Source organism: Phenylobacterium sp. FG114, from assembly GCF_057809855.1.
This window is the reverse complement of sequence record NZ_JBMDKU010000008.1, coordinates 219,270-260,132: the sequence shown is the minus strand read 5'-3', so window position 1 is coordinate 260,132 and position 40,863 is coordinate 219,270. Positions and strand designations below refer to the sequence as shown.

Annotated in this window: 41 protein-coding genes and 1 other RNA gene (1 of these 42 cut by a window edge); 26 read left to right on the top strand and 16 right to left on the bottom strand. The window is 69.3% G+C overall.

The annotated features are described in order from the left end of the window. The 3 genes from ACODSY_RS15960 to ACODSY_RS15950 all read right to left on the bottom strand — a co-directional run. Positions 1 to 1,249 (bottom strand): sulfatase-like hydrolase/transferase (locus ACODSY_RS15960; RefSeq protein ID WP_488952755.1); only part of this gene is annotated, 1,249 nt, incomplete at its 3' end. A 105-nt stretch (positions 1,250 to 1,354) separates the two neighbouring features. Then, on the bottom strand, positions 1,355 to 1,963 hold the full coding sequence (locus ACODSY_RS15955; protein ID WP_488952754.1) for a TetR/AcrR family transcriptional regulator: 609 nt from the start codon (positions 1,961 to 1,963) through the stop codon (positions 1,355 to 1,357). A 103-nt stretch (positions 1,964 to 2,066) separates the two neighbouring features. Further along, entirely contained in the window at positions 2,067 to 3,218 is a 1,152-nt protein-coding gene (locus ACODSY_RS15950) for an NAD(P)/FAD-dependent oxidoreductase (protein WP_488952753.1), read from the bottom strand. 62 nt (positions 3,219 to 3,280) lie between these two features. Here ACODSY_RS15950 and ACODSY_RS15945 point away from each other — a divergent pair, with 62 nt between their 5' ends. The 3 genes from ACODSY_RS15945 (at position 3,281) to ACODSY_RS15935 (ending at position 8,064) form a co-directional block, all read left to right on the top strand. Beyond that, complete coding sequence (locus tag ACODSY_RS15945) at positions 3,281 to 5,062, top strand: SLC13 family permease (protein ID WP_488952752.1); 1,782 nt, start codon at positions 3,281 to 3,283, stop codon at positions 5,060 to 5,062. A 223-nt stretch (positions 5,063 to 5,285) separates the two neighbouring features. Next, positions 5,286 to 7,145 (top strand): ribonucleoside-diphosphate reductase subunit alpha, encoded by a 1,860-nt coding sequence (locus ACODSY_RS15940; RefSeq protein ID WP_488952751.1) that lies wholly within the window; start codon positions 5,286 to 5,288, stop codon positions 7,143 to 7,145. Positions 7,146 to 7,311: 166 nt separating this feature from the next. Further along, positions 7,312 to 8,064, top strand: a complete 753-nt coding sequence (locus tag ACODSY_RS15935) for a lipid A-modifier LpxR family protein (RefSeq protein WP_488952750.1) — start codon at positions 7,312 to 7,314, stop codon at positions 8,062 to 8,064. A gap of 2 nt (positions 8,065 to 8,066) precedes the next feature. Here the strand turns inward: ACODSY_RS15935 and ACODSY_RS15930 are convergent, their stop codons facing one another. Next, complete coding sequence (locus ACODSY_RS15930) at positions 8,067 to 8,732, bottom strand: glutathione S-transferase family protein (protein WP_488952749.1); 666 nt, start codon at positions 8,730 to 8,732, stop codon at positions 8,067 to 8,069. Positions 8,733 to 8,861: 129 nt separating this feature from the next. Between ACODSY_RS15930 and ACODSY_RS15925 the strand changes: the two genes are divergently transcribed. Together ACODSY_RS15925 and ACODSY_RS15920 are read left to right on the top strand one after the other, a co-directional pair. Next, positions 8,862 to 9,905 (top strand): ribonucleotide-diphosphate reductase subunit beta, encoded by a 1,044-nt coding sequence (locus ACODSY_RS15925; RefSeq protein ID WP_488952748.1) that lies wholly within the window; start codon positions 8,862 to 8,864, stop codon positions 9,903 to 9,905. Between the two features lie 20 nt (positions 9,906 to 9,925). Continuing rightward, the gene (locus ACODSY_RS15920; protein WP_488952747.1) at positions 9,926 to 10,615 is read left to right on the top strand and encodes a nucleotide-binding protein; all 690 of its coding nucleotides are present in this window, start codon (positions 9,926 to 9,928) and stop codon (positions 10,613 to 10,615) included. A gap of 21 nt (positions 10,616 to 10,636) precedes the next feature. On the opposite strand, the gene ACODSY_RS15915 is transcribed toward ACODSY_RS15920, so the two are convergent. Further along, on the bottom strand, positions 10,637 to 11,260 hold the full coding sequence (locus tag ACODSY_RS15915; protein ID WP_488952746.1) for a TetR/AcrR family transcriptional regulator: 624 nt from the start codon (positions 11,258 to 11,260) through the stop codon (positions 10,637 to 10,639). Between the two features lie 71 nt (positions 11,261 to 11,331). On the opposite strand from ACODSY_RS15915, the gene ACODSY_RS15910 reads away from it, so the two are divergent. Next, the gene (locus ACODSY_RS15910; RefSeq protein WP_488952745.1) at positions 11,332 to 11,853 is read left to right on the top strand and encodes a DinB family protein; all 522 of its coding nucleotides are present in this window, start codon (positions 11,332 to 11,334) and stop codon (positions 11,851 to 11,853) included. Between the two features lie 196 nt (positions 11,854 to 12,049). Next, on the top strand, positions 12,050 to 12,973 hold the full coding sequence (locus ACODSY_RS15905; protein ID WP_488952744.1) for a DUF2268 domain-containing putative Zn-dependent protease: 924 nt from the start codon (positions 12,050 to 12,052) through the stop codon (positions 12,971 to 12,973). On the opposite strand, the gene ACODSY_RS15900 is transcribed toward ACODSY_RS15905, so the two are convergent. Continuing rightward, positions 12,970 to 13,836 carry a lysozyme inhibitor LprI family protein gene (locus ACODSY_RS15900; protein ID WP_488952743.1) on the bottom strand — a complete coding sequence of 289 codons (867 nt, stop codon included), beginning with the start codon at positions 13,834 to 13,836 and terminating at the stop codon, positions 12,970 to 12,972. The genes ACODSY_RS15905 and ACODSY_RS15900 overlap by 4 nt on opposite strands. Positions 13,837 to 14,244: 408 nt before the next feature. On the opposite strand from ACODSY_RS15900, the gene ACODSY_RS15895 reads away from it, so the two are divergent. After that, complete coding sequence (locus ACODSY_RS15895) at positions 14,245 to 14,865, top strand: response regulator (protein WP_488952742.1); 621 nt, start codon at positions 14,245 to 14,247, stop codon at positions 14,863 to 14,865. Here the strand turns inward: ACODSY_RS15895 and ACODSY_RS15890 are convergent. After that, positions 14,858 to 16,609, bottom strand: coding sequence for an ATP-binding response regulator (locus tag ACODSY_RS15890; RefSeq protein ID WP_488952741.1), 1,752 nt, complete (start codon positions 16,607 to 16,609; stop codon positions 14,858 to 14,860). The genes ACODSY_RS15895 and ACODSY_RS15890 overlap by 8 nt on opposite strands. Positions 16,610 to 16,811: 202 nt before the next feature. On the opposite strand from ACODSY_RS15890, the gene ACODSY_RS15885 reads away from it, so the two are divergent. The 3 genes from ACODSY_RS15885 to ACODSY_RS15875 are packed head-to-tail and all read left to right on the top strand — an operon-like array spanning position 16,812 to position 19,054. After that, on the top strand, positions 16,812 to 17,468 hold the full coding sequence (locus ACODSY_RS15885; protein WP_488952740.1) for a PEPxxWA-CTERM sorting domain-containing protein: 657 nt from the start codon (positions 16,812 to 16,814) through the stop codon (positions 17,466 to 17,468). Between the two features lie 57 nt (positions 17,469 to 17,525). Continuing rightward, the gene (locus ACODSY_RS15880) at positions 17,526 to 17,894 is read left to right on the top strand and encodes a YccF domain-containing protein (RefSeq protein ID WP_488952739.1); all 369 of its coding nucleotides are present in this window, start codon (positions 17,526 to 17,528) and stop codon (positions 17,892 to 17,894) included. A gap of 2 nt (positions 17,895 to 17,896) precedes the next feature. After that, the gene (locus ACODSY_RS15875) at positions 17,897 to 19,054 is read left to right on the top strand and encodes a serine hydrolase domain-containing protein (protein WP_488952738.1); all 1,158 of its coding nucleotides are present in this window, start codon (positions 17,897 to 17,899) and stop codon (positions 19,052 to 19,054) included. Here ACODSY_RS15875 and ACODSY_RS15870 read toward each other — a convergent pair. Together ACODSY_RS15870 and ACODSY_RS15865 are read right to left on the bottom strand one after the other, a co-directional pair. Continuing rightward, positions 19,051 to 19,776, bottom strand: a complete 726-nt coding sequence (locus ACODSY_RS15870; protein ID WP_488952737.1) for an AcvB/VirJ family lysyl-phosphatidylglycerol hydrolase — start codon at positions 19,774 to 19,776, stop codon at positions 19,051 to 19,053. The two genes, ACODSY_RS15875 and ACODSY_RS15870, sit on opposite strands and share 4 nt — an antisense overlap. Positions 19,777 to 20,056: 280 nt before the next feature. Then, positions 20,057 to 20,965, bottom strand: a complete 909-nt coding sequence (locus ACODSY_RS15865; protein ID WP_488952736.1) for an AraC family transcriptional regulator — start codon at positions 20,963 to 20,965, stop codon at positions 20,057 to 20,059. Between the two features lie 176 nt (positions 20,966 to 21,141). On the opposite strand from ACODSY_RS15865, the gene ACODSY_RS15860 reads away from it, so the two are divergent. After that, positions 21,142 to 22,122: an SDR family NAD(P)-dependent oxidoreductase gene (locus ACODSY_RS15860; RefSeq protein ID WP_488952735.1), complete on the top strand. Its 981-nt coding sequence runs from the start codon at positions 21,142 to 21,144 to the stop codon at positions 22,120 to 22,122. Positions 22,123 to 22,177: 55 nt separating this feature from the next. Here the strand turns inward: ACODSY_RS15860 and ACODSY_RS15855 are convergent, their stop codons facing one another. The 4 genes from ACODSY_RS15855 to ACODSY_RS15840 all read right to left on the bottom strand — a co-directional run bounded on the left by ACODSY_RS15855 (position 22,178) and on the right by ACODSY_RS15840 (position 26,630). Beyond that, complete coding sequence (locus ACODSY_RS15855; RefSeq protein WP_488952734.1) at positions 22,178 to 22,603, bottom strand: SRPBCC family protein; 426 nt, start codon at positions 22,601 to 22,603, stop codon at positions 22,178 to 22,180. A 277-nt stretch (positions 22,604 to 22,880) separates the two neighbouring features. After that, positions 22,881 to 23,831, bottom strand: coding sequence for a zinc metalloprotease HtpX (htpX, locus tag ACODSY_RS15850; protein WP_488952733.1), 951 nt, complete (start codon positions 23,829 to 23,831; stop codon positions 22,881 to 22,883). A gap of 39 nt (positions 23,832 to 23,870) precedes the next feature. Beyond that, positions 23,871 to 25,253, bottom strand: a complete 1,383-nt coding sequence (locus tag ACODSY_RS15845; protein WP_488952732.1) for a putative bifunctional diguanylate cyclase/phosphodiesterase — start codon at positions 25,251 to 25,253, stop codon at positions 23,871 to 23,873. Positions 25,254 to 25,376: 123 nt separating this feature from the next. Next, the gene (locus ACODSY_RS15840) at positions 25,377 to 26,630 is read right to left on the bottom strand and encodes a dicarboxylate/amino acid:cation symporter (RefSeq protein WP_488952731.1); all 1,254 of its coding nucleotides are present in this window, start codon (positions 26,628 to 26,630) and stop codon (positions 25,377 to 25,379) included. Positions 26,631 to 26,732: 102 nt separating this feature from the next. On the opposite strand from ACODSY_RS15840, the gene ACODSY_RS15835 reads away from it, so the two are divergent. The 8 genes from ACODSY_RS15835 to ACODSY_RS15800 all read left to right on the top strand — a co-directional run bounded on the left by ACODSY_RS15835 (position 26,733) and on the right by ACODSY_RS15800 (position 35,006). Beyond that, entirely contained in the window at positions 26,733 to 28,178 is a 1,446-nt protein-coding gene (locus ACODSY_RS15835; RefSeq protein ID WP_488952730.1) for an AMP nucleosidase, read from the top strand. A 93-nt stretch (positions 28,179 to 28,271) separates the two neighbouring features. After that, a complete protein-coding gene (locus ACODSY_RS15830; RefSeq protein ID WP_488952729.1) occupies positions 28,272 to 29,045 on the top strand; it encodes a tyrosine-protein phosphatase in 774 nt (257 codons plus the stop codon). 22 nt (positions 29,046 to 29,067) lie between these two features. Further along, positions 29,068 to 30,237, top strand: a complete 1,170-nt coding sequence (locus tag ACODSY_RS15825; RefSeq protein ID WP_488952728.1) for a pyridoxal-phosphate-dependent aminotransferase family protein — start codon at positions 29,068 to 29,070, stop codon at positions 30,235 to 30,237. A 78-nt stretch (positions 30,238 to 30,315) separates the two neighbouring features. After that, the gene (locus ACODSY_RS15820; RefSeq protein WP_488952727.1) at positions 30,316 to 31,746 is read left to right on the top strand and encodes an MFS transporter; all 1,431 of its coding nucleotides are present in this window, start codon (positions 30,316 to 30,318) and stop codon (positions 31,744 to 31,746) included. Between the two features lie 215 nt (positions 31,747 to 31,961). Beyond that, positions 31,962 to 32,138 (top strand): Flp family type IVb pilin, encoded by a 177-nt coding sequence (locus tag ACODSY_RS15815; RefSeq protein WP_488952726.1) that lies wholly within the window; start codon positions 31,962 to 31,964, stop codon positions 32,136 to 32,138. 128 nt (positions 32,139 to 32,266) lie between these two features. Beyond that, on the top strand, positions 32,267 to 32,782 hold the full coding sequence (locus ACODSY_RS15810) for an A24 family peptidase (RefSeq protein ID WP_488952725.1): 516 nt from the start codon (positions 32,267 to 32,269) through the stop codon (positions 32,780 to 32,782). Between the two features lie 2 nt (positions 32,783 to 32,784). Further along, positions 32,785 to 34,176, top strand: a complete 1,392-nt coding sequence (locus ACODSY_RS15805) for a leucyl aminopeptidase family protein (RefSeq protein WP_488952724.1) — start codon at positions 32,785 to 32,787, stop codon at positions 34,174 to 34,176. After that, positions 34,173 to 35,006: a C40 family peptidase gene (locus ACODSY_RS15800; protein ID WP_488952723.1), complete on the top strand. Its 834-nt coding sequence runs from the start codon at positions 34,173 to 34,175 to the stop codon at positions 35,004 to 35,006. The genes ACODSY_RS15805 and ACODSY_RS15800 overlap by 4 nt, the downstream gene beginning before the upstream one ends. Positions 35,007 to 35,178: 172 nt before the next feature. On the opposite strand, the gene ACODSY_RS15795 is transcribed toward ACODSY_RS15800, so the two are convergent. Continuing rightward, complete coding sequence (locus tag ACODSY_RS15795; RefSeq protein WP_488952722.1) at positions 35,179 to 35,910, bottom strand: c-type cytochrome; 732 nt, start codon at positions 35,908 to 35,910, stop codon at positions 35,179 to 35,181. Positions 35,911 to 36,045: 135 nt separating this feature from the next. Between ACODSY_RS15795 and ACODSY_RS15790 the strand changes: the two genes are divergently transcribed. Together ACODSY_RS15790 and ACODSY_RS15785 are read left to right on the top strand one after the other, a co-directional pair. Next, entirely contained in the window at positions 36,046 to 36,786 is a 741-nt protein-coding gene (locus ACODSY_RS15790; protein ID WP_488952721.1) for a 3-deoxy-manno-octulosonate cytidylyltransferase, read from the top strand. Continuing rightward, entirely contained in the window at positions 36,779 to 37,621 is an 843-nt protein-coding gene (locus ACODSY_RS15785) for a prephenate dehydratase (protein WP_488952720.1), read from the top strand. The genes ACODSY_RS15790 and ACODSY_RS15785 overlap by 8 nt, the downstream gene beginning before the upstream one ends. Here ACODSY_RS15785 and nudC read toward each other — a convergent pair. Further along, entirely contained in the window at positions 37,618 to 38,544 is a 927-nt protein-coding gene (gene nudC / locus ACODSY_RS15780) for an NAD(+) diphosphatase (protein WP_488952719.1), read from the bottom strand. The genes ACODSY_RS15785 and nudC overlap by 4 nt on opposite strands. Before the next feature lie 168 nt (positions 38,545 to 38,712). Here nudC and ACODSY_RS15775 point away from each other — a divergent pair, with 168 nt between their 5' ends. From ACODSY_RS15775 to ffs, 4 genes are all read left to right on the top strand, one after another. Continuing rightward, positions 38,713 to 39,006, top strand: coding sequence for a hypothetical protein (locus ACODSY_RS15775; protein WP_488952718.1), 294 nt, complete (start codon positions 38,713 to 38,715; stop codon positions 39,004 to 39,006). 10 nt (positions 39,007 to 39,016) lie between these two features. Beyond that, positions 39,017 to 39,274 (top strand): hypothetical protein, encoded by a 258-nt coding sequence (locus tag ACODSY_RS15770; protein ID WP_488952717.1) that lies wholly within the window; start codon positions 39,017 to 39,019, stop codon positions 39,272 to 39,274. Positions 39,275 to 39,364: 90 nt separating this feature from the next. Further along, complete coding sequence (gene yghU, locus ACODSY_RS15765; protein ID WP_488952716.1) at positions 39,365 to 40,249, top strand: glutathione-dependent disulfide-bond oxidoreductase; 885 nt, start codon at positions 39,365 to 39,367, stop codon at positions 40,247 to 40,249. A 115-nt stretch (positions 40,250 to 40,364) separates the two neighbouring features. Beyond that, an RNA gene (ffs, locus tag ACODSY_RS15760) (signal recognition particle sRNA small type) lies at positions 40,365 to 40,463 on the top strand. A gap of 64 nt (positions 40,464 to 40,527) precedes the next feature. Here the strand turns inward: ffs and ACODSY_RS15755 are convergent. After that, a protein-coding gene (locus tag ACODSY_RS15755; RefSeq protein ID WP_488952715.1) for an FxDxF family PEP-CTERM protein crosses the window boundary here: on the bottom strand, positions 40,528 to 40,863 show its 3' portion. 183 nt of this gene lie beyond the right edge of the window; only the last 336 of its 519 coding nucleotides appear in the window; its start codon lies off the right edge, out of view; the stop codon is at positions 40,528 to 40,530.

The window sequence follows — 40,863 nt, the reverse complement described above, 5'->3', positions numbered from 1 at the left end:
CCCCCCCCCCCCCCCCCCCCCCCCCCCCCCCCCCCCCCCCGCCGAGGTAGGGCCAGAGCTTGTAGCGCCGGAAGGGCGTCACCCCGGCCATGGCCCACGGCCGGGGATATTCCGCCTGGGTCTTGCCCGTACCCAGTTCGGCGAGCCGCGCGCGCTGTTGGGCCGGCGGCAGGGTGTTGGGCCGGTAGAGGCCGTCGAAGACGCCCGTCTGGCCGGCCTCCGAGGCGGCGCCGTTGTCTGACATCACCACGACCAGCGTGTCCTCGCTGAGGCCCGCCTGATCCAGGTGGTCGAACAGGCGACCGAGCTGGGCGTCGGCGTGCTCGATGAAGCCGGCGTAGACCTCCATGAAGCGCGCGAAGACCGCGCGCTCGTCGTCCGAGAGTTCGGACCAGGTCCGGTCGCCCTCGTTGCGGGCCGGCAGCACCGCATCCGCCGGCAGGATGCCCAGCTGCTTCAGTCGGGCGAACCGGTCCTCGCGGATGCCATCCCAGCCCCTGTCGTACACGCCCCTGTAGCGGTCGGAATAGGCCACCGGGACCTGGATCGGAGCATGCGCCACGCCAAGGCCGATGTGCAGGAAGAACGGCTGGTCCGCGGCCTTGGCCCGATGCTCCCGGACCAGGCCGATGGAGCGATCGACGAGGTCGGCGGACAGGTGGTAGTCGGCCGGCAGTTCCGGGTGGATGTAGCCGTCGTTCTCCACCAGGTCGGGCTTGTACTGGTCGGTCCAGCCGCGGGCGAAGCCGTAGAAGTAGTCGAAGCCGCGTTGCCGCGGCCAGTTCTCGCGCGACGCGCCTTCGCCGAGCTGGTCCAGCGGGATCAGGTGCCACTTCCCGATCAGCCAGGTGGCGTATCCCGCGGCCTTAAGCGCCTGGGCGGTGGTCTGGGCATTGGCGGGCATGTGGAAGGCGCCCGGCGGATAGAACTGCGCATTCGGGCCCATCGCCACGTCCGGCACATCGGTCATGTTGACGGTGTGGCTGTTGCGGCCGGTCAGCAGGGACGCGCGCGTCGGAGCGCACACGGCCTTGGTGTCGAACTGGGTGTAGCGCAGGCCACGGGCCGCGAGGCGGTCGATGTTGGGCGTGCGGATCTCGCCGCCGAAGCACCCCAGGTCCGAGAAGCCCACATCATCCAGGACGATCGTGATGATGTTCGGCCGGCGGCGCGGCGCGGCGCGCGCCAGGCCGGTCAGCGACGTCGACGCCAGCAGCGACAGCAATAGACTACGGCGATCCAACGTCACGCCACCCTCCGCGAAGCCCGACGCCGGCTTGGCCCGGCGCCATCGCGCGGACTGTCGGGTCCCCTCGTTATTATGTCAACTTTTCCGTATCGTAATTAGCAAGCCTCAAGCCGGGCCCGCGCGATCGGCGGGCGTCAGCAGCACCTGGATCAGCTGTCGCAGATCGTCTTCCGCCAGCGGCCATTCCAGGGACTGGATGTTGCGGATCACGCCGTTCAGGACGTCCAGGATCATGTTCGCCGACATCGCGGGCGGCGTGGAGAGACGACCCAGCGCCTGTTCCACGGCCGCGGTGTTCTTGCCCCGACGCCGAAGCGCGCCTGATTGCACCAGGTTGTGGAATTCGGCGCGGACGCGGAACTCGGCTTGGATTGCCATCGACACAGGACCCAGCTTCGGGTGGCCGTAGAGCTGCATCAGCTTGCGGGCGAAGGCTTCCAGGTCGCCCGGCGCATCGCCGGTGTCGCGGAATTCCGCCTCGCTCCAGATCTCGAGATAGGCCTCCACGACGCAGGCGGTGGGGTTCTCCCAACGGCGATAGAAGGTGGCCTTGGGAATTCCGGCCTCGGCGCAGACCCGTTCGAGAGTCAGGCCCGAGAACCCATGCGTCGCCAGGACCCCCAGCGCGGCGTCCTTGATGCGCTGCTGGAGCGCGGCGTCGCGCGGCCGCCCTCGGCCTCGCCGCTGCGGCTCGCCGGCCGTCGCATCGGTCACGCTCGATCCTTCCCAGACGTCCGAGGCGCCGCCTCGGGAGGCTTGTCATCCCTGTGCGGGCAGCATGGCACGGCGCGCGGAATTTGGTGACCCCCGAAGCCGGTCAGACCAAACGCTCCGGTGACAGATCGGCCGCCGCGACCCCCTGGTCGCGCAGCCTTTTCGGGAACTCGCTCGCCGTGGCCAGGGCGGCCGCCGCCTCGCCCAGCGCCGGCGCGGTCTGGATGCCGTAGCCGCCCTGGCCGACGAGCCAGAAGAAGGCCGGCTCACGCGGATCGAGCCCGACGACCGGGATGCGGTCGGGCGTGAAGGTCCGCAGGCCGGCCCAGCGGTGGGCGACGCGGCGCACCTGCTCGGTGGTGGCGTCCTCGAAAGCCTGGACCGCATAGGCGATGTCGAGCTCGTCGGCGGAGGCGTCGCAGGGATCGCTGGGCGTTTCGTCGACCGGCGACAGCAACAGGCCGCCGGCGTCCGGCTTGAAGTAGAAGCGGTCCTCGACGTCGATGACGAACGGCCAGTCGGCCAGGCCGTCGCGCTGGGCGGGATCGATCCGCACCGCGGTGCGTCGCAGGGGCGCGAGCCCCAGGTCGCCCAGGCCGGCCAGCCGGCCGATCGCGCCGGCCCAGGCGCCGGCGGCGTTGATCAGCATCGGCGCCTCGAAGGTCCCCGCGGCCGTTGTCACCCTCCAGCCGCTGGCGGTGCGGTCCAGGCCGACGACGCGGGCGCCGGTGACGAGCTCGGCGCCGCGAGCCTTGGCCAGGCGCAGGAAGCCCTGCAGCAGGCTATCGACATCGATGTCGGCGGATCCTTCGTTCAGGGCGGCGCGCCAATCGATCTCCGGCCGCAGGATCGGGCAGAGCCGGCGCGCCTCGGCGGCATCCACCGGGCGCAGCGCCGCGCCGTGTTCCCGAAGCATGGCGTCGAGCACCGCCGCGCCGTCCGGTCCGGCGATCTGCAGGTCAGGACGGGGCCGGACGAGCGGGTGCTCGGCGAAGCCCGCGGGCGGGTTCCAGAAGAAGTCTCTGGCCGCCCGGGTGACGGCGCAAACGGTGGGATGGCCATAGGTGTCGATATAGCTCGCCGCCGAGCGGCCTGTGGCGTGGTAGCCGGCGTGGGACTCGGCCTCGAGGATCGTTACGCGGCCGTGCTGCGCCAGGAACGCGGCGGCGGATGCGCCGGCCATGCCCGCGCCGATGACGATGAAGCGGCTCTCCATCCGGCCCTTCTGCGACGCCCCGTCGGTTTCGTCCACCATCGCCCGCGCAGCCGAAAGGCTCCGCTTGCGTTCTGATCGCAGAGATTAAGTCGAGGGACTTCATGACTCTGCAGCAGGCCCTGGCCTTCGGGCTGGTGGGCGCGACCATCGGCGCCTTCATTTGGGGGCGATGGCGCTACGATGTGATCGCCGTGCTGGCGCTGCTGGTCGGCGTTACGCTCAACCTCGTGCCCGCCAAGGCGGCCTTCGATGGCTTCAAGAACGACATCACCGTCATCATCGCCTGCGCCCTGATCGTCAGCGCGGCTTTCGCCAAGTCCGGGGTGGTGGAACTGGTGCTGCGGCCGGTGCTGCCACACCTGAAGACCCCGGCGTCGCAGGTGCTGCTCTTCGCCGGCGCGGTGACCGTGCTGTCGATGGTGACGAAGAACGTCGGCGCGCTGGCGATCATGATGCCCATCGCGCTCTCCGTGGCCAAGCGGACCGGGACCCCGCCGTCGCGCCTGCTGATGCCCATGTCGTTCGGGGCCCTGCTGGGCGGGACGGTGACGATGGTTGGGACGTCGCCCAACATCATCGTCTCGCAGGTGCGGGAGGAGATCCTGGGCCGGCCGTTCGAGATGTACGACTACGCCCCCGTCGGCCTTGGCGTCACCGCGGTCGGGCTGGCGTTCCTGGCGTTCGGCTACCGCCTGCTGCCGATTTCGCGGCCGACACCCGAGGCGATCGACGCGGCGCTGGCCGCCAACCCGTATGTGACAGAGGTGGAGGTGCCGGGCCACTGGGATCCCGGCCGCACGACGGTGGCCAAACTGGGCCGGCTGGCGAACGGCGAGGTCTCGGTCATGGCCCTGCTGCGCGATGGTCAGCGCCAGACCGCGCCGCATCCGAACACGCGGGTGCGGCCCGGAGACGTCCTGCTGCTGGAGGGTGACCACCAGGCGCTCGACGACCTGATCGCGCGTCTCAAGCTGCGGCTGACGCGCGCCGACCGCCCGATCGCCATGGACGAGCCCACCGAGGAGGTGCGGATCGTCGAGGCGGTGGTCGGTCCCGATTCCCTGATGATCGGCCGCTCGGCCCGCCAGGAGGACCTGCACGGCACGCATGGGGTGAACCTCCTGGCGGTCAGCCGCAGCGGCTATCGCATCGCCAGCGCGCTTCGGACGCTGCGCCTGCGCGCAGGAGACATGGTGGTGTTGCAGGGCGCGGAGCGCGCGCTGCCGGGCGTGCTGCGGACCCTGGGACTGTTGCCGCTGGCCGAGCGCGAGGTCAGACTCGGCGGTATCCGTCACGCCCTGGCGCCGGCGGCGATCCTGGCCGCGGCCATGGTGCTGGTGGCGATCAAGGTGGCCCCGGTGGCGATCGCGTTCTTCGGGGCGGCGGCGCTGATGATCGCCATCGGAGCCATCCGCATGCGCGAGGCCTATGCCGCGTTGGATGGCCCGCTGTTGGTCCTGATCGCCTGCCTGATCCCGGTGTCCGACGCGATCCGCGCCACGGGCGGCGCCGACCTCATCGCCCACACCCTGGCCGACCTCTTCCGTGGCCAGCCGCCGATCCTGGCGCTGGGCGCGGTGATGGCCGTCGCCATGGCGGCGACGCCGTTCCTGAACAACGCCGCCACCGTGCTCATCGTGGCCCCCATCGGCGCCAGCCTGGCCAAGCTTCTGGGGCTGCAGCCCGATCCGTTCCTCATGGCGGTGGCGATGGGCGCGGCCTGCGATTTCCTCACGCCGATCGGCCATCAGTGCAACACGCTTGTCATGGCCCCGGGCGGCTATCGCTTCTCCGATTATCCGAGGCTGGGCGCGCCCCTGACGCTCATCGTCCTGGTGGTCGGAACGGCCCTGATCGCGCTCGTTTGGCCACTGACCCGGTAGGTGTTCACAGTGTCGTGAGTCCCCCCGCCGGTTAACATCTCCGCCCGAGACAGCCCCCCTGCGCGTTAACGTCTCATTAGCGAAAAACCTTGGGGACGAGCGGGCCGCCTCATTGACGATTCAACACGAGCAGTGCCCCATATGTGGGTTGGTTCGGGGGCTGGACCACAACATATAGGGCGGAGGGCCGGTGGGCCCTCCTTCGAGGGGCTTGGACAGGCAGATGAGTGAAGCGGCGCAAGTTGGGATTGCCGAGACTTCTGAACGGGTTGCATCGGCGCCGGCGCGCCCGCAGCTCCAGCTCGTCCGCAAGGTGGAGGTCGACCGGTCGCGCGACGCGCTGCTGACCGATTTCGGCAAGACCACGCTGGAGGATCGCTACCTCCTGCCGGGCGAGAGCTACCAGGACATGTTCGCCCGCGTCGCGACGGCTTACGCAGACGACGCCGACCATGCCCAGCGCATCTACGACTACATCTCGAAGCTGTGGTTCATGCCGGCGACCCCGGTGCTGTCGAACGGCGGCGCGGGCCGCGGCCTGCCGATCTCGTGCTTCCTGAACGCGGTGCCGGACAACCTCGAAGGCATCCAGGGCGTCTGGAACGAGAACGTCGCCCTGGCCTCGAACGGCGGCGGCATCGGCACCTACTGGGGCGGCGTCCGCTCGATCGGCGAGAAGGTGAAGGGCGCGGGCCAGACCAGCGGCATCATCCCCTTCATCCGCGTGATGGACAGCCTCACGCTGGCGATCAGCCAGGGCTCGCTGCGCCGGGGTTCGGCCGCGGTCTACCTCGACGTGCACCACCCGGAGATCGAGGAGTTCCTGGAGATCCGGAAGCCCTCGGGCGACTTCAACCGCAAGTCCCTGAACCTGCACCACGGCATCTCGATCACCGACGCGTTCATGGAGGCCGTCCGCGACGGAACCATGTTCGGCCTGCGGTCGCCCAAGACCGACGAGGTGATCCGCGAGGTGGACGCCCGTTCGCTGTGGCAGAAGATCCTGGAGATCCGCCTGCAGACCGGCGAGCCCTACCTGATCTTCTCCGACACGGTGAACCGCGCCATGCCGCAGCACCAGCGCGAGCTGGGCCTGTCGGTCCGCCAGTCGAACCTGTGCTCGGAGATCATGCTGCACACCGGTCGGGATCATCAGGGCCTTGAGCGGACCGCGGTCTGCTGCCTGAGTTCGGTCAACGCCGAGACCTTCCTGGAATGGCGCGACCACCCCACGTTCATCGAGGACGTCATGCGCTTCCTCGACAACGTGCTCGAGGACTTCATCGTCCGCGCGCCGCCCGAGATGAAGCACGCGGTCTATGCCGCCCGTAGGGAACGGTCCGTCGGCCTGGGCCTCATGGGCTTCCACTCGTTCCTGCAGGCGCAGAACGTCCCGTTCGAAAGCGCCATGGCCAAGAGCTGGAACATGCGGCTCTTCAAGACCCTGCGCCGCCAGTGCGACGCGGCCTCGCGCAAGCTGGCCGCCGAGCGCGGCCCGTGCCCGGATGCGGCGGAACGCGGCGTGATGGAGCGCTTCAGCCACAAGCTGGCCATCGCGCCCACCGCCTCGATCTCGATCATCTGCGGCGGCACCAGCGCCGGCATCGAGCCGATCCCGGCCAACATCTACACGCACAAGACCCTCTCCGGGACCTTCGCGGTGAAGAACCCCTACCTGGAGAAACTGCTCGACCAGAACGGCCGGAACACCGCCGAGATCTGGGACTCGATCCTGCAGAACGAAGGCTCGGTGCAGCACCTGGACTTCCTCAGCCAGGACGACAAGGACGTCTACAAGACGGCCTTCGAGATCGACCAGCGCTGGGTGGTCGAGCTCGCCGCAGACCGCACGCCCGACATCTGTCAGAGCCAGTCGGTGAACCTGTTCCTGCCCGGCGACGTGGATAAGTGGGACCTGCACATGCTTCACTGGCAAGCGTGGGCGCGGGGCTGCAAGTCGCTCTACTACCTGCGCTCCAAATCGGTGCAGCGCGCCAGCCACGCCGGCGGCGAGGCCTCGGCGGTGGTGGAGATCCAGGTCGAGGGCAAGACCGACTACGAGGAATGCCTCGCCTGCCAATAGGTTAGGCGTCCTCCTTGGGTAACCCTGTCACAATTCGCGTGCGACGCTTTAGCGCTTGCCGACGTCGGCAGGCCGACGAACTATGCGTCCGGGGACCATGCCGCACGGGGCGTGGATCGGGAGTGTTCGAATGCGTTGTGGGGCGCATTTGGCTTTCGCGTTGGGCATGGCGGCCGTCGCCGGCGGCGCCTCGGCCCAGTCTGTCGCGCCTGAACTGACCCAGAAACTGGCCATCCGCGCCGCGCTGAACGACGCGGCCTTCGCGCCCAGCAAGGCCGTGGCCGCGGACCTGTCCGACGCGGCCATTTCCTGGCAATCCAGCGAAGTGCGCCTTTCCCGCCGGGCCGCCGGTCCCGTGGATTCCGTGCGCATCAACATCGGCAGCGGCCAGCGCCTGCCGGGTCTGGCGCCCGAGAAGGACCGCTTCGACGTCACCCTGATCCGCAGCTGGCCCGGGGCCGTCAGTTTCGACGATGGGGCGCTGGCGTTCGATATCGCCCCGCACGCCGGCTTCGGCGTCTCGACCTTCGGCACCCAGGCCGAGGGCGGCGCCACGCTCACGGTCTCCAAGTCGCGCGGCGAGCGGGCGCTGGAACAGCTCCGCGACCTGGGCGTGAAGGACGGGACCAGCTTCGGCGATCGCGGCCGCTGGTACCTGTTCGCCGCGGCCAGCGGACGGGCGGTGGGCATGAACGTCCTGCGCGGCGAGAACGGATGGGACCGCGCGGGCTGGAGCACCGACACGTCCGGCGCGCTGGTTGGCGACGCCCAGGTCGGCGTGGGCTGGCGAAAGGGCGACGTGCAGTCCTCGTTCGGCGTCATCCACCGCGAGGTGAAGGGCCGCCACATGATCTTCGGCCAGCAGACGCGCGACGACACGGTCGCCGCCTTCACCTTCTCGCTGCGGCCGCAGCAGTAGGCTTACAGCCGGTCCCAGTTCTCGAAGAACGGATAGCGCTTCCGCCAAAAGGCCGCGAGCCGCGGATCCGCGTCGACGCGGCGGGCCACTTCGCCTAGGCGCGGCGCGGCGGCGTAGAAGCGCTGGCGACGGGGGCGAAAGCGGCTGACCACGCAGAGATAGAGGTCGAGCACCGAGATCTCGTCGCCCAACAGGTACCGGCCGGCCGGTTTCACCTGGGCCTCCATCATTCGCCAGCAGTCCTCGATGCGGTCCATGATGCGGGTGTCGACCTCGGCGTGCAGCGCGGCGTCGCGGACCAGGCGTGAGGGATCGTCCTTCAGCCAGTAGTGGGCGTAGATCGCCGAGGAGATGAAGGTCATCCAGCGCAGGAAGGCGCCGCGGCGGGGATCGCCGGCGCGCGGCGCCAGGCCGGCGTCCGGATGCTGTTCCGCCAGCCAGATCAGGATCGCGGCGCTCTCGGTCAGCGTCTCGCCGGTCGGCGTCACCAGCGCCGGCACCTGTCGCATGGGGTTGGCGGCCAGCACCTTGTCGCCCGACGGCTTGTCGTCGGGATCGAAGGTCAGGGCTTCCACCAGCTCATAAGGCGCGCCACTCAGCGTGAGGGCCGCCTCGACAGCGACGCCGCCCGAACCTTCAGCCGAATACAATATGTAGGGGGTCGCCATGCTTCATCCACAATTGGTAGAGAAAATATCCCCGGCGCGACGAAAGTTCCCGCTGCGCCGGCCGCCGATCAGGCTTACCTTTCCATTAACGGGATGCGCCTGCTCCTGATTCGTGCCGGGACTCGAAAGATGACCACGTCCAACATCCGCCAGCTGCCGGGCCTGCTCACGCCGTCCTACGCCTACAAGCCGTTCCGCTATCCGTGGGCCTACGACTTCTGGAAGAAGCAGCAGCAGGTCCACTGGATGCCCGAGGAGATCCCGCTGGGCGAGGACCTCAAGGACTGGGCGTCCAAGCTGAACGACAAGGAACGGAACCTGCTGACGCAGATCTTCCGCTTCTTCACCCAGTCGGATGTCGAGGTGAACGACAACTACATGGAGCGGTACAGCCGCGTCTTCAAACCGACCGAAGTGAAGATGATGCTGGCGGCGTTCTCCAACATGGAGACGATCCACATCGCCGCCTATGCGCTGCTGCTCGAGACGATCGGCATGCCCGACAGCGAGTTCACCGCCTTCCTCGACTACAAGGCGTTGCGCGACAAGCACGACTACATGCAGCAGTTCGGCGTCGAAACGGATGCGGATATCGCCAGGACGTTGGCGATGTTCGGCGGATTCACCGAGGGGCTGCAGCTCTTCGCCAGCTTCGCCATGCTGATGAACTTCCCGCGCCACAACAAGATGAAGGGCATGGGCCAGATCGTCAGCTGGAGCGTGCGCGACGAGAGCCTGCACTGCGAAGGCATCATCAAGCTGTACCATGCCTTCAACAAGGAGACCGGCTGCGTCACCAAGGCGGTCGCGGACGACATCGTCGATTGTTGCAAGACCGTCGTCGGTCTGGAGGACAAATTCATCGATCTGGCGTTCGAAGCTGGCGATGTGCAGGGCATGACGCCGGACGACATCAAGCAATACATCCGCTTCATCGCCGACTGGAGGCTGAAGCAACTGGGCTTGCCGCAGGTCTATAAGGTGAAGGACAATCCGCTGCCCTGGCTGCAGTCGATGCTGTCGGGCGTCGAGCACGCCAACTTCTTCGAGGCGCGGTCGACGGAATATTCCAAGGCCGCCACCAAGGGACAATGGCACGGCGACGCCGGCGTCTGGGCGGAGTTCGACCGGATGCAGACGCGCCGGGCGGAGAACCAGCTGCCGGCGGAGTAGCCGAAGAAGGGGAGGGGTCGGTGCCGAACATCGCGTTCATCAGCCCCAAGGGCGGGGCCGGCAAGACGACGGCCGCATTGCTGCTGGCGCTGGGCCTGGCCGAGCGTGGCAGCCGCGTGGCCTTGATCGATTCCGATCCCAACAAGCCGCTGGTGCGCTGGGCCGGCCTGCCGGGACGTCCCGAAGCGATCACCGTCCACGCCGCGCCGACCGTGCAGGACATCCGAGACGCCGCCCAGGAAGCCCGTCGCCGGGATCCCGAGTGGACGATCGTCGATACGGAAGGGTCCGTACGAGGCGCCATGGTCTTCGCGGCGCTGCGCTTCGACCTCGTGCTGACGCCGCTCAACGGCTCGCCCATGGACGCCGTGGAGGCGATCAAGGCGTCGGAACTCGTGGCCTCGTTCGGGCGCCGCGCGGGAAACAACCTGGCGCACCACTGCCTGCTGTCCCGGGTGCCGGCGGCATTGAAGCCTCGGTCGCTCGCGGCGGTGGTGGCGATGCTGAAGGATCGCGAGATCGAGATTCTGCCGACGCCGCTGATCGAGAAGGAGGCCTTCCGGGCCCTGTTCGAGACGGGCGGCGGCTTGCGGGCCCTGGAAGCCCACGGCGTCAGCGGCGTCGCGGCCGCGCGGCGCAATATCGAGGCCTATACCGAGGCGGTGGTCGACCTGGTCCGCCCTAGTGAGGGGCTGCGCCGCGCCGGATAAAAGCCCCCTGACCCCGCGAGACTACAGCAGATATCCCGTCACGAGCTGTGTCGCCTCGTCGAGGAGGGCTTCGGCGGCTTCGTCGGTCAGAAGTTCCGAGCGGTGCAGGACCGCCGTGTGGGTCAGCGCCTCGATGGAGGTCACGCAGACGAAGGCCGCGAGCTCCAGGTCTGCGGGGCGCAGCTCGCTCCGGTGCGCCTCGAGATAGGCGCGGAAGAGGTCGAACGTCTCGCGGTTGAAGGCCTCCACGTTCTCCAGCGGCCCCGTACGCGGCGTCTGTTCCGCCAGCACGCGATGCAGCGCGGGATCGAGGCGATGGGCCGTGATCGCCGCGGCGATGAGGCGGCGGACCGCCTGCTCGACCGGCTGCTCCGCCACCTCAGCCAGGGTGTCGCGGACGACCTGCATGAGCTCGCGGTTGTGGCGCTCGATGACCGCCGCCACGAGCGCCTCCTTGCAAGGGTAGTACTGGTACAGCGAGCCGACGCTGACCCCGGCCTTCTGGGCGATGCGGTTGGTGCTGGCCTGGTCGAAACCCACGCGCACCAGAATGCGAGCGGTCGCCTCGATCAGGGCGTCGACCGTCGCGCGGGACCGCTCCTGGGACGCGTGTTTTCTCGGGTTGGTGACGGGCCGTCGCGCCATCCTGGCTCCAATGCGAGTCCAGAATACGAGTTATCGCTCGTATTCTCCAGGGGAGAACGGAAGGACCCCTCATGACCTGTCAGCCCTATGCCCAGCTCATCGACATCAAGCGGTGGGCCGACCGGGGCCTCTACGAGGCCGTGAGGCAAAACCTCGACCGCCTGAGCGGTGAGGACACGGCCCTCATGCTGCTGGTCCTCGATCACATCCAGGTGGTGGACCGGATCTTCCAGCATCACCTGCAGGGCCGGCCGCACACCTTCCAGGCGGCGCGATCGGAAACGCTCCCCGGCTTCGAGGCCCTGGCGGAAGGCGCACGGGAGATCGACGATTGGTACGCCGACTACACGCGCGGCCTGTCGGCGGACGACGTCGAGCAGCCCGTCGACTTCGTCTTCACCAGCGGCAAGCCCGCCCGCATGCGGCGTGGCGAGATCCTGCTGCACGTCTGCCTGCACGGGACCTACCACCGCGGCAACGCGGGCGCGCTGTTGCAGCTGCGGGGCCTCGCGCCCGGCCGCGACGCGATCACGGACTTCCTGGAGGACGCGGCCTGGGCGCCACCCTACCGGGCCCCCTTCGTCGGCGGGTGAAGTCGGAAAAGGCCCACGCCCTGCCGTGTCCGGTTGACACAGCCCGAGCGGAAGCTACGGCGAGGGTGGTCGCGCCGACAGCATCCGGACGCTCAGGTCGTCTCGGCCGTTCGGCGCGCGGGTGCGGCGCCCGAGATGACGAGCGGGGGCGGCGCTGGCGGCCGGGCAGGTGAGCCCTGGCGAAGGGGGATGACGGATGGGTCGAGCGCCACGCTGGTCGTCGACGGCAGGAGCCTTGCTGGCGGGGATGTTCGCGGCCGCCCCGGCGTGGAGCGCGCCCGCGCCGGTTTTCAAATTCGACGACGTGGAGCGGTTCTTCGCCGTCTATGACGCGGCGGGGGCCGCGCCCAGCGCCGAGACGCTGCAACGGGACTACCTCGACAAGGGCAGCGCGGAGCTGGCCTATTTCGCCAAGGCGCGGCGGGTCGACGGGGCGCGGATGGCGGCGGCCATGACCGCGACGCCGGAGGTCTATCGCAACGCCCGGAGCTGCGCGGCGCGCCTGCCGATGGTGCGCGACCGGGTGGCGGCGGGCATGACGCGGCTGGGCCAGCTCTATCCGCAGGCGAAGTTCCCGCCCGTGGCCGTGCTGATCGGCCGGGCGCGGCCCGTGGCGATCGGCGACGCCACTGGGGTCTATGTCTCGCTGGAGACCCTATGCGCCTGGACGACGCCCGACCCGGACGAGGGGCGGCGCATGGTGCAGGTGATCGCCCACGAATATGTCCATGTGCAGCAGACCTCTACGGGCGAGGACCCGGGCGAAACGGTGCTGAAGGCCTCGCTGGTCGAAGGCGCGGCGGAGTTCCTGGCCGAGCTGATGGTGGGATCGGTCTCATACCGCCACCTGCCGCCCCTGGTCGCCGGACGCGAGCGCGAGTTGGAGCGGGCTTTCCAGGCCGACATGCGCAAGCCCGCCAACGGATCGGCCTGGCTGTACAACGGGATCGGGACGGCGGAACAGCCGGGCGACCTGGGCTACTGGGTCGGCTACCGGATCGTTAAGGCCTATTACCGGAACGCACCGGACGAGCGGGCCGCCATCGCCGAGATCCTGCAGATGACCGACGCCGAGGCGTTCCTGGCGCGCAGCGGCTGGACGCCGGGAATGGGGCTTTAGCGCCGACTGCGGGCGTCCGCGGTCGCGGAGTCGAGCTTGCGGATGCGTTGTTCGTACAGCGCGGCCAGCCTCTCCGGATCTGTCACGGGGCTCCGTTCGTCCCGCCAGGCCAGCTGGCGCTGCCGCAGCACCGTCCTGTCCTCGTGCGCGTCGAGCGCATCCGCGTAGGCGCGCCGCAGGTCCTCCTGCAGCCGCTGTAGCCGGGGATTCGCGCAGATCGTGCGATCGGCCGGGGTGGGCTCGGCGGCGCAGGCGACGCTGGCCGGTGGCTCGGGCTCGGCGGGCGCGGCGGCGTCGGCGGGCGCCGGTTCCGACACCTCGGGCGGCGCCTCGGCGACAGCCGGCTCGGTCGCAGGTGTGGCGGCTTCGGGTGGCGCTTCGGCGGCGGGCGCGGGCGTGGCGGGCGCCGCCGGCAAGGCGGGCGGCGCGGCCACTTCGGCCTGAAGCGTGGCGAGCTCCGCGGGCGGCGGCGGCGGATCCTGGACGCTGCCGGCGTACCAGGCGCCGCCGGCGACGCCTATCACGGCCCCGGCGACGAAGGTGGCGGCCGGCAGTCCCCAACGTCGCCTCGGCGCTGGGCGGCCGGGGCGTCGCTCGAGCGTCAGGTCGCCGGCGGGCCCGGGCGCGGGTTCTTCCTCCCAAACCTCGTCGCGAGGTTCGAGCGGGTCGCCGAAATCGACCGAGATGATGTGCGGCTCCGCGGCCGCCGCGCCCCGCGCGCGCCTCTGACCCTGGGCCTCGCGCCGCCGGGCCATCTCCTCGAGGATCTGATAGGACTGGGCGGCCTGGCCGCGCTCGCGTACGGAGTCCAGAAGCCGCCGGAGCTCGGCTCCGTTGAGGGCGGAAAGGTCAAGCTGAGGCAAGCGTACAACCCCGGGGCGCGTGACGACACTGTCGCCGGCGCCCGTCCTTTCACCTGCCCCGCGACTATCGCCTGCGAGCGTAGGACTTGAACAGCGTCATTTTTGTCGCTGGCCGATCAAATCAGTGCGCGGCGAGCAGCAGCGGCCCTGCGATCGGGATCGCCATGACCAGGGCGAAGCCGAAAGACATGAGGGCGAGGGCGATATTCATGGCGGAGGTTCCTTTCGTCGCCAGCCAAGGTGGGCGTTCGCCGGTTTCGCCGCATCCCCCGATTTCGCAGAACAGTTCTGCCGTTTGGGCAGGAGCGCGCGCTCGCCTTGCAGGGGCATGGGGTGGTTCGCGGCCACGCTGCGGGCCTATACTCGCGGTTGAGCGTTGCTTTGGCGATGGCAGGGTCCGGGGCCGCCATGAAACTGATGATCGTCGACGATCACGCGCTGGTGCGGCAGGGTGTGCTGGCCTTGCTGGAGCGCGAGGCGCCCGACGCCGAGCTGCTGCAGGCCTGCGACAGCGCCGAGGGATTGCGGATGGCCGCGCGGCGGCCCGACCTAGACGCGGTGTTCCTGGATCTTTCGATGCCGGGCATGGACGGCATGGACGCGCTGCGCGAATTCGGCCGCCTGCGACCGGCGTTGCCGGTGATCGTGCTCACCGCCGCCGACGACCCGGCCGTGGCGCGGCAGGCCTTCGCCGCAGGGGCCCTGGGCTATGTGCCGAAATCCGCCTCGGCCGATACGCTCTTGATGGCCCTGTCGCGGGTGATGCGGGGCGAGCGGTTCGTGCCATCGCTGGTGCAGCGTCCGCCCCACCTCGCGGTCGCCGAGCCCGCCACGTTCAGCGACCTCACGGAACGCCAGTCCGAAGTGCTGCGCCACTTGGGCGAAGGCCTGTCCAACAAGGCGATCGCCCATCGGATGGGCATCACCGAGAAGACCATCAAGGCCCACATGACCGGCGTGCTGCGTGCGCTGTCGGCCAGCGACCGCGAGCAGGCGGTCCAGTCGGCCCGGGCCGCCGGGATCATCTGACGGCTGCAGCTCGCCGAGACGCGCCGCGGGCGATCAGGTTGCCGAGGGCCGCCCGAAGTTTGCCGGGGCTCACCGGCTTGTGCAGCAGGACGAAGCCGGTGGCGTGGGCGGCGCGCAGCCGATCGGGCGCCGTGTCGCCCGTGATGATCAGCACAGGAAGATCCGGTGTGGAGGCGGCGCGCACCTGGGCGATGACCGCGGGCGCCGCCTCGCCGCTGCGCAGTCTCCAGTCGCAGATCAGCAGGTCGGGTCGCCCGGCAGACCCAGCGCGCGCGAGCAGCTCTTCGGCCGATCCCGCGGCGACGACCGCATAGCCCCAGGCGCCCAGGAGCTGGGCCATGCTCTCCTGCACGAGCCGCTCGTCGTCGACGATGTAGACGAGGCCTTCCAGCGCCGGGGGGACGCTGTCCTCGGGAGCGCGCGCCGCGGCGGACGGGGCCGAAAGGGGCAGGCTGACGCTGAATACCGAGCCGTGGCCGGGCTCGGAACGCAGCGCCACCGGGTGCTCCAGCAGCGCCGACAGCCGCCGGGTGATGGCGAGCCCCAGGCCCAGCCCCTTGGCGCGGTCGCGCCCGGGATTGTCGAGCTGGTAGTACTCCTCGAAGATCCGCTCGCGGTGGGCCGGCGCGATGCCCGGGCCGGTGTCCCACACCTCAACAGAGAGCCGCCGGCCGCGGCGGCGGCAGCCGACCAGGATGCGGCCGCGCACGGTGTGGCGCACGGCGTTGGCGATCAGGTTGCGCAGCATCCGTTCCAGCAGCACGGGATCGGTCTCGACGACCGCGCCGCACGGGACCTGGCGCAGGACCACGCGCCGGCCGGCGAGCCCGGCAGCCTGTTCGCGGCAGAGCCGAGCAAGCAGCGGGGCGATGGCGAAGGCCTCGCGCTCAGGCGCGATGACCCCGGCGTCGAGCTGGGAGATGTCGAGCAGGCTCTCGAACAGGTCGCCCATGGCGGTCACGGTCTCGGCCACCTGGCCGGTGAGCCGCTGGCCCTGGGCGGCCATGGGGACGCGAGCCAGGGCGGCCACGAACATGCCCAGCGCATGCATGGGCTGGCGCAGGTCGTGGCTGGCGGCCGCCAGGAAGCGGGTCTTGGCCAGGTTGGCGCGCTCGGCCAGCTCCTTCTGCTCGGCCAGCCGTTCGGCCAGGTCGAGGTTCTCGAAGCGCAGTCGCACCGCCTCGGCGAAGGCGCGGCTTTGGCGGTGGCTGAGCCAGGCGATGGCGCAGGTGAGGATCGCGCCCAGGATGGCCACGCCCCAGTAGCGCGGGTCGGGCACGAAGGCGGCCCAGGCGATGTAGGGGACCATCGCGGGGAACATCATGGCGTAGTAGACGCGGACGTAGCTGCCCCATGAGGCCACCGACGCGCAGACGGCGCCGCCGCCGATCATGCAGATCCAGACCTGCTGGTCGGCCTGGCCCGGACCCGCCAGCCAGAGCGTGGCCGCCGCCCAGCGCAGGCCGTCGGCGCCGCAGGCCAGTTGCAGCCGCCGCTCCCAGCGCCGCCAGTCCGCCTCGACGTCGGGACCCCGCCGCCGCCACGCCCACAGCCCCATCTGGCCCGCGAAGATCGCCAGGCCGAGCACGAACCAAGCCTGGACCTGCGGGAGGCGGTCGGGCGCCATGTAGAGCATGCCGCCGCAGGCCACGATGACGGCGAAGAGCATCACGAGGCCGCCCGCCGGGATGTTCCGGTAGAGGGCCCGGATCAGTTCCGCCTGCTCACGATCGCTCGACGCCATGCGTTCCCCGCCGGGCTGCCTGCGGTCAATCTTCCAGAGAATGTTTCATCGTCCAAGACGGAAACGTGACGAGATCTGATCCATTGGGTCCTAAGACCAGTCTCGAGACCATGGTCCAATTTCTAACAATGCCGGCGGATGCTACCGAATTCTTCCGGCGACTTCTCGTCGCGCTTACACCTATTGCATAGGGGAGCTTAGAATGCGGAAACTACTGACGGCGATCGTGGCGCTTGCCGCCCTCCCGGCGGCGGCTCAGGCCGCCAACCTGCTCCAGAACGGAAGCTTCGAGGATTCGACCAGCCCGTTCACCACCCCGCCCGGCTGGTTCAACATCGGCCACACCGAAGGCGTGCTGTCGTACGCGACGCTGGGCCTGCCGGCCTTCGACGGCGACTACGTCTATGTGACCGGCGGGCAGTCCAGCAACGGCTTCCTCTTCCCGGGCGAAGGCATCGGCCAGACGGTGGGCACCACGGCGGGCGACATCTACCAGCTGTCGTTTGGCTACACGGGCGAGAACTGCCCCGGCTGCAGCACGGTGTTCACGGTCAACCTCGGCGCCTTCAGCCAGGACTTCACCATCGTGGCCGACGACTCGGGGTTCTTCCGTAAGGCCTTCACGGTCGCGACGCTGGACCCGTACGTCGCCACCGGCGCGTCGACGACGCTGAGCTTCGTGCTGAAGTCGACCACCAACATCGGCAACAACGATCCGATCTTCGATCGCGTGATCCTCGAACGGATCGGCACGACCGGCTGCGTCCCGGAGCCCGCGACCTGGGCCCTGACGCTCCTGGGCTTCGGCAGCGCGGGCGCGATGCTGCGACGGCGTCGGGACGCGATGCTGGCCGCGTAGAGGTGGCCGGGACCCGCGGGCCTGCTAGAAGGAGCAGGTCACCCGCGGAGCCTGCCGATGCGTCTGTTGATGAACGTCCTCTGGTTCGTCCTGGGAGGGTGGATTTCGGGGACCCTGTGGCTGCTGGCCGGCGTGATCCTGGCGATCACCATCGTGGGTCTGCCCTGGACGCCGGCGGCGTTCCGGATCGCGGGCTTTAGCTACTGGCCGTTCGGCAAGGTGGTGACCGATCGCGATCCGGGCGCCGTCAGCCTGCTGCTGAACATCCTATGGCTGGTGCTGGCCGGTTGGTGGCTGGCGCTGCACCACATCCTGCTGGCGGCGGCGCTGGCGGTGACCATCATCGGCATCCCCTTCGCGTGGCAGCATGTGAAGCTGGCCATGCTGTCGCTGACGCCCGTCGGCAAAGGCGTGGCCGAGGTCTGAACGTGCCGGACCTCGACGTCGCCTCGCCAAAGGCCGACCGCTCGAACTGGCGGACCGCGCCGTTCAGCCGTTGGGCCTTCAAGCATGTGCCGGAACTGATCCCGACGGCGATCGTGGCCCATGCTCCAGAGACCGTGCGGGACCTGCCGTCGACGCCGCGCAGCCTGGAGGCCTTCTCGCTGCCCGTGGGCGGCGGGCGGACACTGACGCTGGACGAGGCGCTGGCGGCGACCACGACCGACGGGCTGGTCGTGCTGCTGGACGGCCGGATCGTCCACGAAAGCTATGCGAACGGCATGACGGCAGAGACGCCGCACATTCTGATGTCGGCGACCAAGTCTATCACGGGGCTGGCGGCGGGCGTGCTGGCGGGGCGTGGCGAACTGGAGGTCGACGCGCCGGTCAGTCTCTATGTGCCGGAGACGGCGGGCACAGCCTACGAGGACGCCACCCTGCGCCAGCTCCTGGACATGCGGGCCGGCGTCCGGCTCGACGTGGCGCAGCAGCACGCCTACGCGGCGGCCACCAACTGGGAGACGCCGAGCGGCCAGCCGGCCGACCTGCACGAGTTCTATGCGACCCTGGCCGCCAGGCATGAGCCGCACGGCGGGCCATTCGCCTATGTCTCGGCCAACACGGACCTGCTGGGCTGGGCGATCGAGCGGGCCAGTGGGCGCCCCTTCGCCAACCTGGCGAGCGAATACCTCTGGCGGCCGGCAGGGGCGGCGCAGGACGCCTATGTCACCGTCGACGACATGGGCGCGCCGCGGTGCACGGGCGGATTCGGGGCCACGGTGCGCGACTTCGCGCGCCTGGGGCTCCTGGTGGCCGACGACGGCCGGCGCGACGGCGTCCAGGCGCTGCCCGCGGCCTGGATCGCCGACATGGCGGAGGGCGGCGACCGCGAGGCGTGGACCAGCGGCGAGTTCGCCGCCGGCTTCCGCGGCATGACCATGCGCTACCGCAGCGGCTGGTACGTGATCGACGACGCGCCCCAGACGCTGTTCGCCATGGGGATCCACGGCCAGAACCTGTTCGTGGACCGCGCCAACCGGCTGGTGGCGGCCAAGGTGTCGTCCTGGGCGCAGCCGGTGGATTTCCGCGCCATCGCCCTGACGCATCGGATCTACGACGAGATCCGCCGGGTCGTGCTGGGTTAACCCGGAATCGCGTCCAGGACGGCGCGGGTGAGGCGGTCGTAGTCGCCGTCGAAGTGATGGCCGCCGGGCAGCTCGACCCGCCGGATCAGGCCGGACGGCAGCGTCGGGCAGATGGCGTGGGCCTCGCGATCGCCATAGATGCAGACCATCGGTTCGCCCTTCAGCGCGGCCACCGCCGGCCTGGTGGCGAAGGCGTCGGTCGTGGGGCGGTTGAACCAGCTGTGCGGGGTGAAACGCAGGTCGCCCGTCGGGCCAAGCCCCACCAGCGCCACCAGCCGGACCCGCTGGCGCAGGTCGGCCGGCAGGCGCGGTAGGATGGCCGGCAGGGCGTTGGCCCCGAACGAGAAGCCCACCAGCACGACGCGCCGCTTGCCCCACGCCGCCATCTGGCGTCGCAGCGCCACGGCCAGGTCGGCGGCGGCGCCGTCGGCGGTGCGGGCGGTCGCGAAGTAGCGCAGAGAGTTGTAGCCCACCACCGGCAGGCCGGCCTTGGCGAGACCGTCGGCCAGGCCCTTGTCCAACGCCGCCCAGCCGCCGTCGCCGGAATAGAGGACCGCGAGCGTATCGCCCTCGGCGTCGGCCGGCGCGACGGCGGCCGGCTGGCCATCGCCCTCCAGCGGCCGCCACGGCCCGGGCCAACCCTGCGCCGCCACGCCCAGCACGAGGGCGAGCGAGGCGGCCAGGGCGAGGCCGAGGCGACCCGGTGCGATCGAAGGGCTCATGATGGTCTGGATGGCAGGCCCACCCTACCGCCGGCTGGCGACAGGCTTACACCTTTGTGAGGCGTGCTGGCCCGACCAGCGCGCCAGGAACCATAGCTCGCCCGCTGGGGTTGAGGCTGATGAAACCTGACGCCGATCCGGAGCCCGCCATGCCGCCTGCCGCCGCGCCCGATCGCGCCGACGACGAGGACTTCGCATTCCTGACGCTCGTCACCAAGGTTGGCGTGGAGGCCGCGAGCTTCCTGGCCGAGCCCGTCGAGTACCGACTGGCGTCCGAGCGTTACGCTGCCGCGTCGGCCAACACCGAAGCGTCGCCGCGCAGGCGCAGGGCGTCGCGGGCGGGCGGGGCGCCGAACGCGCGAGCGTATTCCCGGCTGAATTGCGAGGCGCTCTCGTAGCCCACCGCGTAGCCCGCGCGGCTGACGTCGGTGTGGGTGATCAGCAGACGGCGCGCCTGTTGCAGGCGCAGGCTCTTCTGGAACTGGAGCGGGCTCATGGCGGTCGCGGCCTTGAAGTGCCGGTGGAACGAGGCCGTGCTCATCCCGGCCAGTTCGGCGAGGTCCTCAATGCGCAGCGGCCGGTCGAAGTGCTCCCGGATCCAGCCGATGGCGCGACGGACGCGGGACAGGCGACTGTCGGCCCGGGCCACCTGGCGCAGCACGCAGCCCTGGGGGCCTTGCAGCAGGCGGTAGAGGATCTCGCGCTCGAGCAGCGGCGCGAGCACCGCCACGTCATGTGGCGCGTCGAGCAAGGCGAGCAGGCGTCGGCAGGGCTCGACCAACTCGCGAGTGAGCGGGCTGACGGCGAATCCCGCGGCCGGCGGCGTTTCGGACGGGGCGGCCAGCGGCGGCGCATCCATGATCAGGGCCGCCAGGCTGTCGCGCGAAAGGCGGAGCGACATCGCCACATAGGGCCGGGCGGGGCTGGCCTCCACGATGCGGCCGGAAACCGGCACTTCAAGCGAGGCGATGAAGTAGCCGGCGGGGTCGTATTGCAGGACCTGGTCGCCGATCAGGACCTCCTTGGCGCCCTGCAGGACGAGGCACAGCATCGGTTCGTAGACCCCGGGCGTCAGGCCGGTGGGCTCGGAGGCGCTATAGACCATCAATCCCGGGACGCAGGTCTCCATGCGTTGCGGGTTGGCGTGGCGCGTGGCGCACGCGAGCATGTCTTGGAGGAGCTCTTTCACCCCTGGATGATCGGATCGAGGCAGGCCTTGCGCAAGCACGCCGCGTGCGATGGGCCCGCGGCTGAGAGGATCGGGCAAGCCTTCGAGGGGATCGGGCGCGCGAAACGGCGGGGCGCATCCCCAGATCTGGAGCCGAGGGGACGTGGGGTCCCCGGCATGATCTGAAGGAGGATCACATGGTCACGACAGTTGCGACCAAGATCTTTGGAGAAACATCCACCACCGACGAGGTGCTGGACGGTGTCGACCTGCGCGGGAAGCGCATCCTGGTGACCGGGGTGTCGGCCGGCCTGGGGGTCGAGACGGCGCGGGCCCTGGCCGCCCACGGCGCCCACGTGGTGGGTGCGGCCCGCGATCTGAAGAAGGCGCTGGCCGCCACCGAAGTGGTGCGCGCCGGGGCGAGGGACGGGGGCAAGCTGGAGCTGGTCCAGCTGGACCTCGCCTCGCTGGCCAGCGTGCGTGACGCCGCCGACGAACTGGTGGCCGACGGGCTGCCGTTCGACGTCATCATCGCCAATGCGGGCGTTATGGCGACGCCGTTCGGCAAGACGGCCGATGGCTTCGAGACCCAGTTCGGCACCAACCACCTGGGCCATTTCGTGTTCGTGAACCGCATCGCCTCGCTTCTTAAGCCGGGCGGCCGGTTCGTGAGCCTGGCCTCGGCCGGCCACCGCTTCTCGGACGTGAACCTGGACGACCCGAACTTCGACGAGGGCGGCTACACCCCGTTCGGCGCCTATGGCCGTTCGAAGACCGCCAATGTGCTGTTCGCGGTGGAATTCGACCGGCGCCACAAGGCCCGCGGCGTGCGCGCCGCGGCGGTGCACCCTGGCGGCATTCAGACGGAGCTTGGCCGGCACATGACCCAGGAGGCCATGGATGCGCTGCTGGAAGAGATCCGGGTCGCGAACGCGGCTGCGGGCGCTCCCGCCGACTTCCAGTGGAAGACCATTCCTCAGGGCGCGGCAACCTCGGTCTGGGCCGGCGTCGTGGCGTCGGGCGACGAGGTCGGCGGCCGCTATTGCGAGGACTGCCACGTCGCGGAAGTGGTCGAGGGCGAGGGCATTCGCGGCGGCGTCCGGCCCTACGCGATCGACCCGGAGAACGCCGAGGCCCTCTGGGCCAAGAGCGAAGAGATGGTCGGCGAGCGGTTCTAGCCCTCGCTAAGCCGGACGAGGGGTCGCTCGGCGCACCGGCGACCCCATCTTCGTGTCAGCGGAGGCCGTGAATCTGGGCGGATTCCTCCGCGAGGCTCTTGATCTCCTTGATGGCCTCCTCGGCCGCCTTGAGGTCGTGCTCGTCGAGTTCGTCGGCGCTGACGTTCAGCCAGGTGCGGTCCTCCTTCGCCACGATCTCGAACGTATCGGGGAAGGCGCGGGCATCGTCGTCGTACTCAATCTTGAGCAGCCGCTCGTGCTCGATAGCGGCGATGGCGCCCACCGCCTGGGTGGAGCCGTCGGGCGCCTTCCAGGTGACCGGCTCGCCCTGTCGCCACGAGGTTCGTATCGAGATCCCGTCGAGATAAGAGGCCGCCCATTCGCGGATCAGTTCGGGATTTGTGAGCACTCTCCAGACCTCGGTCGGCGGTGCGTCGATTTCGAGGGACCGCTTCAGCGTCGGCATGTGTCGCTTGGCCATGGCAATGGGGAAAACCTCTCAGGTAACGCCGATGTTCCCCGCGGCCAGGCGTGTGCTGCGCCCGAACGCGAAGGTTGAGTCGTCCCGTTGTCGCGGCTGAAGAAGTCCCCGTTTCGACGCGCCCCAACTCAACTCACAAGGATGTCGAGCCCGAAAAAGGCGGGAATGCGGCAAAGATTGCAGCTGCGACAGATCGTCCGCGCGCGGCAAGCCGGGCCGCGGTGAAGCGGCCAGCAAGCCACCGCCCGTGCCGCTCGAAGCGGCGCCGGCAGGGGGCCTAGGACCAGGGCCCCATGCGCCGCGCGGGAGTGACCGGTACGGCGGTAGCGCCGACGCCGACGGCGGGCCGCTCCTGGACGCGCGCGCGAACGCGGCCGGTCATGGAGAGCAACGCCTCGACCCGGTTGTGCGTGGCCGGGTGGGTGGAGAACAGGCTGTCGCCCTTGCCGCCCGCCAACGGGTTGATGATGAACATATGGGCCGTGGCCGGATTGCGCTCGGCGTCCGGGTTGAAGTAGCCGCCTCTGGCGTAGGCCTCGATCTTCTGCAATGCCGAGGCCAGCGCCTCGGGATCGCCCGAAATCTCGGCGCCGGCGCGGTCGGCCTCGTACTCGCGGCCGCGGCTGATCGCCATCTGCACCAGACCCGCGGCGATGGGCCCGATGACCGCGATGACGATCGCGCCGATCAGTCCTGTGGGCCGGCCCTCTTCGTCACGCCCGCCGAAGAAGAACGCGAAGTTCGCCAGCGCGCCGATCGCGCCGGCGATGGTGGCGGTCACGGTCATGGTGAGCGTGTCGCGGTGCTTCACGTGCGCCAGTTCGTGGGCCATCACGCCGCGGATTTCGCGGCGATCCAACATGGTCAGCAGGCCGCGCGTGGCGGCGACGGCGGCGTGGTTCGGATCGCGGCCGGTGGCGAAGGCGTTCGGCTGGTCCTGGTCGATCACATAGACCTTGGGCGCGGGCATGTTGGCCCGGGCCGCCAGCTCCAGTACGTCGGCCACGTAGTTGCGGATCAGCGGCTCGGGGTGCGCGGCGTCGACGGGCGTGGCCCGGTACATGGACAGCACGATCTTGTCGGCGTTCCAGTAGCTGATCAGGTTCATCGCGCCTGCGAACAGCAGGGCGATCAGCATGCCGGCGGGCCCGCCGATCATGTAGCCCGCGCCCACGAAAAGCGCGGTCAGAGCGGCCAGCAGCGTGAAGGTGCGAAGGTGGTTGCGCATGGTCCCCCACATATGGGGATTTCATACGCGTATGGAAGATCAGGACGCGACGGCGAACCGCGGAGTTGGCATGTTTTCGGCGCGGAGCAGGGTCTCGACCTGATCGGCCGGCATCGGGCGCGCGAAGAAGTAGCCCTGCATGCGTTCGCAGCCGGCCGAACGCAGGAACAGGGCCTGGCCCTCGTCCTCGACGCCCTCGGCCACGATGCGAACGCCCAGCGAGCGGGCGGCGTGCAGCATGGAAGCCACCAATTTCGACACCCGGGCGTCGCGGCCCACGTCGTCGATCAGCGAGCGGTCCAGCTTCACAGTCTGGATCGGCAGGTGCATCAGGGCGCGCAGGTTGGAATAGCCGGTGCCGAAATCGTCCAGGGCCACGTTCACGCCCTTGGCCGCCAGCCGCTCGATGTGGCGGCGCGACAGGGCCAGGTCCTGCAGCAGGAAGGTCTCGGTGATCTCGACGGTCAGGGCCGTTGCGGGCAGATCGGTTTTGCCCAGCCGGCCGATCAGCTTCCGCGAGAAACCGGGGTCCAGTAGGTCGCGCGGAGACACATTGCAGGACACGGACTCGATCAGGCCGTCCGCGACCCAGGGCGCGGCGCGGGCGCAGGCGGCCTCGAACACCGCCTCGTCGACCGCGCGGATCAGGCCCAGCTCTTCGGCCATCGGCACGAAGGCGGCGGGGGCCAGCAGGCCCTTTTCGGGATGGCGCCAGCGGGCCAGCACCTCGACGCCGACCATCCGGCCGGTCATCGAGTCGATGATCGGCTGGAACCAGGGCTCGATCTCGCCCGCGGGGATGGCGCGGCGCAACTCGGTCTCGAGCGTACGGCGGCGCTCGCTCTCCTCGCGCAGGTCGGCGTCGAAGCGCGACCAGCGGCGCCCGCCGCCGGACTTGGCGCGATAGAGGGCCATGTCGGCGAAATGCTGCAGGTCGGCGGCGTCGTTCGCGTCGTGCGGAAAGAGCGCAACACCGACCGATCCGCCGGGCGAGACCGCGCGGCCGTAGATCAGTTGCTGCTGCCCCAGCGCGGCCAGCAGCCGCTCGGCGCGTCCCGGCACGTCGGGATCGTTGGTGATCAGGGCGAATTCGTCGCCGCCCAGGCGGGCGATCAGCTCGTCGGGGCCCGCGTCCTCGAGCAGGCGACGACCCAGCTCGGCCAGCAGCAGGTCCCCTGCGTGGTGCCCGAGGCTGTCGTTCAGGTGCTTGAAGCGGTCCAGGTCGATAACGAAGAGGCCGACCGAGGTCCCAGCCGCGCGCGCCGCGTCCAGCCGCTCGCAGAGCCCGGAGGTGAAGGCGCCGCGGTTGACCAGCCCGGTCAGGGAATCGGTCTGCGCCAGCCGAAGGGTCATTTCCCGTTCGGCTTCGAGCTCGGCCACCCGGGCGGCGAGTTCGGAAAGGCTCTTCGACAGTTGCGGCACGGCGGTCTGCGTGGATCCTGCTTGAGATCACACCATTCCCGATACGAGGCGAACGCCGCGTTAAAGCATAGGGTTACCGGACGTTAGGACGCACGCCGCACGCCTGTGTCGGCCAGAGCCGGCTCAGGCCTTGGCGGCGGCCGGCTCCGCGGCGGGCTCCTCGATCTGGTTCTCCCACTTGGCGACCACCGCGGCGGCCACCGAGTTGCCGACCACGTTTGTGGCCGAGCGGCCCATGTCGAGCAGATGGTCAACCGCCAGGATGAGCAGCAGGCCGGCCTCGGGCAGATCGAAGAAGGTGAGCGTGGCGGCGATGACCACCAGCGAGGCGCGGGGCACGCCGGCCATGCCCTTGGACGTCACCATCAGCAGGGCGAGCATGGTGATCTGCTGGGCGATGGACAGATCGACTCCGTACACCTGCGCGATGAACAGCGTCGCGAAGGTGCAGTACATCATCGAGCCGTCGAGGTTGAACGAATAGCCGAGCGGCAGGACGAAGCTCGCCACCTTGCGCGAGACGCCCCACTTCTGCAGCTCTTCCAGGGTGCGGGGGTAGGCCGCCTCGGAGGACGCAGTGGAGAAGGCCAGGAGGACCGGGCTGCGCAGGGCGGCGACCAGCTTCAGCGCGCGGCGTCCGACGATCAGGACGGCGACGGCGATCAGCAGGCCCCACAGGATGCCGAGCGAAAGGTAGAAGCCGCCGACGAATTTGGCGTAGGTGGCCAGCACCTCGAGCCCCTGGGTGGCGACGCTGGCCGCGAGCGCCGCGAAGATCGCCAGCGGGGCGGTCTTCATCACGTAGCCCGTGACCTTCAGCATGATGCTGGCGCCCTGTTCGACCAGGTTCAGGACGGCGGGCGCCTTGTCGTCGATGGCCGAGACGGCCGTGCCGACCAGGACCGAGAACACCACGATCTGCAGGATCTCGTTCTTGGCCATGGCGTCGATGATCGACGTCGGCACCAGGTGGGTGACGAAGTCCCGAAGGGTGAACTTGGCGGTCTCGATGCCCGAGGAGGCGTCGACCGGCGGGGCGACCAGGGACAGGCCGGAGCCCGGCTGGATCAGGTGGACCATCAGCAGGCCGATGGTGAGCGAGGTGATCGACGCCAGGATGAACCAGCCGATCGTCTTGACGCCGACCCGGCCCACTTCGGACGCGTCGCCCATGTGCGCGATGCCGGCCACCAGGGTGGTGAACACCAGGGGCGCGATGATCATCTTGATCAGCCGCAGGAACAGGTCGGTGACGATCGAGAGGTTGGCCGCGACCTCCTTCGCGCTCTCCGCCGGGAGGGACTGGTTCAGCACGTACCCGACGAGGACGCCAAGCAACATGGCGCCCACGACAAAGGCGGTGAAGAGACGGTTCATGCGACCCCCGGTCCAAACGAGGGGCCTTTTTCGCTGGGAAGCGTCCATCCGTCCAGCGGATGAGATTCGCAACCGTCACCGACCGGCGCTATAAGCCGCGCGATGAAGAAGCAAGAAGCAGCCGGCATCGTCGATCGGCTAGAGACGGAATATCGCCAAAGCGTCGAGTCTCTCCGCAAGGCCCTCAAGTCCTTCCTGTCCGGCGGACCGCCGCCCGACCCCGCCGCGCGGCGGGGCGGCGCCTATGTCTATCCGGAACTGCGGCTGACCTGGCCCGAGGGCCTGCCCTATCCGCGCACCAGCCGGGCGTTCGCCCGCATCCCTGCGCCCGGCCGTTACGCGATCACCGTGACGCGGCCCGAGCTGTATCGCGACTATCTGGTCGAACAGCTCAGCCTTCTGCAGGAGGACTTCGAGGTCACGCTGGAGGTGGGACGGTCGAACCAAGAGATCCCGTTCCCCTACGTGCTCGACCCCGCAGACATGGCCATGGCCGACGTGAGCTCGGTCGAGATCGCCCGGCACTTCCCGACCACCGAGCTGGCCCATATCGGCGACGAGGTGGCCGACGGCGCCTGGATCGCCCATGCGGACGACGCCCGGCCCCTGGCGCTGTTCGACGGCCTGCGCACCGACTTCTCGTTGGCGCGCCTGGCCCACTACACGGGCGCCCCGGCCGAGCACACGCAGCAGTACATCCTTTTCACCAACTACCATCGCTACGTGGACGAGTTCGTGGCCTGGGGCTGCAAGCAGCTGCAGGCAGGCGGGCCCTACACTGCGTTGTCGGCGGCAGGCCACGTCCTCGTGACGGCCGACACCCCGAACCCCGAAGCCGCGGTCGCCGCCGGGACCTGGCGCAAGCACCAGATGCCGGCCTATCACCTGATGGCGCCAGGCCGGGCGGGGATCACCCTGGTGAACATCGGCGTCGGCCCGTCGAACGCCAAGACCGTCTGCGACCACCTGGCCGTCCTGCGGCCCCAGGCCTGGCTGATGATCGGACACTGCGGCGGCCTGCGCGGCAGCCAGAAGATCGGCGACTACGTCCTGGCCCACGCCTACCTTCGCGACGACCACGTGCTGGACAAGGTGCTGCCGCCCGAGATCCCGATCCCGCCGCTGGCCGAGGTGCAGCTGGCCCTGAACGGGGCGGCGGAGCAGGTGACGGGCGAGACCGGCGACATCCTGAAGCGGCGCCTGCGGACCGGCACGGTGGTGTCCACCGACGACCGGAACTGGGAGCTGAAATATTCGTCCAGCGCCCTGCGCTTCAACCAGAGCCGCGCGGTCGCCATCGACATGGAGAGCGCCACGATCGCCGCCCAGGGCTATCGGTTCCGGGTGCCCTACGGGACGCTGCTATGCGTGTCGGACAAGCCACTGCACGGCGAGATCAAGCTGCCGGGCCAGGCCAACGCCTTCTATGATCGCGCCATCGGCCAGCACCTGCAGATCGGTCTCGCGGCCATCGACCTGCTGAAGCAGGAAGGCAATCGGCTGCATTCGCGCAAACTGCGCAGCTTCGACGAGCCGCCGTTCCGGTGAGCGCGAGTTTCCTCCCGAGAAGGGGAAGGAGCGCGTCTCACCTGACGTCACCCCGCCTCGAAAAGTTCTCGGAAGGCGACTAGAAGACGCGGCATGCGCCACATCCCCTTTGAAGCCATCGAGAACTTCCGCGACTTCGGCGACTATGCCGCGGGGCAAAGGCGCCTGAAGCGCGGGCTGCTCTATCGCTCGGCCGGACAGTCGCGGGCGACGGATGCCGACCTTGAGAAGATGGCCGCCCTGGGGCTGGCGGTGATCGTGGACCTGCGCCGTTCGAACGAGCGTGAGAAGGAGCCGTCGCGCCGCTGGAACGGCTTCGCCGCCCAGGTGATCGAGAACGACATCGGCCAGGACACCGCCGACGAGTGGTCGACCTTCATCAGGACGTCGGACCTGAGCGTCGCCTCGTTCCGAGACTACATGCTGGACTACTATCGCCATGCGCCGTTCCAGCGCCGGCACATCGACCTCTATCAGCGGTACTTCCGCGCGCTCGCCGAGAGCGACGGGCCCATCCTGGTCCACTGCGCGGCGGGCAAGGACCGCACCGGCATCATCTGCGCCCTGACCCACCACATGGCCGGCGTCCACGACGACGACATCCGCGAGGACTACCTGCTGACCAACAACCATGAGCGGATGGTCGCGCGGCTGCCCATGATGCGAGAGCACGTGGCCGAGGTGACCGGCGGCCGCATGCCCAGCGACGAGGCGCTGATCACCGCCATGCGGGTCGAGGCCGAGTATCTGGACATGGCGTTCAAGGTGATGACCGAGGCGCACGGGTCGCTGGACGGCTATCTCGACGAGGCCCTGGGCCTGAACACCGATCTTCGCGGCCGCATTCACGACCGCCTGCTGGCCTAACGGGCTGCTGGAGTTTCCACCGATGCAGAGCTTCCAACCGCCGCGCCGGATCCTGATGGGGCCGGGCCCCTCCGACGTGAGTCCCCGGGTCCTGGCGGCCCTCGCGCGGCCGACCATCGGCCACCTGGACCCCGAGTTCCAGGCGCTGATGGAGGACATCAAGGCGGCGCTGCAACGGCTGTTCAACGCGCCGGACCATGCGTGCGTCCCGCTGCCCGCGCCGGGCACCGCCGGCATGGAGGCGGCGATCATGAACCTGCTGGAGCCAGGCGACCGCTGCGTGGTGGCGGTGAACGGAGCGTTCGGCGGGCGGATGGCCGACATGGCGGGGCGCGCTGGGGCCATCGTCGTGACGGTCGACCACGAATGGGGCCAGCCGGTGGACGCGGCGCGGGTCGACGCGGCGCTCGGCGAGGCGCCGACGAAGGTGCTGGCGTTTGTCCATGCCGAGACCTCGACGGGCGTGCGCAGCGATGCGGCCACGCTCTGCGCCCTGGCGCGCCGGCACGGCGCCCTGTCGGTGGTGGACTGCGTGACCTCGCTGGGCGGGATCGTCGTGGACGCCGCCGCCTGGGACGCCGACGTCATCTATTCCGGGACTCAGAAATGCCTTTCGGCGCCCCCCGGCCTGTCGCCCATCGCGCTCAGCAAGCAGGCCCAGGCGGCCATCGCGGGCCGCAAGGAGAAGGTCCGGAACTGGCTGCTCGATTTCAACCTGCTGATGTCCTACTGGGGCGGCGAGGGTGGCCGCACCTATCACCACACGGCGCCGATCAATGCGCTGTACGGCCTGCACGAGTCCCTGGTGGTGATCTTCGAGGAAGGGGTGCAGGCGGCGACCGTGCGTCATGCGCGGATGCATGAGGCCCTGGTCGCAGGCCTGGAGGCGGCGGGCTTGAAGCTGCTGGTGGACGAAAAGCACCGGCTTCCGCAGCTCAACACCGTACTCGTCCCCGACGGCGTCGACGAGGCGGCGGTGCGGGCGCATGTGCTGAAGGCGTGGGATCTGGAGATCGGGGCCGGCCTTGGCCCGCTCAAGGGCAAGGTCTGGCGCATCGGCCTGATGGGCGCCTCGGCGACCCCGTGGCACGTGCGGCTCTGCCTGACGGCGCTCAGCGAGGCGCTGGCCGCGCAGGGCGTCGCGATCGATGCCGCCGCCGTGATCGCGGCGGCGGACGCGCGGCTCAAGTAACCATCGACAACCCATTCCCGCGGCGTACGGTGCGGCCCGTGAAGGCCGTCATCCAGAACGGCCATCGGGGATGCGATTTTGAAAGACGTCAGTGAAGCCGACACCCGTGGTTCGTCCACCGATGGACGGCTGACCCGGGGCGGCCTCGCCTGGTCGATCTTCGAGGGGGGCCGCGACCCCTTCGTCATCCTGATCACCATCTACATCTTCATGCCCTACGTGGCCGCCTCGATGGTGGGCGACCCCGTGAAGGGGCAGGAGATCATCAGCCACGCCCAACAGCTCGCGGGCTGGACGGTGATGGCCACGGCGCCCTTCATCGGCGCGTCGATCGACAAGCTGGGCCGGCGCAAGGGCTGGCTCGGCCTGATCGTAGGCCTGATGATCCCGCTCACAGCGGCGCTGTGGTGGGCCAAGCCCGACGGAACGGGCCTCTCGATCGGCACGACCATGTTGTTCGCCATGACCGTGCAGGTGCTGTTCGCCTACAACGAGATCTTCCACAATTCTCTGCTGGTGCGCGCGGCCGGACTTTCGGGCGCGCACAAGGCGTCGGGCCTGGCGCTGTCGCTGGGCAACCTGTTCTCGGTCATCGCCCTGGTGTTCACGGCCTGGGCCTTCGCCCTGCCGGGCAAGGTGGACTGGGGCTGGGTGCCCAGCGCCCCGCTGTTCGGCCTGGATCCCGCCGCCCATGAGCCCGAGCGGGTGGTGGCGTGGCTCGCGGCGGGTCTGCTGTTCTTCGGATCGATCCCGCTATTTCTCTGGACCCCGGACGCGCCGCGCACCGGGACACCGGTCCTGCGCGCCTTCGCTCAGGGCGCGCGCGAACTCTGGCGCATGCTGAAGACCATCACCCACTTCAAGGACGCGGCCGTCTACATCGGCTCGCGGATGTTCTTCGTGGACGGGATGAACGGCGTGCTGGTCTACGCTGGGGTCTATGCCGTGGGGGTGATGAAGTGGGGCGCGCTCGAGATGCTCGCCTACGGAATCCTGCTCAGCATCTTCGCCGTCGTCGGTGGCTTCGTCGCGCGCTGGCTGGACGAGGCCATCGGGCCGAAGAACGCCCTGCGCATCGAGATCTTCATGACCATGCTGGGCCTGACGGCGTTCCTGGGCATGCGGCCCGACCGGATCCTGTTCTTCTGGCCCTACGACGCCGGGGCGCACGGCCCGATCTGGAACGGGCCGGTCTTCACCCATTTGCCGGATCTGGTCTTCGTCCTGGTCGGCTTCGTGAATGCCGTCTTCATCACCGCCCAATACGCGTCGAGCCGCACCCTGCTGACGCGGATCACGCCGCCCGAGCAGACGGGGGCCTTCTTCGGGGTCTATGCCCTGTCGGGCGTCGCCACGGCCTGGCTCGCGCCGACCCTGGTCAATGTCGGCACCCGGGTCACGGGCACCCAGCAGGGCGGCTTCGCGACACTGCTGTTACTGCTGGCCGTTGGCCTGGTGGGGTTGGCGTTCGTGCGTGGCGGCAGCCGGGGCGCGGCCTACGGCCAGTAGGCTTGGCCTGATTTTCCTCGGGAACTACAAGCTTCAGCACAGTATGGTTTATCTGCGTAAACCATTAATGGCCGATAATGATGTAGATTTATTAGTCATCCGGATTCATGCGGCTTTAAACGCGGTGAGCGACCTTGGACGTGTTCTTAGGGGCGAGCAGGCAAGAGCTTGAGGCCCCAGCGTAGTCTGCTCGCTAACACCAAGGAGAGAGCTCAATGACCAAGTTCCTGACCCGCTTCGCGAAGGACGAATCCGGCGCGACCGCCATCGAATACGGCCTGATCGCCGCCCTGATCTCGGTCGTCATCGTGGGCGCCCTGACGCTCGTCGGCGGCAGCCTCCAGACGAAGTTCACCGAAATCCAGACTGCCCTGGACGAGGCCGGCACCTAAGCCGCCACGCAGTCGCACGCATCAGGCCCCCGGTGGAAACGCCGGGGGCCTTTTTCATTTCAAGCTTGGCTGCAACGCTCCGTTCACCCGCAGGTGGGCATAAGTATGCTAGAGAGGTTTTGTTTGCCATGATCGCGCTCATCGCCGCCGCCCTGGTGCTCTGTTTCCCGGCCCTCGTCCTGGCCGCCGCGGTGAGCGATGCGACCTCGTTCACGATCCCCAACTGGATGTCGCTGGCGCTGCTGGCGGTATTTCCGTTCGCCGCCCTGGCGACCGGCCTGCCGCTTCCGGCCATGGGACTCCACTTCGCGGTCGGCGGCGCCGTGTTGGCGGTCGGGATCGGTATGTTCGCGATGCGCTGGGTTGGTGGCGGTGACGCCAAGCTCCTCGCCGCGGTGTCGCTCTGGCTGGGCTGGTCCGCACTGCCGACTTTCCTGTTTGCCGCGGCGTTCACCGGCGGACTGGTGGCCCTGGGCCTCCTCGCCATGCGATCGAGCCGTCTGCGACCGCTAGTGGTCCTGGGGCCGCCCTGGATCAATCGGCTCGCCGACAAGGGCGAGGGCGTGCCCTATGGCGTCGCGATCGCCGCGGGCGCATTGCTGGCGCTTCCCAGCTCCCCGTTCGCCAAGGTGCTGGGCCTCTAGCCATGTCGGACGTGCTGCTCGAAACCTGGGACGGCTCGGCCACCCCCGTCCACGCCCTCACCGAGGCTGAAGCGACCGCCGCGCTCGAGGCCGACGCCTTCGTCGTCGGGCTGGCGCGCACCGTCGACTTCAAGGGCAAGGCGGGCCAGCTGCTGCTGGTCCCGGGCGCCGACGGCGGGCTCGACCGCGTGCTGTTCGGAGCCGGCGACAGCTGGACCACCTTCCGCGCCCTGCCGGCCAAGCTGCCGGCGGGCGTTTATCGCATTGCGCGCAGGCCCGACGCCGTGACCGCCGACCAGGCGGCCCTGGCCTTCGCCCTGGGGTCCTATCGGTTCGACCGCTACAAGAGCTCCAAGGGTAGCGGCGAACGGCCGCGCCTGCTGGCCGAGGGCGGCGACATCGCCGAGGTCCGCCAGGTGGCCCACGCCTGCGCCCTGGCGCGCGACATGGTCAACACGCCGGCCAACGACATGGGCCCGCTGCAGATCGAGACGATCGCACGCGAAATCGCCGAGCAGCACGGCGCCCAGATCACGGTGATCGAGGGCGAGGGGCTGCTGGAAGCCAATTACCCGGCCATCCATGCCGTGGGCCGCGCGGCCGACCCGGCCCGCGCGCCCCGCTTCATCGAGATCAGCTGGGGCCCCGATGGCAAGAATGGGGCGGGCAAGCCGCTGGTCTGCGTCGTCGGCAAGGGCGTGGTGTTCGACACCGGCGGCCTCGACATCAAGCCCTCGGCCGGCATGCGGCTGATGAAGAAGGACATGGGCGGCGCCGCCCACGCTCTGGCGCTGGGCCGGATGGTGATGGCCGCCAGGCTGCCGGTGCGGCTTTCGGTCCTGGTGCCGGTGGTCGAGAACGCCATCTCGGGCGACGCCATGCGCCCCGGTGACGTGCTGGCCTCGCGCAAAGGCCTGAGCATCGAGGTGGGCAATACCGACGCCGAGGGCCGGCTGATCCTGGCCGACGCGCTCACGCGGGCCTGCGAGCTGGAGCCGGCCCTGACCATCGACATGGCCACCCTGACGGGCGCCGCCCGCATCGCGCTGGGTCCTCAGCTGCCGCCGTTCTACACGGACGACGAAGAGCTCGCCGCTCAGATCGACTCGGCGGCCAGGGCGGAATCGGATCCTCTGTGGCGCATGCCGCTCTGGAAGCCCTACGCCGACGCGCTCGACAGCGACGTGGCCGAGATCAAGAACGACCCAGACGGCTGGGCCCAGGCGGGCTCGGTGACAGCGGCACTCTTTCTTCAGAAGTTCGCGCCCACATCTGCGTGGGTGCATCTCGATATCTTCGCCTGGAACCCACGCGCCCGTCCCGGATTCCCCGGTGGCGGCGAGGCCCAGGCCATCCGTGGTCTATACCGCATGATCCGCGAGCGTTTCGCATGAAGCATGATCCGCGCATCACGCCCTGGCGCGACGGCATTGCCGCCCGCAGCCTGGAAGGCGTGCTGGAAGCCGAGGTCTACCTCGATCCCAAGGCCATGGGCTGCATGACGCCTGCGTCCGCCATCCGCGCCGCCGCCTCGCACGACTCCGAACAGATGGACCAGATCCTGTTCGGCGAGCGCTTCGAGGTGCTGGAGGAGGAGGGCGAATGGCTGTTCGGCCAGGCGGCTCGCGACGGCTATGTGGGCTACGTGCACGCCTCGGCGCTGCAGCCGGCCGGCGCCATGCCGACGCATCGCGTGTCGGCCCTGCGCACCTACGCCTTCGCCGAGGCCAGCATCAAGGCGCGCGCCATCGGCCCGTATTCGATCAACAGCCTGGTCACGGTGGAAGCCGTCGAGGGCAAGCTGGCCAAGGTGGCGGGCGCGGGCTGGATGACCGCCGCGCACCTCTCGCCGATCGGCGAGTTCGAGGACGACTGGGCGGCGGTGGCCGAGCGCTTCGTCGGCACGCCCTACCTTTGGGGCGGACGCGAGAGCCTGGGCCTGGACTGCTCGGGCCTGATCCAGCAGGCGTTGTTCGCCTGCGCCCGGGCCTGCCCGCGCGATACCGATCAGCAACAGGCCCTGGGCGCGCCTATCGAGGCGGAGGCGTTCGGCCGGGGCGACCTGGTGTTCTGGAAGGGCCACGTGGCCATGGGGATCGGCGAGGGGCGCATCGTCCACGCCAACGGCCACCACATGGCGACCGTGATCGAGCCGCTCGCCGACGCCATCGCCCGCATCGACGCGGCGGGTTCAGGCCAGCCGACGGCCTACCGGCGGATTTAGCGCGTCCGTCTCCCCCTGCGGGAGAAGGTGGACGCGCAGCGGCCGGATGAGGGGTCGCCCCACGGCTCAGACCGAAACGAAGAAGGGCCGCCGGCTTGCGCCGTGCGACCCCTCATCCGTCAGCCGATGGCTGACACCTTCTCCCGCAAGGGAAGAAGGGGAGTGCGTGACCTTACTTCTTGGCCGGAGCCGCCGGAGCGGGCGTGGCGCCCGGGGCAGCGGGGGCTTGACCGGCCGGACCGCCGCCGGGAGCCGCCGGAGCGGCAGCCGGAGTCGCCGTGGGCTGGCCTTCGGCCGCGGGCGGAGCCGCCGCCCCATCAGCCGCGGGAGCCGCCGCAGCAGCGCCGGGCGCGCGCGACGGGTCGGGCGCGGGCACCGGCAGCGTACCGCCCTGCGAGCGCAGGTAGGCGATCAGGTTGACGCGGTCTTCCGACTTCTTGATGCCGACGAAGGTCATCTTGGTGCCGGGAATGTACTTCTGCGGGCCCTTGATGAACTCGTAGAGGTGGTCGTAGTCCCAGGCCGCCTGCTTGCCGCCGAATTCCGTCATGGCCGCCGAATAGGCGAAGCCGCCATGGCTGCCGGGCTTGCGGCCGACCACGCCCCAGAGATCCGGGCCGGTGCCGTTCGGTCCGCCCTGTTCGATCGAGTGGCAGGACTTGCACTTCGCGAAGCTGGCCTCGCCCGCCTTCACATCGGCCGTCGCCAGGACGGTGCCCCAGTCGGGCAGGGTGTCCGCGGCCGGGCCGGCTTCACCGCCCTCTTCGGCGACCTCCACCACATAACCGGCCTTGGCCGGATGCTCGGGCGTGAACACGCTGGCGGAAAGCTCACGAAGGCCGACGATGGCCAAGCCGGTCGCCAGCACCGCGCCGGCGATCTTGTTGAACGTCAGGTCGCTCATAGTCCCCTAGTCACGCCTCTCATCGGCCGTGGGGCAGGGCCCCCGGACGCGCGGGAATCCCGCCCCTTATTGCGTGCGGCTCTCTTACACGCTACCGGCGCTCGCGCAACGCCCAAGACGTCTCACCCCTCCGGCATGAACCCGATTGTCCTCATCCCCGCGCGTATGGCCGCGACCCGCCTGCCGGGGAAGCCCCTCGCCGACATCGCTGGCGTACCGATGATCGTGCGTGTGCTCCGCCAGGCGCAAGCTGCCGGCGTCGGTCCGGTGGCGGTGGCGGCGGGCGACCGCGAGATCGTCGAGACCGTGCAGGCGGCCGGCGGCCGCGCGGTGCTGACTGATCCGGATCTGCCATCGGGGTCCGACCGCATCCTGGCCGCGCTGCACGAGATCGATCCGGCCGGCGCGCACGACGTCGTGGTGAACCTGCAGGGCGACATTCCCTTCCTGGCGCCCGAAGTCGTGAGGGCGGTCACCGACCTGCTGGCGCGTGAGCCGTCGTGCGACATCTCCACCGTGATGGTGGCCGAAGCCGACGAGGCCGAGCGGGCCAACCCGGACATCCCGAAGGTGGTCGCGGCGATGTCGCCCGATGGCCGCACGGCGCGGGCGCTCTATTTCACGCGCTCGGTGCTCTACGGCGATGGCCCGGTCTGGCTGCATCATGGCGTCTACGGCTATCGGCGTGCGGCGCTCGAGCGCTTCACCGCCGCGCCGCCGTCGCCGCTGGAACGCCGCGAGCGGCTGGAACAGCTTCGCGCCCTGGAGCTCGGCATGCAGATCTGGGCCGCCGTGATCGACGAGGCGCCCATCTCCGTCGACAACCCTTCCGATCTCGAACGGGCGCGCGCCCACGCAAGGACACTCAATGACTAGAGGACGCATCGCCTTCCAGGGCGAACTTGGCGCCAACAGCCATGAGGCCTGCACCGCCGCGTTTCCGGAGATGGAGCCCGTGCCGCACGCCACCTTCGAGGAGGCGTTCGAGGCGGTCCGATCCGGCGATTGCCAACTGGGCATGATCCCGGTCGAGAACTCGATCGCCGGCCGCGTCGCCGACGTGCACCATCTGCTGCCGTCGTCTGGCCTGAAGATCATCGGCGAGCGGTTCAAGCCGATCCATTTCCAGCTCATGGCGAACCCCGGCGTGAGGCTGGAACAGGTGAAGACCGCTCTCTCCATGCCGATCGCCCTGGGTCAGTGCCGCAAGACGCTGCGCCGCATGGGCCTGAAGACCGAGGCCACCGGCGACACCGCGGGCGCCGCCAAGCTGCTGTCCGAGCATCCCGATCCGACCAAGGCGGCACTGTCGCCCGCCCTCGCCGCGCAGATCTACGGCCTGGAGATCCTGGCGCGCGACATGGAGGACGAGCACAACAACACGACGCGCTTCCTGGTCATGACAGCCGAGAAGACCCCGCCGCCGCCGCCCTTCACCACGCCCTGCGTGACCAGCTTCATCTTCCGGGTGAAGAACCTCCCGGCGGCGCTCTACAAGGCCCTGGGCGGGTTCGCGACCAACGGCGTCAACATGACCAAGCTCGAGAGCTACATGGAGAACGGCGCCTTCACGGCCACCTTCTTCTATTCCGAGGTCGACGGGCGCCCCGAAGATATCGGCCTGGCGCGCGCCTTCGACGAACTGGCGTTCTTCTCGGAGCGGTTCGAGATCCTGGGGGTCTACCCCGCGGACCCGTTCCGCAGCCGCTAGCCCTCCTCGGCCCAGGCCTTGAGCAGCTGGTGGGCGATGGCCATCGGCTGGGGGCAGAACACGCCCTCGATCTCGCCGCGGATCAGCTGGCGGGCCTCCTCGCGGGTGAACCAGCGGACCTCGGACAGTTCGGTCTGGTCGGGCGTGCCTTCGTCGTCCTCCACCTCGGCGATCAGCCCGATCATCAGGGATGACGGATAGGGCCAGGGCTGGGTGGAGTGGTAGCGCACGTTGCGGGTGCGCAGGCCGGCCTCTTCCGCCAGCTCGCGGGCGCAGGCCTCCTCGATGCTCTCGCCGGGCTCCAGGAAGCCGGCCAGGGCCGAGAACATGCCCTTGGGCCAGATCTCCTGGCGGCCGAGCATGCAGCGGTCGCCGTGGTAGGCCAGCATGATCACGACAGGATCGGTGCGGGGAAAATGCTCGGCTTCGCAGGCGGGGCACTGGCGCTTCCAGCCGCCTTCCCGGGGCTCGGAGGGCTGGCCGCAGACCGCGCAGTACTGGTGGCGTCGGCGCCATTCGAACATCGACTTGGCGGTGGCGAGGATGCCGGCGTCGGGCGCCGGCAGGCGCAGCGCGATCTGGCGCAGATCCATGAACTCGCCCAGGCCCTGCAGCGGCCCCTGGGTCGGGTCGCCCGAGCCCTCCATGTCGACGGCGAAAATGGCCGTCTCCTGCCAGAGGCCCATGAACAGCAGGCGCTCGTTGCCCCCCGCCAGTTCGCCCGCCAGCTTGGCCGGCAGGTAAGCGATCTGGACCCCGCCGTCCTTGGTCTTCTCGGCCAGGGGCTTGCCGTTCCACAGCGCGAGCCCCAGCGAGTCCGACGAGGCCAACTGTTCGGCCAGCCAGGCGGTGTCGCCGCGTCGGTCGCTGGCCCGGTTCAGCGGATTGCCGGCGAAAGTGTTCTGGAAGAAGGAGAGCGCCATGGCCGACTATCTAGGGCGACCGCGCACCGCCGTCGAGGCGTCGCCTTAGGAGCGGAAGGGGGCCGCGCGCCCTCTTGAAAGCTCTCGCGTCGTTTCCAAATCATCGCGCGCGCCGGTCTGCTCCGCGGCCGGCGTGTGGAGAAAGGACAGCTATTCAGGAGAGTTCAGATGAGGCTCGCGACCTCTGAACATGCGATCCAGCAGCAAGGACTGGCGGCGGCGATGGACCGCTGCCTCAGGCCCGCGCCGGGCTACATCAGCCCGGACGACGTGCTCAAGGATCCCCATCTCGACCACACTGAAAAACGGGCGATCCTGTCGTCGTGGGCGTCGGACGCGTCGGCGGTAAAGGACCAGCCTACCTTGCGTTGGTTGCTGGGAACGCCGGAGCCTGTTCCGCTTTTCGAGGTCCGCGATGCGCTGCGACGCCTGGACTGGGCCCAGCGGTTCACGGCCCAGTAGGAGCGTCCCCATGCGGATCATCGAAGTCGCGCCGCTCGACGGCGGCTGGCGCGTGAGCGTCGACGGGGTGGCGGGCGACATGGTCTTCACCAGGGGCGGGGCGGCCGAGACCGCGGCCCGGAAGCTGGCGGCCCGCCTGGGGCGCCATGGGGCCGCGAGCGAGCTGAGGATCCGGCTGCGCGACGGTTCGATGGCGGGGCGATTCATCTGGCCGGCCGAGCCGCCGGCCCCCGCCGCGGCCTCGTCCAGGCCGTCCATCGCCGCCTGACCCCTGCGCGGCTCTGGCCAAACGCGATCCGGCGCCCCACATCGAAGCGGCGCCGGGTCGCGAGCGCCCACGAAAGCCAGGGAGAGAAGAATGTCCGAGCCGCCTCCGAACCAACCCGCGGGCTATGTTCCGCCCAAGGTCTGGCAATGGAACAAGGAGAGTGGCGGCCGCTTCGCCGCGATCAACCGCCCGATCGCCGGCCCGACGCACGAGAAGGAGCTGCCGATCGGCAAGCATCCGCTCCAGCTCTATTCGCTCGGCACGCCGAATGGCGTGAAGGTCACGATCCTGCTGGAGGAGTTGCTGGCCCTGGGCCACAAGGGCGCGGAATACGACGCGTGGCTCATCAACATCGGTCAGGGCGATCAGTTCGGCTCGGGCTTCGTGGACGTGAACCCGAATTCCAAGATCCCGGCTCTGGTGGACCGCAGCGGCCCGACGCCCATCCGGGTCTTCGAGAGCGGCGCGATCCTGATCCACCTCGCCGAGAAGTTCGGTGACTTCCTGCCCACCGAGCCGGCGAAGCGCGCCGAGGTCATGTCGTGGGTGATGTGGCTGATGGGCAGCGCGCCGTTCCTCGGCGGCGGCTTCGGCCACTTCTACGCCTATGCGCCCTTCAAGATCGAATACGCCATCGACCGCTACGCCATGGAGGTGAAGCGCCAGCTGGACGTGCTGGATCGCCGGCTGGGCGAGAGCGAATACCTGGGCGGGAGCGAGTACACGATCGCCGACATCATTACCTGGCCCTGGTACGGCCTGCTGGCCAAGGGCGGCGCCTACGAGGCCGGCGAGTTCCTGGACGTGAAAAGCTACACGAACGTCCAGCGCTGGACCGACCAGATCGGCCAGCGGCCGGCGGTGAAGCGCGGCCGGATCGTCAACCGGGCCCAGGGCCAGCCGGCGCTGCTGGAGCGCCACGACGCCAGCGACATCGACAAGGCCCTGGCCGAGGCCGCGGCCGCGAAGGTCTGAGACAAAGGGAGCCCCGGTCGCCGGGGCTCCCTCCGCCTAGGCGGCGAGCCGGTCCGCCACGTGCGCGACACACCGGCCCCTTGCCCTGGGGCTGCCGATCCGCCATATGCCGCCGCGGAGATCGGCGGCGGACGAGCGCCCCGCCAACCTGGTCAGGTCCGGAAGGAAGCAGCCACAACGGGTCACGCTTCGGGTTGTCGTCCGGTCTCCACCCTCCACCACATCGCGATCCAGCCGGCGCAGCGCCTTGACCCGGGGCCGTGACGCTGCGCCAGGGGTCATGCCGCGGCCTTGACCCGGTTGCGCTGACGCAGCACCGCGCCGGCGCAGCCGAACCCGCCGATCATCAGGGCCCAGCTCGTCGGTTCGGGAACCGGGGCGAGGGGCATGAAGGTGATGACGCCGCTGTACGCCGCGTTGCCGCCGCCGACGCCCGTCAGGACCAGCCGTTGCTGCGAGTCCTTGGTCACGGTGACGCCGTTCAGGAAGTTGAACTCGTTCCAACCCGCCGAGCCCGAGTCGAAGGCGGCGCCGTTGAAGGCGATGTTCGACCACGTGATGTTCTGGCTGCCGCCGCTCATCGTCGACGTGATGACGAAGTCGGCGCGCCCGGT

Excerpts from the sequence above, each read along its gene's own strand:
- ACODSY_RS15800 (WP_488952723.1), top strand. The coding sequence starts at position 34,173 with ATGAAGCATGATCCGCGCATCACGCCCTGGCGCGACGGCATTGCCGCC.
- ACODSY_RS15855 (WP_488952734.1), bottom strand. The coding sequence starts at position 22,603 with ATGGCCAAGCGACACATGCCGACGCTGAAGCGGTCCCTCGAAATCGAC.
- ACODSY_RS15795 (WP_488952722.1), bottom strand. The coding sequence starts at position 35,910 with ATGAGCGACCTGACGTTCAACAAGATCGCCGGCGCGGTGCTGGCGACC.
- ACODSY_RS15790 (WP_488952721.1), top strand. The coding sequence starts at position 36,046 with ATGAACCCGATTGTCCTCATCCCCGCGCGTATGGCCGCGACCCGCCTG.
- yghU (WP_488952716.1), top strand. The coding sequence starts at position 39,365 with ATGTCCGAGCCGCCTCCGAACCAACCCGCGGGCTATGTTCCGCCCAAG.
- ACODSY_RS15915 (WP_488952746.1), bottom strand. The coding sequence starts at position 11,260 with ATGGCGCGACGGCCCGTCACCAACCCGAGAAAACACGCGTCCCAGGAG.
- ACODSY_RS15885 (WP_488952740.1), top strand. The coding sequence starts at position 16,812 with ATGCGGAAACTACTGACGGCGATCGTGGCGCTTGCCGCCCTCCCGGCG.
- ACODSY_RS15830 (WP_488952729.1), top strand. The coding sequence starts at position 28,272 with ATGCGCCACATCCCCTTTGAAGCCATCGAGAACTTCCGCGACTTCGGC.
- ACODSY_RS15925 (WP_488952748.1), top strand. The coding sequence starts at position 8,862 with ATGACCACGTCCAACATCCGCCAGCTGCCGGGCCTGCTCACGCCGTCC.
- ACODSY_RS15895 (WP_488952742.1), top strand. The coding sequence starts at position 14,245 with ATGAAACTGATGATCGTCGACGATCACGCGCTGGTGCGGCAGGGTGTG.
- ACODSY_RS15825 (WP_488952728.1), top strand. The coding sequence starts at position 29,068 with ATGCAGAGCTTCCAACCGCCGCGCCGGATCCTGATGGGGCCGGGCCCC.
- ACODSY_RS15805 (WP_488952724.1), top strand. The coding sequence starts at position 32,785 with ATGTCGGACGTGCTGCTCGAAACCTGGGACGGCTCGGCCACCCCCGTC.
- ACODSY_RS15775 (WP_488952718.1), top strand. The coding sequence starts at position 38,713 with ATGAGGCTCGCGACCTCTGAACATGCGATCCAGCAGCAAGGACTGGCG.
- ACODSY_RS15940 (WP_488952751.1), top strand. The coding sequence starts at position 5,286 with ATGAGTGAAGCGGCGCAAGTTGGGATTGCCGAGACTTCTGAACGGGTT.
- htpX (WP_488952733.1), bottom strand. The coding sequence starts at position 23,831 with ATGCGCAACCACCTTCGCACCTTCACGCTGCTGGCCGCTCTGACCGCG.
- ACODSY_RS15890 (WP_488952741.1), bottom strand. The coding sequence starts at position 16,609 with ATGGCGTCGAGCGATCGTGAGCAGGCGGAACTGATCCGGGCCCTCTAC.
- ACODSY_RS15935 (WP_488952750.1), top strand. The coding sequence starts at position 7,312 with ATGGCGGCCGTCGCCGGCGGCGCCTCGGCCCAGTCTGTCGCGCCTGAA.
- ACODSY_RS15905 (WP_488952744.1), top strand. The coding sequence starts at position 12,050 with ATGGGTCGAGCGCCACGCTGGTCGTCGACGGCAGGAGCCTTGCTGGCG.
- ACODSY_RS15770 (WP_488952717.1), top strand. The coding sequence starts at position 39,017 with ATGCGGATCATCGAAGTCGCGCCGCTCGACGGCGGCTGGCGCGTGAGC.
- ACODSY_RS15835 (WP_488952730.1), top strand. The coding sequence starts at position 26,733 with ATGAAGAAGCAAGAAGCAGCCGGCATCGTCGATCGGCTAGAGACGGAA.
- ACODSY_RS15840 (WP_488952731.1), bottom strand. The coding sequence starts at position 26,630 with ATGAACCGTCTCTTCACCGCCTTTGTCGTGGGCGCCATGTTGCTTGGC.
- ACODSY_RS15910 (WP_488952745.1), top strand. The coding sequence starts at position 11,332 with ATGACCTGTCAGCCCTATGCCCAGCTCATCGACATCAAGCGGTGGGCC.
- ACODSY_RS15815 (WP_488952726.1), top strand. The coding sequence starts at position 31,962 with ATGACCAAGTTCCTGACCCGCTTCGCGAAGGACGAATCCGGCGCGACC.
- ACODSY_RS15785 (WP_488952720.1), top strand. The coding sequence starts at position 36,779 with ATGACTAGAGGACGCATCGCCTTCCAGGGCGAACTTGGCGCCAACAGC.
- ACODSY_RS15860 (WP_488952735.1), top strand. The coding sequence starts at position 21,142 with ATGGTCACGACAGTTGCGACCAAGATCTTTGGAGAAACATCCACCACC.
- ACODSY_RS15870 (WP_488952737.1), bottom strand. The coding sequence starts at position 19,776 with ATGAGCCCTTCGATCGCACCGGGTCGCCTCGGCCTCGCCCTGGCCGCC.
- ACODSY_RS15810 (WP_488952725.1), top strand. The coding sequence starts at position 32,267 with ATGATCGCGCTCATCGCCGCCGCCCTGGTGCTCTGTTTCCCGGCCCTC.
- ACODSY_RS15880 (WP_488952739.1), top strand. The coding sequence starts at position 17,526 with ATGCGTCTGTTGATGAACGTCCTCTGGTTCGTCCTGGGAGGGTGGATT.
- nudC (WP_488952719.1), bottom strand. The coding sequence starts at position 38,544 with ATGGCGCTCTCCTTCTTCCAGAACACTTTCGCCGGCAATCCGCTGAAC.
- ACODSY_RS15945 (WP_488952752.1), top strand. The coding sequence starts at position 3,281 with ATGACTCTGCAGCAGGCCCTGGCCTTCGGGCTGGTGGGCGCGACCATC.
- ACODSY_RS15930 (WP_488952749.1), bottom strand. The coding sequence starts at position 8,732 with ATGGCGACCCCCTACATATTGTATTCGGCTGAAGGTTCGGGCGGCGTC.
- ACODSY_RS15950 (WP_488952753.1), bottom strand. The coding sequence starts at position 3,218 with ATGGTGGACGAAACCGACGGGGCGTCGCAGAAGGGCCGGATGGAGAGC.